Genomic DNA, 57671 nt, shown 5'->3' on the forward strand with positions numbered 1-57671 from the left:
AACCAGATAATCCGATGAGATGCCGGTCTGTCTCACTCTCATGCAAAGGTAAGATCAACCATTTAATCCGCTTACCCCTAAAAATTAAGTGGACACTTAAATTAGAACACCTACCTGTGATCGCCGGACGCTTACTTTGAATTTTAATGTTACTTAGTTAATCCTTAAAGATTACGAGTTTGAGCTCGCCGTATCCCTACAAAACTCAGAGCAGACATTCATGAGTTTTAAAGTCTAAAGCAATATCTCCGCTTATCGCTCAAAGCGAAGAGCAGTGTGTGCCATAGCGATATATCTAGTTTAATATTACCTGCTCTTTAAATTCAGATGCGCTTTCCCTAATCGACCGCTCTGTAATAGCCAGGTCATTATGGGAGATACAAGGTACCATTGGCGTTGATGATCTTTAACCATTGTTCTGCTTTATCAACTGCACCAGCCATTTCTTCTTTAGTTAAAACTGACTGCGCCTGTTCTTGAAACCAGCTATAGCGTTTATACAACTCGTTATCGTCGGTAAGTTGTAAAATCATTTGATTAAACGCATAGGCTTGCAAGCGGCCATCTTCGCCGACCGTTTGCGCGTAATGCAGTTGCGATAGCCTGTTCAGCGCTCTGATACTGCCGTGCTGGGCAGCAGACTCCAAAAAATCGACTTGTTGCTTAACAAAGGCTGAGCGTTGGGCTACGTAGTCATCACGATTCAGCGTGCTATAGCTCTCTGCTTGCATATATTGATCGGGCGTTATCATGGCAATGGCTTCTTGAGCGGGTACAAAACCTCGACTGGCCGCTAATGCCAGGTTTGTATAAAACTGGCTACGCTGCACGCTATCAACACCTAAACAAAACTCATAGCGTGCGGTAATAGTGGTTACTGCAGCCCCATCGTCATTAAACTGATAGGCCTCTTGCAGACTTTCTTGTAAATCCGCGTCATCTACCGGCGTAAAACTGCAATGCCTCAGATTCATTCCCAGTATATAAGATGCCTCAGTATCGCCGCTTTCCGCGGCTAGTTTTAAGCTATAAAACTGTTCCAATAGCGTACTGTCTAATGTCCAGCTTGGCCTATTTACTACCCTAAGCTGGCCAGAGTGCGGTGTTTGCAGCTCTGCAACGATCCCAACAAGTGCTAAGTTGTCTTGCTTGGTAACTTACTCTGCCATAGGTAAAACCTTGGCTGGCATATCATCTTGAGATTGCTGGTGTAGATACCCGGTATGCTTAACAGATGTATCGTCATCTGCGCGGGCTAGCCATAGCATGATCACGGTGATTAGCAGAAGCAGAGCCAACGGCAAAAACCATAATAGCCACCCTGGCTTGAAGGATTAAACTGTTGCTTGCACAAATGCCCTTAATAACAAAACCGGAAAATATTCCTAAATAGGCATGCGCATTCACAAAACAAACAAGATCTGTCAACAATTAACTGCTGATAAAGATTACGGCGGGCAGGTGTTAACACTAAAAAAGTACCCAGGTGCTATAAAGTGCAACTTCAACATGGATTATTAGGTGGCAGAACATAATTAAACCCAAAGTCCGCTTTTCGCTCATAACTGACTGTCAGGGTTGACCGAAGCCTCCGCATATACAGTCAGATCTGATAATAGCTACTACACTTAAACTAAAATGAAAAGAATTGAGCATTACCCGTTAATGATTGCTCTTGATCAGACACTCACCTCTTTCGCCCAAGATCAGTGTAACATTATCCCTGCGGGGGAAAGGATTAGTTCCTCCTCCCATAGCGGCATAACAATATGGGCGAACCGCTCAAACAAGAGTTTTCGGTAACCCTCATCGTCGATTTGCAGTACAAAATGGTAACTGTTGAGCATGGTATAGATCCGTTGCTCATCGTAATCGACTCTCTCTACCGGTGTTGTCCTGATAAAGTGTGCGCCATATTTCTCAGATAGGCGCACACCATATACATAGCTAAAAGGAAAAAAATCATCTTTAACGAATGTGAATGCCAGCAGAAGACCTCCATCATTTTTCTTCATGGGACACTACTCCTGCGGGTTTAAAAGGTGTTGGGTCAATATTCGATGTATTGCCGGGCGATAAAACATACCGGTCTGGGAGCAGATCTGATTGACACTTAAACCTGACTCGAAGAGGTAAACGACGGATCCCCTCCTCAATGCACTTGCCCCGATCCCCGGAAATCCGGCGTGAGCGCATGCTTTTGGCCAACACTCTTTGTAGAGCCAAGCTAAATTGATGCGAAGCCTTTTACCCTGTGTATCAGTAAAGACGTGTTGATAGTTACCGGTCTTTTTCATCTGCACGAAGAGCAAACGCCGTGCATAAGGCACAACATTAATTTCCCGCCCAGCCACTCTGAACAACGATGCTTGCAAGTCGTAATCGGCCCATTTAAGTGTCAGCAGCTCTGACGCGGATATCCCGAGGTAATATTGCAAAAGAAAGTACTCCCGGTACTTCACAGGAAAATGATGTGCAATGCTGAGCATATCGCCATGGGTAAGCGGGAACCCACTTAATGCCGAAAAGTCTGGCTTAAATTGAAATGGTCTGGGAAATACGTAGGTTAGGGCTGCGCAATCTAACACATCAATCACCATGGCAATCGTATCCCTACGGTCGCGTTGACTGATGTTTAACACGGTACGTAACACCTCTATTAATTTCATGAGGTGGAACCCCAAGATCTCGTCGACTTTCTCTTTGCCAATACAGCCCATCGTGAGGTAAATCAGTTTACTGGGAAGCTTATAGCGGGCTCTGTCAAACTGATGGTTGTAAAATGACTCAAAGGTCGGGAGGCCTCTCCAGCCTGGCGAAATAAAGCGAGACTGCAATGCGTTGAACATCGATACGTTGCGGCTATGAGGAAAATGCAGCATGTAATCAAAGGTGCCTTGATGGAGTTCCTTCTGGATCTGTTGGTACTTGTTTTTAAGGCGTAAACGGTTCTCGGTAGAATCGGCATAGCCAGTGCTCTCACTGAACCGGCAACCCAGCATCTTCAATCGAAGAGTCAGCTTTCCTTCTGTATCGCGGATAATTGCTCTCATCTTTTTCCTCCAGCACCAGAAGATTGGTGCTCATTTTTTTGAAAACCGGTTATGATAGGAATTGGAACCTGAGGAGGGGTGATGATCCGGTACCACTTAATGACGTTAATCGAGCAAAAATCTATTCGTGATGGCGTAAAAATCACGTTGAAAGATGTTGCGCTAGCCACTGATATTCATCGTGCGACATTGTCACGGATGGTAAATATGCAGCACCGAAACGTCACGACCGAGACCATCGACCGCCTCTGCACCTACTTCGAGGTTCCCGTGGAGCAACTGATCGAGCATATTCCCGATTGATGATGCTCCAACAGGCCCACTAGTCAGGCCATTGGTCCATGCCGCGCTCCAAGTGCCGTAGAAGACGACCCTCAATATCCCCAAGTGACAGTGTTGAGAAATCCGGATCAATTTTGGATTGGCATTCCAGCCAGCAGTAAAGTGCTTCAGCATTGTTTTTCTCAGTACCTTGGCCCAAGAGCATGACTAGCCCTTTTCGCTGAGGGGAGATTTGCAGTGCGTTTAAGAGATACTCCTTAACATTGTTGAGGCGGGTTTGTTTGATTTTTAACGCAAACATTGATTGCGTCAGGATATTTGCCGATTGAGTCATCATCGCGTTTCTCCAACATCAAATCGAAACCATCCCTGGCAAACAGGCACATCCATGATCAGCACTTACTTAGCCATGTTCAGTTGCCTACCATGAATGTAGCTTTTATTCGACATATGTCAAATAAAAGCGACACGAAATGGTGAAAATTTCTCCAAATTTATCGCCTATCCAACGATCTTGCGGCAGTTTTCAAGCTTATACCCATTGGTTCATCAAGATCTAAGGGGTTAATTGCCCGCTTATGACAGTTGTGGATCCAACGGGTAAAGCGCTTCTCATACTCGACAACGCGAGCTTTAAGTTCGGCGTTTTCTTCCCGTAAGCGATCAAGTTCGCTATCCACTGAGCCGGCTTTCTGCACGCGGGTTTTCAGTGCCTTAAGGGCCTGCTTTGCCTCCTGATATTTTGTTTTAATACGCGGATTTGCACTAAGCGCTTGGCGGCTATAACCAAACGCTTTTTGCAGGTTTGCCCAGGACAATCCTGTCCCGAAGCACCCTGTTGCCCACTCATCAAGGAGCTGAACAATTTTTTGCTCTGCTTCATCAGTGATATATCTTGTCGTCATCCTTATACCTCGCAGGAATCACGACCATTGGGGAAGATTTGAACGATGTCACCCGGTTTGTGGTCAGGATCTTCCTCTATTGCTAATGCGGCATTGCATCCGTCTACCAAATCCTTGTGATGTAAATACCACGCATTGGCGCCGGTAAAGCCCTCCTGGGCATCTTCCAGTGCCCGGTCCATTTGTGCCTGCGCGATATTTCTACGTGTAGTCAGGCGGGCTATTTCCTGCTCATCTCCTTTTGTGCGCCGGTAATGCTTGCAGTTATGCAAGCAGGCGTAATGTAAGCCACAGGGCCCCTGAACATAGTCATGTCGGCAGCGACCAATATCCATGATATGTGAACTACCAAAGCTCTCCAGATCTTTGGCGAGCTCATTAGGCGTGAGCAAAGGAAAGCGGCGTGCTAATGCCGCAGCCTCCTCTAACGGCACATCCTGAGGCGTTTTGAAAACGGCGTTATTCACGTTTCTTAGTGCAGCTTCAACCGAGTTGGAAGGCAACCGATGGTTATATGCCTTGTTATCCCGGGTGCCTGAGCGCAGAAAGTTCTTCGCGATCTCCTCCTGCGAAAAAGCGTCCGACTCCTGCATGATAGTGTTTAGCAGATGCCTGAACTGATGTGTTCGCACTTCGGTATCGTGGTGGATATCTCTCAACTCAGGGAAGCTGTAACGCTCAAATACGTTGAGTATTCTGGCGCTATCACCGGATACACGCGAGACGTAATCACGACCATTGAAAAAATCCCGGATCTGCGTACCGGTAAGCGGCTCTGCAAACACGTTCAACATCTCTTTGGGCGTATACTGATCTTTAAAACGCAGTGTGATGATATTCCAAAGGGGAACCTTGATTTTTGCCATGCCGATCCCGTCTATCACTGGCCTGATGCGTTCCTTATAGGCATTACTAAAGCCCTGATGAATGTCGGCGACTTTGAAGTACGTGCTCTTGTGCTTTGAGCCTGGCGCTGGCATCACTCCATAGCGCTTTAGGGTCGTGATGGTATTACTTATCGACGACGCCCCTATAACCTCCATGATCTGCCGTGAGGTTAGCAACTCGTTGTCATCAAAGTGCATGAACTTGCTCCACTTGCCCTGCTCAAGCAGCATCCGGCAAACATCCCGTTGCTCACGAGAAAGGGCGATTAGCCGTTCAATTGCCGTGAAAATGATCTCTGTCATGCTGGGCGGAACAATTTTACTGTCCCAGACATATCGTTTTCTGGCCAGAACCCGGATCTTCAATAGCCGGCAATAGCGACCACTTTGTGGATCAAGTTCAGGCTCATACGCCATAAATTCATCCCGGGTCGGAATGCAGTTGAGATCCAGACTCACGAACTCATCCATCCTGAAACCGCAGGCCATCAAGATCACAGCCATGCAGGTGAGTGCTTTGTCACGCTCTTCCAGCTCGTCATAGTGTTGCCAGAGGGCAGAGAAGAAGACCAACACCTCGGTCTTGGGTAGCATTTCCGCACGTCGTTTGCGGATCTCGGGTGTGTTACGGGATTGAAGGTTGCCACCGTGCTTTGCACTGCGGCTAATTGGATTAACCCAACTCATTGGCATGACAGTTAAGCCAAGCTCTTGCATCCTATCAGCAATATAACTGAGCTTTTCGCCAGTCACATAAAGTGTGGAGCTCTTTTCGCCATGCTGAATGGCGAGTTTCATCGCTTCATCAAACAACCCGGGTGAGAATTGAATGACATGTTGGCAACCATGCAACTCACCGACTTCATACAAATAACGCAGTGCCCGCATCAAGACCATATGGGCATTGTGCCCAATAGGACGATTGGCATGTGCTGTCACAATCAACGCTTTTGCAAACGAGGCAAACGGCTCCGCAAAGGGTTTTTCATCGCCCCGTTTTTGTTTGACGCCCTTTTTGAGCCCAGAGCGCTGAGTGAAAAGCACATAACTTCGTTCGGCTAAACCTCTGGCCATAACCGTAGGTTCAAAGCCCGTGATGTCCCAAATGTGATGATGCCAATCAACTTGGCCTTTAAAGACCAGCGCACATAACTTTTGCCCCAAATCGACTAACTGAGCAAAGTTCTCTTCGCAGTTCTGTGTTGGCGACCACAAACGAGCAATGTTATCTAGCGGAGTATCCCGCTCTTCAACACTGATATCGGGCAGTAACGTGTATGTCAGTTTCAGTGTGCTGGTCTTACTCATGATCCACCTCCAGACGACGAACGAGTTCATTGCATGCGTTGATATGCGGCACGGTATAGAATCCGGGGGGCGCATCGTCCCCGAATTTATCCCTCACTTCGTTTTGCATTGCCATTAGCACTTCCTGATGAACTGAGATGTCATTGGATGCTTCAAACTTATTGCAGCCATAACAGGAATAGGGGGGTTGCAATGAACAGGGAGAGCCCTTGGCACAAAGGCCAATGCCAACAAGCTTTTTTAGCGAGTCAGGGCCGAAGACGGTATTGATGTTGTTTCGTTTCACCAGCTCCTTTAAGGTGATTTTCCCCTCAAAGAATGCGAGGTGATCACCGAAATGTTTCTGGTAAACCGCGTCAACACGCAGGGCGAAGTTCACCCCTAGCTGGTAGTACACCATGATATGCTGCAGATCTTCATGATCTAGCAATTCCATCAACACAATCGCCGGCGCTCCCATCAATGCAGCGTGGGTCGCAAAGGTCTTACGAAGACGTCTTGGCGTTAATTTTAAGTCCAGAGCAGGCAGTCCTTGACTCACTCGCGATTCATCAATGAACGCTATGACGTCACCAGGTGCATCCTTAAAAAATGTGTGCCCAGGCGATGCTTCAAACCTCTCAAAAGTGGCCTGCCGTTTTCGCCTTCCATTGTCAGTTCTTCCGATGAAAAGCAGTTGCTCTTCGTTACTAGCCATCAACTGACTTGAGAATAAGTCACCGTAATTGACAGAAATGAGTTGCTCCAACAACTCTCCTAAGAACACTGGTAAGACACGTGACTTAAACTGTGTTCGAGGCAACGTATAGCGTTTTTTAACGGAGGGGACGTTCAACAAGTATGTTTTATTGCCTGTCTCTTCATCAACGTTGACAGAGAAATCTGACGTCATCAGCAGCAGCAGTTGCCTAGGCCTTACCCCCAACACCACAAACATCCAGGTTGCGACGAGCTTGGGGAAGATAGGGTGGTAAGGGGTAATACGCTGACGACACTCATAAAGCGCTTTGCGTAACAAAGTTAGCTCATCCGAGCGAAGGGGCGATCGTCCCTCCATGTAGACCATGACGTCCATGCCCTTATGATTGCCTTTAAAATACAACTTGGAGAGCACCTGACAGGTTTTGCGTTCAAAGAGTGACAGCCCTAAGTGGTATGAACGTAAATACCAGTGTCTGATCAGGTTTAACGTGGACTCGTCATCGTTATTCCTGTTCGACACGACAAAGTCAAAGATGTAATCACTCAGTTGAGAAGCGATGTCCTGCTCGTCTTCCCATTCATCAACAAAATGGCAAAGCTGCCTGAGCACCTTTAAAAAACGCATCACTGAATCCGGAGCCAGTTTGCTCAGGAAGTACTCGAATGCGTATTTGATCTGACTGAGAAGCTCATCAGGATATCGACTCAATAGTGTCCAATTCAAAGCGACGGGATGGCTCTCACCAATCTGCCAGACTTCACCAGAGGTATCTATTCGCCGGGAACGACTCATGATAAACGCCTTGTTAAACAAGGGTCTTTCAATAGAGGGGATAATCGCGTTGGGTTTCAGTCTAGCGCGGGTTGCTTGTGTCATGGGCTCTTACCTCATCAGCCATGAAGTACCCCTCCCTACTAAAACAGGGCTTTGAGTAACTTCGAGTTTATATGGCTAAGTAAGGTAATTGCGTCTAAATTGAACGACGCTTTACACAAACAATCAAATTGATCCGTCTTTAAATGAGCATAACCTGATGATTACCATCAGCCTGATCCTCGGCCTTAGCTGACAATCCTGGTCAACCTTCAAGTAGAACATTCCGTCTCCTAGCGGAAATGTTGTTTACAAAATAAACCGTGATGAAATTTTTTGCAAGTATTGCGCCGCTAAAATTTCTCTAGAACGTTTGGTGTAATTTTTCCCCTGCTCACTATCTGAAGTCCAACCACACAACTCTCGCTGCATATTTTTAAATTCTTCTGAGCCCACCTCAAGACCAGATTCCAAAACGATTAAGTCGTTAAAGGTGTGCCTGAATTGGTAGAGAAGAAGATCATGAAACATCTCAGGATCCAGCTTACGAATGCGTTCACAAATATGATACAAACCACTATATGTCATGGGCTGCGGATCTTTAAGAGAGTTTAGTAGCAAGTATGGAGGGGCCTTAGCTACAATTTTGCCACGTTGTTTGCGTTCACTGTTAATGTAGGTATCGACCATTTGTGCAACTTTATCGCTGATCGGAATATCACGGGTATAGGTTTTGACATTTGGCGGGTTGGCCCGCGGATCTAAATCCAGAGTGGTGTTCTGAGTTAACCGAAGTGCATAGCCATATGACTTTCTGACTAATGCATCGGGACGCATCGACAGAAGCTCCCCTTCACGGACACCAGTCAGGATCAGAATGTGAACAACAAGTTGGTTTCGCAATCTGACCCTCTTTTGAAATGGGTTTTGTGGATTCTCAGGATTAACCCACCACAATATTTTAGTCACTTGCTCGTCAGTCAACCCATACCGTTGTTTCCCATGTTTTAATCCCCCTCGCTCAATCAAGAGTTGGCGGAACTGGGTAATGAAGTTTCTCATGTTACCAGCGTAGGGATCTGATCTCTTTCGCGTGCCAGCGAAGACATGTCCGAGAAACTGCAGATAGTGAATAATTTTATTAGCACGATGTCGATAAGTTTCTGTGCCAATGAACGTGTTCACAGCGGCTTCGATGGTTGCAGGTGCCTGTGTCGGGGCGTTAACCCGGTAACGAAGATCCTCTTTAAAAGAATCCATTTCGAGGAAACTCAAAAACTCGCCACTTTTCATCCGTTCGAGTAGATCGATATTCTGCTTTTCTGCCCACTCATAAATTTTTGTAACTGCACGAGCGACATCTAAGCGGTAGGAGTGGGAGCGTGCACGGAAGCGGGCAACATACATGTTGATATCAATAGGAGGCATACCGTCTTTGTCACATACGATCACTTCACGATCACCATGCGACTCGACTTCTATGAGGCGAACAGAATAAGCCATTGCATCACTCCAGACAACCTAACAACAAGTTGGAAGTATAGCACTGATTTTAAAGGTATTTCAGTTTTGAAAAACTTGGTTTTATTGTCACGAAAAAACGTCATTTCAGATGCTTTTCAACATACAAAAAGCGGTTAAAAACCTACTTTTGTCGCAAACAATCGACGTCTTTACACTCGTCTTTACATTTTAAAACAGAAGAAAATCCCAAAAACCAAGCTGAATTACCTAAAAGGTAAACAACTTGATTTCTGGCTATAACCTGCTAATGTATAAAGTAAATTTCCGTTTTATCTTAAATCGTCTTTACAAAATACAAACTGTAAACCTAGAACGGAATATCGTCGTCAAAGTCGATTGGCGGTTCCATTGGCGCGCGTTGTGGCTGTGCTGGTTGCTGGTAACCCTGTTGTGGTTGAGCTGCTGGGCGTTGTGGCTGAAAGCCGCCTTGCTGCTGTGGTGCAGCTTGTTGGTAACCACCGCTTTGCGGTTGAAAGCCACCTTGTTGTGGTGCCTGCTGATAACCGCCTTGCTGTTGTGGTGCGGCTTTTTGGAAGCCACCTTGCTGGCCGCCGCCCATACCGCCTTGTTGTTGGTTGTCACCACGGCCGTCTAACATCTGTAGCTCATTGGCAATAATCTCTGTGGTGTAACGCTCTACACCATCTTTATCTTGCCACTTACGGGTTTTCAGCTTGCCTTCAATATAAACTTTGCTGCCTTTACGCAGGTATTCACCGGCAATTTCGGCTAAACGTTGGTAAATTACCACCCGATGCCATTCGGTTTGTTCTTTCTTTTCATTGCTAGCTTTATCAGTCCAGCTTTCTGAAGTGGCTACGGTTAAATTAGCTACTGCACCGCCTTGTGGCATATAACGCACTTCTGGATCAGTGCCCAGATTACCAATCAAAATAACTTTATTAATGCCACGCGCCATGCGAGTTCTCCAAAAAAATATTAAGCCTTAGCGGCGGCAATCATTGTTTGTGCCTGCGCCGTATCAAATTGTGCTGAGCTAACTTTTAAATAACAACGCTGCTCGGCCAGTATTAATGTTACTTCTTGTACACCGGCTAGGGTGCTAAGTTTTGCTGCCAGTTGCTCGGCAGCTAATTCTGTTTCTACCGCGACGGCTAACGATAATCGTTGCGCGCGCTGAGGAATAATCAGTGTACTGGCAACCAGTAACCAAAGTAAACCTATTACCGCTAACACCATAAACAGCATTTGATTACCAAACTGCTGCACTACCGCGCCACCAATTACACCGCCTAAAAAGGCACCAAAAAACTGACTGCTAGAATAAATCCCCATCGCACTGCCGCGTTGCCCAGCAGGCGCAATACGTGAAACTAGAGCGGGCAAACTGGCTTCTAAAAAATTGAAACCAATAAAAAACAACAACATACCGATAACTAAGCCAGTAAAGTTGCCCAATAATAACACCGTTAGCACGGCACTAATAAGTAAGGCAATCGCGAATAAAAAGAAGCCCTTTTCTTGTGCTTTGCGCATCGCAATAATCATCATTGGTATCATTAATACAAATGAGCCTACTAATATCGGTAAATAAAACTGCCAATGTTTAACTGAATCTAAGCCGGTGTTGGTTAATAATTGCGGTAACGCAACAAAGGTAGCGGTTAGCATTAAATGCAATAACATAACGCCAAGATCTAGCTGAACGAGCTGCCGATTTTTTAGCATTTTAGCTAGGCTTTGCGGCAAGGCCAGCGTTTCGGCCATCGGCGCTTTTTGCACACTTTTAGGCACGACAAACCAGACCAACGCCATAGCCACTAGCGCCAAAATAGCGGTAAACCAAAACACTCCACTTAAACCAGCTAAGCGCGCGACTAAGGGCCCAACAACCATAGCAACAGCAAAAGATAAACCAATGCTGACGCCGATAATAGCCATTACTTTTGGCCGTTGTTCTTCGCGGGTTATGTCGGCCGCTAAGGCTAATACTGCTCCGGCGATGGCGCCACCACCTTGTAAAATGCGGCCCAAGGTTACCATGTAAACCGAATCGGCTAACGCTGCGACCACCGAGCCTAATGCAAATAGTACTAAACCACCCAGCATAACTTTATGCCGGCCGATACGATCTGATAACCACCCCATGGGAATTTGTAAAATGGCTTGCGTTAAACCATAGGCCCCGATGGCAATACCAATCCATAACGGAGAAAACCCAGCGAGCTCGCTGCCATATAGTGCAAACACCGGTAACAGCATAAATAAGCCTAGCATCCGGCTAGAGAATACTAAGGCTAAGGCTACCGCGGCACGTTTTTCTAAAGAGTTTAGTTGCTGCATCAGATCAGAATTAACCGTTAAATTAAGCGCGCTAGTGTAGCACACAATAGCCAGGTTTTAACCGCGTTTAGCGTTATTTGCCACCTAACGTGAGCTAAGCTTATTATCAAGTAAAGCAAACCATTGCTCGGTTTATAGCGTATAAACAGTGGTTTTTTCTTAGCCGCTTGTAGTGTATATTTGTACAGCTTCAGCGCTTTCACCGCCCGCAACTGGAAACCGTAATGGATAAAATTGATATTCGGGGTGCCCGCACCCACAATCTGAAAAATATTTCTTTAGTTATTCCTCGTAACCAATTGGTTGTTATTACGGGCTTATCTGGTTCTGGCAAGTCGTCATTAGCCTTTGATACATTATATGCTGAAGGCCAGCGTCGGTATGTTGAATCGCTTTCAGCCTATGCGCGGCAGTTTTTAAGTTTGATGGAAAAACCCGATGTTGATCATATTGAGGGCTTATCGCCAGCCATTTCTATCGAGCAAAAATCAACCTCGCACAACCCGCGCTCGACGGTCGGTACAATTACCGAAATTTACGATTACCTGCGTTTATTGTTTGCCCGAGTAGGCGAGCCGCGCTGCCCAACCCATGATTTGCCGCTAGCCGCACAAACTATTAGCGAAATGGTTGATAAGGTAACGACCTTTGCTGAAGGTACAAAATTAATGGTGCTGGCCCCCGTAGTACAAGAGCGTAAAGGCGAGCACGTTAAAACCTTAGAAAGCCTTGCTGCACAGGGCTATATTCGTGCCCGTATTGACGGTGAAGTATGTGATTTATCTGATCCACCTAAATTAGATTTACAGAAAAAACACACCATTGAAGTGGTTATTGACCGAATTAAGGTGCGTGATGATATTAAAACCCGGTTGGCCGAATCCTTTGAAACCGCATTGAGTTTATCTGGCGGCGTGGCCAAGGTGGCCTTTATGGACGACCCTGACGCCGAAGAATTAGTGTTTTCAGCTAATTTTGCCTGCCCAAGTTGTGGCTATTCCATGCATGAACTTGAACCACGCCTATTTTCGTTTAATAACCCGGCCGGTGCTTGCCAAAGCTGTGATGGCCTTGGTGTAAAACAATATTTTGATGCCAATAAAGTGATTGTTAGTGACGAGCTAAGTTTAGCCGGTGGCGCAATTCGCGGCTGGGACAAGCGTAACTTCTATTATTTTCAGATGTTAAAATCGCTAGCGGATCATTACGACTTTAAATTAGATGTGCCATTTAACGCGCTAGAAAAACACCAACGCGAGGCCATTTTACGCGGCAGCGGCAATACGGTAATCGACTTTAAATACCTAAATGACCGTGGCGATATTGTACAACGTAGCCACCCGTTTGAAGGCATTTTGCCAAATATGGAACGGCGTTACCGTGAGACTGAATCTAATTCAGTACGCGAAGAACTTAGTAAGTACCTTGCCCATCAATCTTGCCCTAGCTGCAACGGCACTCGGCTGCGTGAAGAGGCTCGGCACGTATTTATTGGCAAAACTAATCTACCGCAAATTGTTGAATTGTCGATTGGCGATTGCATGGCGTTTTTCCAGCAACTAAGCCTAACAGGACAACGTGCACAGATAGCCGAAAAGGTACTAAAAGAAATTCAAGACCGGCTGAGCTTTTTGGTTAACGTTGGGCTTAACTACTTAAACCTGTCACGCAGCGCCGAAACCTTATCTGGCGGTGAAGCACAGCGCATTCGGTTAGCCAGCCAGATTGGCGCCGGTTTAGTCGGCGTAATGTATGTGCTAGATGAACCCTCTATTGGTTTGCACCAACGTGATAACGATCGCTTGTTAGGCACGCTTAAGCACTTACGCGATCTGGGTAACACCGTAATTGTGGTAGAGCACGATGAAGACGCAGTGCGCATTGCTGACCACATCATTGATATTGGCCCAGGCGCCGGCGTGCATGGTGGCCATATTGTTGCTCAGGGCACCTTAGCCGAGGTTATGGCAGAGCCTGCCTCGCTAACTGGTCAGTACTTATCCGGCAGTCGAAAAATTGAAATACCACAACAACGACATAAGCCGGCTGATAAATGGTTAGAAGTATTAGGTGCAACGGGTAACAATTTAAAGAATGTTGATATTGCCATTCCGTTTGGCCTAATGACCTGCATTACCGGCGTGTCGGGTTCGGGTAAATCTACATTAATTAACGATACCTTATTTCGCGTGGCACATCGGGTGCTAAATAAAGGTGAAGGCGATGACCCCGCAGCACATCGTGAGATTAAAGGTTTAGAGCATTTCGATAAAGTTATCGATATTGATCAAAGCCCCATTGGCCGAACACCACGCTCAAACGCCGCTACCTATACCGGTATTTTTACCGCAGTACGCGAGTTGTTTGCTGGCACGCAAGAAGCGCGTTCGCGCGGTTATCAGGTTGGTCGGTTTAGCTTTAACGTAAAAGGTGGCCGCTGCGAAGCCTGCCAAGGCGATGGCCTTATTAAAGTAGAAATGCACTTTTTACCCGACGTCTATGTGCCGTGCGATGTATGCAAAAGTAAACGTTACAACCGTGAAACACTGGAAATAAAATACAAAGGTAAAAATATTCACGAAGTACTGGATATGACGGTTGAAGATGCACTGGAGTACTTTAAGGCTATTCCCGCCATTAACCGCAAACTGCAAACCTTAACCGATGTAGGCTTAAGCTATATTAAGTTGGGCCAATCGGCGACCACGTTATCAGGCGGTGAAGCACAGCGGGTTAAATTAGCGCGCGAACTAAGCAAACGCGACACCGGTAAAACACTGTATATTTTAGATGAGCCTACCACCGGCTTACACTTTTACGATATTCAGCAATTACTTAACGTATTACATCGCTTGCGTGATCACGGCAACAGCATTGTGGTTATTGAGCATAATTTAGATGTGATTAAAACCGCCGACTGGATTATCGACTTAGGCCCAGAAGGTGGTAGTGGCGGCGGTGAAATATTAATTGCCGGTACACCAGAGCAGGTTGCAGCTTGCGAAACCTCTTATACTGGCCATTATTTAAAACCGTTATTAGCCTAAATAAAAACGGGGCACAAATAGTGCCCCAAAACGCTAGTATGAAACTAATAAAACCTAGAACTGGCCAGTTACGCCAACATTGTAGCTTTTAAGCTCAGAGTTGTCGGCATTGCCACTGTACGCAACTTGTAATGCCCAGTTTTGGTTAAAGTAATGCTTGGCATTTAAACTATAAAAATCGCTTTTACCGTAAGAAACACCGACTGAAGTCATGCTAGAGAAGTAGTAATCTGCTTGCGCATCCCAAAATGTGTCATCGAATCTACGATCGATAGACACACCTGCAGCGATATAACGGCCTTCGTCTAAGCTAGCAAAGTATTTGCTACCGATACCATATACATCAAAGTCATCATTAGTGTATGCACTAAAACCAATATAGTCGTTACCTGCTAATCGGTGATTATATTTAGCTGAAAACAGATAATCGGTACTACTTTCCTCTGGTTTTATTGCTTCAGCTTTAACCAAAAAATCATCAGAAATTAAATAACCGATGCCAACTGCCGTTGCATCAGAATCACCATTACGCGTATGTCGAGCAGATACAACAAACTTATTATCAGTGAAATATTCACCACCAACAATCCAACTATTTGCACCAGATGCGCGAGCGAATCCGGCACTAACGTTAGTTACTTTATTGATATATTCAAACTGATCTAATGGGCCTAAAGTTTGTTTTTTATCAAAAAAATACTGGCCTTCTAATCTCCAGATATTTTGACTATTGCCAGCAAAGCGCACGTGGTCAACGTTCAGACCAGTGAAAACCTGGTACTCTTCAGCAGACACCGCTGCGGCTGCAGTAATTGCAATTACTGGTAATATGTATTTTAGCGCCATTATTAAATTTCTCTAAGTTGGTGATGACGGCGCGCATCATACAGATCACACTTCTAAATGTAAATTAAAAGCACCAAAAAGCAAAACGAATGCCACTTTCGGTTACAGTGCGCCCGCACTTGTTAACATTGGCTAAATTATGAAGCTGTCGATAAAAATAAAGCAGGGTAGCAAATACTTTGCTACCCTGCTTTATTCTAACTGCGCTTAGTACAGCAAAGTACTTAGCGCACTTTAGGTTGTACGCAGTAATTATTAACTAGCGGCGTTTTCTTTTTCTAGCAAGAAATTAATTAATTCTAGTAATTCAGTTTCTAAATTATTGCGGTTTAATGCCGCCTGATTAATCTTGTATTTACCGCTAACAATTAGCATGGGTACACCATTTAACACCCGGCTTTCTGACAGTTCTTCTTGTTCTTTTTTCATCTGGCTAGCCGCACCGCGCACGGAGAAGCTTTTCATCGCCTTGTCATAGGTTTCAGCGTCGATATCATTCAATAATATTAAGCTTCGGATCTCGCCCTCATTACTAAATGGCGCACGATTACGATGAATTTGATTAAAGAATGCACTAGCAATAGCGTCACCCTTACCTAAGCCTTTCGCCACTATATATGCGCGTGTCATCGCATTTTGTAGTTCAGGTGAGGCTGCGCGAATAAAGTCGACATGAGATTTTTTAAACTCAACACCCTCGGGTAGTTTTTTCGCTACGCTTTGTGCTACCGGTTCAAATGCATTACAACCACCACAATAAAATGAAAAATACTCTTTTACTTCAGCCTTAGGCGAAGCTTTAGCTGCAATAACTTCATAGTGCTTACCTTCAACAAAGGTTGCCGCATTGATACTGGTTAGTGGCAATAATAATGCTAACGCGATAAATATACTTTTCATCTGTTGTTATACCCTTATGGCTATTTTTCTAATAGAAATGCAATTAAGTCTTGTAACTCTTGTTCAATATTATGCGCGTCCAACTCGCCAAGGTTAATTCTATATTTACCGTTAACCAGTAACATAGGCACCCCAGTTAGTACTCGGCGCGCAGCGAGGTCATTTTGCTCGTTTTTCATTTGCTTAACCGCCGCCGTAACCTGCGCGCTTTGCAGCGCTTGGTCGTACACTTTAGCGTCTAAGTCGTTAATCAACATCAGCTGACGAATGTCAGCCGCATCATTAAACACCGCATGGTTTCGATGAATATGATTAAAAATAGCCATAGCTATTTTATCGCCTTGCTGCTGCGAATTAGCAACCACATAGGCTCTTGTTAATAACTCTTGGATTTCTGGCGGTGCAGAGCGCATAAAATCGACATGCATTTTTTTAAACGCCGTACCTTCTGGCAGTTTGTGCTCTACATTTTGCATAAATGGTTCAAATTGATAGCAATGCGGGCAGTAAAACGAGAAAAACTCTTTAACTTCAGGTGTTGTAGTTTGAGTATCGGCAACCACGTCGTATTGCTTGCCTTCGACAAACCTTGGCTCAGCGCAAGCGGTAAGCGAAGTTAGTAAAGCGAGTATTAAAATAAATTTATTTTTCATTATGCGCGTTGTCCTCAGCATGAGCTTGCTAGCGCAGCTTAACAAAAACTCAGTAATCTGGCACTAAAGAAAGAGGGGCTTGTTGGAGAAAAAACAATTGTTCTTTTAACACCAAGCATTGTTGTTCCCAGTATTTGTCTGTTGCAAACCACGGAAAGTTCATTGGAAAAGCGGGGTCTTGCCAACGGCGCGCTAACCATGCCATGTAATGCACCATCCGCATAGCTCTTAATGGCTCAATGAGCCTTAACTCTGCAGGATCAAATTCGTAGTATTGCTCATATTCTTCTAGCATTAGCTCTAGCGTGTCGCGTTGTTGTTGGCGGTCGCCTGATAGCATCATCCATAAATCTTGTATTGCCGGGCCACTGCGACAATCATCTAAGTCAACAAAAAACGGCCCTTGGTCGACATAAAATAAATTACCGGCGTGGCAATCGCCATGCAAACGGATCATACGTTTTGGTTGGTATTGCGCAATACAAAGCGCAATAACTTGTTCTAGCACCGCATCAAAAGCTGGACGTATATAACTAGGAATATAAGGTAAGGCGTTAAGTACTTGCTGGCTTTGTAATAGCTGGCTTTCAATAGTAAAGGCTGGCCGATGTACAAATTTTTTCGCATTGCCCACCAAATGCAGTCGGCCTAAAAAGCGTCCTAACATGGCCAGCTGCTCGTCGTTATCCACTTCAAGCGTACGGCCACCACGGCTGGGGAACAAGGCAAAATAGTACCCCATATACTGCTGCAACGACTGGCCATTAATGACAAACGGTGCAACGACAGGTATATCGGCGGCAGCTAACTCAAAGGCAAAGCTATGTTCTTCTAATAACTGTTGTTCGGTCCAACGTTGTGGTCGATAAAACTTAACGACATATTTCTCGGGCCGCAGCCCATCCGCGACATAGGCACTAAACTGATAAACTCGGTTTTCGTAACTATTTAGCGCCAACAAGCCAGAGCTAACATCTAAACCACAATGAGTAAGTGCATCAAGGATCAGATCTGGCTGTAGGGTACTAAAATCAAATACGCTCATCGACTGCCTAGAAAAAACTTAGTCGATTGCTGTAGCTGCACATCAGCTTCGCCTTGCTGTTGTACGGTAAAAGTAACAGGAATAGTATTTAGCTCAGTACTGTAGGGATCTAGCGCCAAGCTAATAGTAACACTGCGCGTTTCACCACCTTGTAAGCTAACTTGTTGCATACCAATCCACTGGAAACTCATTTCAGCAGCAACGCTAATATCAAACACCGTTGCTCGCTGCGATTTGTTAGAAATACTTAAGGTGTAGGTATTTTCAACTAAACCTGTGTCGGTTAAACGGAACAATGAGCCTCGGTCACGAATAATATTCATTTCCAGCGGCACCCGGGTGTATAAAGTCCAAATAAAGGCTGACGTCACCGCAACCAGCACCAGAATATATCCCAGCAGTTTGGGCCTTAATATGCGCGTCGGCTTGCCATTTAAGCTGTGCTCAGTGGTGTAGCGAATAAGGCCTGTCGGGTAACCCATTTTATTCATGGTGTCGTCGCAAGCATCAACACAGGCACCGCAATTAATGCATTCGTACTGCAAGCCGTTACGAATATCAATACCGGTGGGGCAAACATGCACACAAAGATTACAATCAATACAATCGCCTAAGCCTTTGGCTTTGTAGTCTTTATCTTTACGGCTACGCGGGCCTCGGTTTTCACCGCGTTTTTCATCATAGGTTACCGTAAAAGTATCTTTATCGAACATTGCTGATTGAAAACGAGCGTAAGGGCAAATATGCGTACACATAATTTCACGCATCCAGCCGGCATTACCGTAGGTACATAGCGCAAAAAACCATACTGAAACAACCGCCCAAAACCCGGCTTCAAAAGTGAAAAACTCAATAAATAACGTATCGACTGGCGTAAAGTAGCCAACAAAGATAAGTGCAGTAAGCAGCGAAAACGCTAGCCAACAAAAGTGAGTAGCTGCTTTTTTAAAAAATTTACTTGCCGTCCAAGGATCGGCGTCTAGCTTCATTCGCTGATTACGTGTGCCCTGTATTTTTTCTTCGAACCAAATAAAAATAAAGGTCCATACCGTTTGCGGACATAAATAACCGCACCACACGCGACCATAAAATGCGGTGATAAAAAATAGCCCATAAGCGGCGATGATAAAAATCCACGCTAGAATGGTAAAGTCTTGCGGCCATAAGGTTAAGGCAAAGATATTAAATTTCTGCTCTGTTATATCCAATAAAATGGCTTGATTACCGTCATATTTAAGCCATGGCAACAGCATAAATAGCCCTAAAAACGCAAAGCCAATATAACGCCGAATAAGTTGGTGCAAACCTTTAACAGCACGCACGTATATCCGATCTCTTGGTTTGTAATTTGACGTTTTAGCTGCGTCAGGTGTGTGTACTTCTACATGCACTGGGATATTTTTAATATCTATTTTTTGCTGATCCACCGATGACCCCATTACTGCCGGTTGCAAGATTTGCAGAGTATAACAGCTTACGTGCTGATTTTTTTGACCTACAACAAGGCAAAATTTATGTGTAAAATAATTCTGACAGCAATTAGATGGTTTTTGCAGCAAAATTGGCAACCGCGTTAATTACTAGAGTAAGCTGTGTAAACAACACTGAAAACGAACAGATATCTTTTTGCTACGATGCAGTCTGCGCTACTATTCGATACAATGGCCACAAAGTAGCTTGAGGTATAAAGTAATGAAAAAGTTTTTTTTGCTAGTGGTAATTGTGTTGTTACTCATTACATTTTCAGACACTGATATGCTAAGGCCATATCGAGATCAGTTATACGCACTGATTCAGGATAACGTGCCCTCTGCCGGTGACAACAAAGATGCGGCATTACGCAAAATACAGAAACAACTATTAACCTTGTCGGAACAATGGGGCGAGGAGCAGCGAGCTTTCTTGGAAAAAGCCAGTAGCAGCATCGAAAATATAAAAAAGTTTCATCGTAACTACTGCATAAATAACGACTTTAATCCAATTTTGTTTGGTGACCCGCTAAAACAAAGTTGCGTAGTGATTGAAAACAATTATGACAATTTACTTAAACCTTAAACAGAGAGCTTTTTATGCGCACATGCGGTATCGAAATTAAGGGCAGCGAAGCAATAATCTGTCTAATGACATTAAATAACGGTTTATTTGAACTGCCCGACTGTAGGCAAAATCGCTTTGCCTTAAGCAAAGATCAAGATCAGCAGCAAATGCGGCATTTTCAGTTTACCTTTGCCAAATTTATTCAAGATTACCAAGTTACTCAGTTGGTTATTAAAGAGCGGCCGCAAAAAGGTAAGTTTGCTGGTGGTGCGGTAGGTTTTAAAATTGAAACCGCATTGCAACTTATAGAAAACTGCAACTGCACTATTATTAGTGCCACCGAGTTAAAAGAAAAAATAAAGCGCTATCCAATACCTGTCGACTTTAAAGAAACCGGACTAAAAATATTTCAAGAAACGGCATTTTTAGCAGGCTACGCGTTTTTAGCTAAATAAGTGCGACTAAGTTCTGACATGTTACAGATTATAAAAACGGCGCTTAAAGCGCCGTTTTTTCTATTTAGTACTTGCGTCGGCGCAGCGCTAATAAGCTTAGTGGTAACAGCAACCAACCAAAGCTACCGCCACTACTTTCTGGAGCAGGCCCTATGTTCGGCGCCAGTGTTAACCCCGCGGCCGTATTTGCTCTTGGGTCTACCACTACAACTGATTCAATAGTAACAAAGTTAGCGGTCGCTAACGGCTTGTTATTATCACGATCGGTATTGCTATAATCACGTAGCGGTAAATCACTAATACCATTAAAGTTATAGCGCGGAAGTTTAGCAATAGCATCAATAACTTCCATGCCGGCACCACTAATTTGGCCAAATACGGTAAAACCGCTATTTTGCCGATCTAAATTTTCCGCATTGTCCGCTAAGTTAATAAACCATTGATTTGTAGCACTATTAGGGTTACCCCCTACTTTTGCCATCGCAATGGTAGCGCGCACATTCGACCACTTAGGTTCATTAACAATAGCAGCATTGGTAGTAGTGGCTTTTAATGGCAACTTTTCGTCAAATACAAAACCACCGCCTTGCACAATAAAACCCGGTACTGACCGATGAATAACGGTACCGTTATATCGACCTGAGCTAACGTAGTTAAGAAAATTTTGCACTGTCGTCGGTGTAGTTTCGTCATATAAGTTAACTTCAAACTTACCTAAGTTAGTCGTTACTTCTACTATCGTCGCTTGTGTTAGGCTACTACCTGCTATGGCTAAAGTAGCCAGCAGGGTTTTAAATACTTTGGTTGACATAACATTGTTCTCCATAATTTGTCCTGCAGCATAAATCAGGCAATAAACCAAAAGCCAGTGCGATAACAATTAATTACTTTTACGAACCGCTGTGGTTTTATACTTATAACGACCTTGCTTAGCCGATTTATTCGTAGTCGCCGATTTATTAGTACGCCAACGTGGCTTTTTAGCAGCCATAACAACACTTGGACAAATCGCCGCAGCACCATTAACCAGCTGGGTTAGCTGTAACAGCAACGGTTGCATAAATGCATGGTAGCTTTGTTCGCGCTGGCATATTGCATTTAATGCCGCCTCCCAACGCGCCGTCATATCGGGTAACACAGCCTCGGCTGGTAAAGCATTAATTAGTGCAATCCCGGTTGCCGTTGCCTGAATTTGCTTGCCAACCCGAATTAAATAGCCTCGCTTAAACAATAATTCGATAATACCGGCTCGAGTGGCCTCAGTACCTAAACCATCGGTATCACGTAAAATTTTGCGCACAGCTTCATCAGAAACATAGCGGCTAATACCTGTCATTGCGGCCAATAAAGTCGCATCCGTAAATGCTTGTGGTGGCGTAGTCTGCTTTTCTAACAGTTGGGTGTTAATGCAGCTTAATTCCTGCCCCAGCTGCAACTTAGGTAAAGCTTGTCGCGACAGTATCTGCTCTGCGCTATCTGCCGGCCTTTTTTGTTCGCTATCATTGCGAAATAACTGCTTCCAACCGGCACTTAGCTCAACTCTGGTTTTAGCAACAAAGCAGCCGCCAGCAATGGTTAGTTCAACACGGCTATCGGTGTAACAAAAAGCAGGATAAAACTGGGCCAAGTATTGCCGAGCGATAAGTTGATATAACCGCTGCTCGGTTGTACTTAGTCGGTTTAGTGGTTGTCGCTTTTCGGTAGGAATAATCGCGTGGTGCGCCGTTACTTTTGCATCATTCCACGCCTTGCTAACTAAGCGGGTGTTAGCCTGCGCTACTGCAGAGACCAGTTCATGGTCATTGCTGGCTATTGCTTGGCATACCGCAGTCGCTTGTTTTAGCTGCTCCTTAGGTAAATATCGGCTATCTGAACGCGGATAGGTAATAAGTTTATGTTTTTCATACAATTGCTGGCAACTATCAAGCACTTGCTGCGCGGTAATGCCATAACGTTTGGCTGCATCAATTTGCAGTGCGGATAAACTATAGGGCAGTGGTGCTGATTGCTGGCCATCTTTGTGCTCTAACTTGCTCACTACCGCGGGCTGATTACTAATTTTTTGCTGTACCCTTTCTGCTAACGCCCTCAGCAAAACTCGCCCATCTTCATCTTGCCAGGGTACACAAGCCGCGCTAGGCTGCCACAGCGCACTAAACTGCTGCTTATCTTCAGTTTCTAACTCGGCTAGTACCTGATAAAACGGTTTAGAGACAAAGTCAGCTATTTCTTTATCACGCCGCACCACTAAGCCTAATAGCGGTGTTTGCACGCGACCGACGGATAAAACCCCCTGATACCCAACCTTTTGCCCTTGTAAGGTATAAGCTCTGGTCATATTGAGGCCATAAAGCCAATCGGCTCGGCTGCGGGCGAGCGCCGACGTAGACAGAGGTACAAATTCTTTATTTAGCTTTAGCTGCGTTAATGCGCGCTTTACCGCGGGCGGGTTAAGATCGCTAATTAGCAAACGCTGGGTGTTGGCCAGTTTTTCACCTGTAACACCGCAATAGGCAAGCACTTCATCAACTAATAACTGCCCCTCACGATCAGGGTCTCCGGCATGTACAATGCTATCTGCTTGTTTTAACAGTTTTTTAATAACAGCCAACTGTTTCGCTGCCGACTTGCGTATCTTCAACTGCCATTTGTCTGGAATTATAGGTAGTTGTGCTGCCTGCCAGCGCTTAAAATCAGGGTTGTAGTCTTCAGGCTCTGCTTGCTCTAATAAATGGCCTATGCACCAGCTTACAACATCACCATTGGCAAGGCGTATGTAGCCGTTTTCCTTATACTGAGGAGCAGGAAAAACAGCAGCTATCGCCCTACCTAAACTAGGCTTTTCAGCAATATAAAGTTTCATCGCAACACCACACTGTTTTTATATACAGCAATCTAGCGGTTAGAAGCCAAATATGCAAAGAAAATGTAATTAAAATTTGGCTTTAACGAAAAAGCGCTTAGAATGTTTATATATTTATTTATTGGTAATTGTTGGGCTTTGTTCCCAACTTGGTTGGATGTAGAGCAATGCAATATAGTGAAATTAAGAAAATCTGCGATGACTTACATAAAACAGGCAAGCCTGTTTCACTAGATTATTTAATTTCTCAGGTTCCTGGGGCTCAAGCTAGCCTAGTCGTACACTATCAAAAGTGGCGTAATGAACAAGCTAATGTAGCATCAACGCCGACGTCTGGAGAAAGTATGTTCAGCGAAGATTTTGTTACTGCGTTTCAGCGCGAGTCTCAACAGCATGCCAAAAAATTAACCGACCAACTTAACCAACAATTGCAACAAGCTATGCAAGCGGAAATACTTGCCGCTGAGCATAATCGTGAATTACAGCTTGAAGTTGAACAGCTACAGCAACGAAAATCAGAACTGGAATCTAGTTTACAGCAGCAACAGCAGCAGCTTTCTACTCAAGCAGAAAAATATTCTAGTTTAAGTGAAGACCGTGATCAGGCGCAGGCATTAAGTAAATCTCAGCAACTGCAGTTAGATGAAGCCAAAGCTCGATTGACCGAACAACAAGCAATAATTGCTCAAGCTGAGCAAGAGTTAACCTTAAGTAAAGCTACTCTAGAGCATGTACAGCAGCAATTTAGTGCAGCGCAACAAGAAGCTGAACAAGCTAAAAACGACGCAGAACAATTGCAGTTAAAATTAATCGCTGCTCAGCAAGCGCAAGACGAACTAGAAGAGCAATTACAGAATGAGCAGCAGCTTAATCAGCAAAAGCTTCAGCAATTACAAAGCGAATTGGCCAGCGCAGAGCAAGAATTAGAACCACTACAAGCAAAAATAAAAGTTCAAGAACAGCTAGAGCAGCAAGTAAAGCTATTGGAAGAATCAAAAGCTAAGGTAGCAGCAGAGCTTGATGCTGCGCAAAAAGCCAGTAAAAAGACACAATTAGACTTACAAACCCGCGAGCATGATGTTACCGAACTACAAGCCATGCTAAACGAGTTTGAAAATAAACTACATCAAGCAACTAAAACTGAAACCCAAGCTGTAGCACTAACTAAAAGATTACAAGCGCAGTTAGAACAAGCGCAACGGGCAATAGAAGAGCAAGAGTCGGGTAATTATACCGCTGTACCTGTTGCCACTAGCGATAGTAATAATGATACTTTAATTCATGAGTTAACTGAGTCACAACAACAGCTTGCGAGTGCGCAACAGTTAGTTGAACAGCTTACGGCGGAACGCGATCAGGCGTTAAGTAAATTAGAGCAAAACCAGCAACAAGAACCTAGTATTGCGCTTGAAACCAATACAAGTAATGAGCAAGATCTCGCTACCATCACGCAGCAAGAACAAGAACTTGAAACACTAAACCAGCAGCTCACTAAGTTAAACAAAGAGCTTGACCACATAAAACGCGAAGCAGAAGTACAGCGCGACAATGCCATTAAGGCACAAGAACAGCTGGATGCAATGCAAAACGTGCAATCTACCGAGATAGATGACTCTCAGGATATTCAGGCTACGCTAGAGCAACTGCGTAACAATAACGCCATGCTAAAAGAGCAAAGCGCGATTACGGCTAATCATCAGTCGGAACAACGCGAAGTAATTCGCCAATTACGCGAAGAATTACAGCAACACCGCGATCTAGTCGCAGACATTCAGTTAGAAAAAGACAAACTGAAAAAAGAGCGCTCACAACTCGAACAACAAGTTAGCTTTGTTAAAGATAACGCAGCAGCTACCATTGAGCGATTAACGCGCTACCGCGAGCAAGCTCAAGAAAAAATTGAGAAGTTAGAGAAAAAACTTAGCGGCGCTTAATGGGGTCACCTTTACTTAAAAACTGAATTAAAAAACAGCTGCTGAGCACAATGCCGGCAGTTATTTAGTTTAACGCTCTATTATTAGTTTATTTGTCTCAACGCTAATATCTCTACTGCCTTTCGTATTACTTTCACAGCCACGGATATAAACTATACTTCAGACAGTATTGGCGCTGTTATCGCTTTGCGATATGACCAAGTTCCTTGCTTAGGAGAATGGCTATGGCAAACGCAAAACGTATTATTATTTGTTGTGATGGCACGTGGAACGAGCCCGATGAAATTCCAACTAACGTTACCAAGCTTGTTAGAGGTATAGCGCCACTTAGCCAAGATGGCGTACATCAGGTAGTGTTTTATGACCAAGGTGTCGGCACCGGTGGTAAGTTTGACCGTTTTATCGGGGGTGCCTTTGGTAGCGGCTTAGAAAAAAACGTCCTCGATTGCTATCGCTTCTTAACCCATAACTACCAACTAGGCGATGAAATTTATACCTTTGGCTTTAGTCGTGGCGCATACACCGCCCGCGCCTTTATCGGTTTAGTAAATGCCGTGGGCTTATTAGAAAAAAGCACCCTAGATAAATTAAAGCAAGCTTATAAATATTATCGTACTGAACCAGATAAACGACCTGAAGCCTTATATGCTGATAATTATCGGCCAGATATTCGCATGATAGGCGTGTTCGATACTGTGGGAGCGCTGGGCGCGCCGACACGTTTTTTGGGTAAGTTTACCCGTAACTGGGTTGGCTTTTTTAATACCCGTATTTGTGCCCAAGTGAAATATGCTTACCATGCATTAGCACTTGACGAGCGTCGCGGACCGTTTCAACCTGATTTATGGACAGGTACGCTGCAAGACGATCAATATATGGAGCAATGCTGGTTTGCCGGTGCCCACTCCGATATCGGTGGTGGCTATACAGAAAGTGGCTTATCGGACATAGCGTTACAATGGATGGTTGGTAAGGCGCTGGCCTTGGGGTTAGAGTTTAATCAGCACTATTTAGACGCGCAGTGCAAACCTGACCTTAGTATGTCACCACATAACTCTTATTCTTTTAGCTACAAACTACTAGAAAAAATGGGTGGAGGTGAGTCTGTTAGATATATCTATGGTGACCCAGCTAACCCACCAATAAATGTTAGTATTCACGATAGTGTGTACCAGCGAGTGGCCAAAAGTAGCTATCGACCAGCAAACCCCGATTTTCCGCAGGCAGATAAACTAACCGACCGTCGCCATAAAGTTCGCTTTCAAGCTAACAACATTCCAGAGGCAAAATTAACTATAAACACCGTTACCGCCAACTGCCAGCTGTTAGATTTTAGCCAAGGTAGTGGCGCACGCATTCAGTTTAACGGCGAGCTACATAAAGGTGATAGCCTCAGTATTGACTGCGAGCATTTTGGCAACAATACCGCGCAGTGCGTCTGGCAAAAAGGTAACCAGTACGGCCTGCGTTTTATTGCTTAATATCAACACAACACGGCTAATGGCCGCGTTGTGGGTTGCTGCACAAAGCTATAAAGTGAAAGCGCTAATTTAGGGCAATTGCAGCTGAGCAAATAGCCAATCTAACGCTTGCAGTATTGTGTAAGGTTGCTGCAATGGCACTAAGTGCTCACTGTCGGTTAGTGCAATATACTGACCATTCGACAAAGAGGCCTGTTCTTTACTCCAATTGCTGCCTTCTTGCTGCCACAACTTTAATGCAAGCAACTCTTCTGGCGTCGCATTATCGGTATCAGCTAACTCAAAATCACTGTCAATAATCGACACTGGCACGCTGGTCACCATAGCTAACTGGGCGTAGCTATCTAAATCCGCAATATAGGCTGCTATTTCACGGGCACGCGCCTGCTGATGTGGCACTAGCAAACGTTGCTGGCTAATTTGCTCAAAGTATTGCCAGTCCATTAACTCTTTATGTTCGGCTACCAGCTGCTCGGCAAGCTCGCGCTCTTGCTGAATTTTGGCTAAAGTCCGCTCTTTCCATGCTCCGGTGGCTATATGTGGCAGCAATTCTGCCAAGTTAGCCAAATACCAGTCGGCCGGGTAGGCCTGATACAGGCTTAACGAATGCGGTAATGGAATGTCTGGGTCAACATACAGCATGGCTTTTATATCAAACTGCGACTGATATTGTTGATAAAACCAACGGGTACTAATGCTAGCGCTAGAAAAGGCTAAGAGTACAATTTGTTGTTCATCTAATTGTTGCAACACTGCGGCTAAATCGTCAGCAAAACGGCGATATGACAGAGTATCCGCGGTGCTACTAAAGGCATTACCCAATCGATCAACACTGTATACTCGGTATTTTTGCGCTAATAATGGCTGTAATGCAGCAAACCAGGCACTATCACTATGGTAATTTTGGTTGGGCCCAGCTAACAACACCACGGCTGGCCCTGGGTTATCGCTACCCATAGCACGCACGTGAAATTGCTGATCTTTTACCGTTAGCTGCATAGAATGTTGTGGCAGCTCAGGCTGACTTAAGTTGGCAAAAAACGCCAAAATTTTATCTGTCGTATCAAGCTGACTAAAACTCCAACTATGGCTGCCATTTTCTACGCGCATTAACTGAAACTTTTGCTGGCCGTTAGTGTAACTAATTAACTCAGCATTATTATTTGGTAGCGCTTTTTTGAGTGGATACGGCAAACCGTTATGTAAATTAGCATGCAGCAAAATGGCTTGTGGCGAGCTAATTAAACCAAAGTTAGCATGATTACTGCCGTTATAAGGCAATACAGAATCTGCATCACCATGCAGCATTAATATAGAAACCGGCTTTGTTGGCGCACAACTATCGGCTAATTGACGCGACATTGACCCAGCAACAACAGCCACCGCTTTAAATGTTTCACTGCGGTTACAGGCTAAATTTTGCGTAAATAAACCTCCTTGAGAAAACCCTGCAGCATAGATCTCACCTTCTGCTAACTTATGTTTAGATTGAATATCGGCAATAACCTTATCGACAAAACCTAAATCATCAGCGCCTTTTCGATGTGCAATATTACAATCACAGCCTTCATTCCATTCAATTTCCTTTGAATTAGGATAGGCGACAATATAATCGTTACTTGCGCGCTCAAATTGCGCCATAGTTTGCATTTGACTAGCTCGGCCGCCAGAGCCATGAAACGCTAATAGTAATTTGTATTGTCGTTCAGGCTGGTAATTTGCCGGAAGCTTAAGCAAGTAGCTGCGCTGCCCCAGCATAGTGCTTTCAGTTACATGCTCATTCTCAGCGACAGGGTCTTTATTACTATCAGCTGAGAAGCAGCCACTTAACAAACATAGCGCTGTGCCAATTAGGCTTAGTTTTGTGATCATTTGTCGTTTCATTTAACTTTCCTGTTAACATGTAATCAGGCTTTAGTTTATAAAAAAGACAGCGGCTTCTCATGGCTATAACGATGATGTTTTTGTGATGGAAAGCTTACCGAGTATAGAATGACTGACACTACAACGGCATCTAGCCAAACTCATAGGCTGTTTGGCCAGCTAACTTTCGATATGGCTAACCGCCGGCTTTGCTGTAATGAAACCTGCCTTTATCTTGAGCCACGGCAATATCAGCTGCTTATCTGTTTATTGGCCAGCAATGGGCAGCCGGTAACTAGAGATCAACTTATTGCTCAAGCTTGGCAGGGCAGAATAGTCAGTGATGGCGCAATTAACCGCGCCGTCTCAATGCTGCGAAAAACCATGGCTAAACTAGATCCCAACGGCCAATATATTGAAACTTTACCTAAATTAGGCTACCGACTGCAGCCGGCAGTACAAGAAATAGCCACGCCACCAGGTGGGGGCAAGCCAATATTAACAATTAAGCCGAAACTGAAACTGAAATTAAGGTTTGCTACGGCAGTTGCGCTCTGTGCGATATTAACCATATTAGTGCTTATTTGGTTAATACCATCCCAGCCGGCTTTGCCTGTTAGCGTTGTGGGTATGGCCGCGCCACACACTAGTTTTGATGGTGCAGAGGTTGATATTAGCGTGGATATTGGCGGCAGTAGCTTGCTGTATCATCGTCAAGCTAGCAATGGTAACAGCCAAGTTTGGTTAAATACGCTGGCTAATAACCTGCATGTTGCGCTAACACCAGCCAGCGAGAACAGTGCTTTTGCTAGCTTAAGCCCAAACGGGCAGCAAGCTGTATACGCGCGTTACAACCAACAGCAATGCGAACTTGTGTTGCTGGATATAACAACCTTAGCACTAAAGCACTTAACTGCATGTACTCTAGCAAGCACACTAAAGATACAGTGGCACCCTGACGGCAACCGTATTTATTATCGGCAACGCACCGACAACACTAAGCCTTATAAAATTTTTCAGCTTAACGTGCGCACCGGTGCGACGCGCCAGCTTACCTTGCCAGCAAACAGTTACAGCGGATTAGGTGATTTAGCGCTTGCGGTATCAGCTGAAGGCGTACTAGCGGTTGGCCGTTATTTAGCACCCAATAGCAGCTTATTACTTTTTCTTAACGCGGAGACTGGCGAGTTAGTGCAACAGCAACAATTAGACATCGCCATACGAGAACTCGCTTGGCATAACGCTCAGCTACTGCTAAGTGATAACAAACGCCTGTATTACTATCACCAACAGCAGCTGCTAGATGCTTATCAGTCTGCCGATCCAATTCAATCATTGGCGGTAAGCGCTAATGCGATATTTTTTAGCTCTGTTGAGCAACGTAGTGATATCTGGCGACAAGACGCGTCAGGCCAACTAACACCTGTTATTAACAGCTCTCGTTTAGACATTATGCCGCGCATAGCTAATGATGGCAGGCAGCTCGCGTTTTTAACTACTCGTGAAGGTGAGCACCAACTTTGGTTAAAAGATGCCAGCGGTACAGAACGATTATTAGCCGAGCTACCCGGTACTCCGAGCTTTGCGAGGTTAAGCTGGTCAGCCGACGATAGCCAAATACTGCTGGCTAAAGACGATGCCTTATACGCGGTTAGCCTGCCTGAGGGTAAAGTTTCATTATTATTATCCGCAGAAAAACAGGTAGCCGTAGTAAATTGGGCGAACAATGATCAAGGTGTTATTTATAGTAGTAATCGCAGCGGTGACTGGCAGCTATGGCTATACGACCTGCTTAGCGGTACCGAGCAACAATTAACCCAACAGGGTGGCTACAGCGGCCAATTGTGGCAGGGGCAACTCTACTTTACGCGTTATCATCAAGACGGATTATGGCGCAAGTCGCTAACTGATAACGATGAGCAATTAGTGCTAGCGCAGTTTGATAAAATAAACTGGTTAAACTGGCAACTAGACGATGGCGTAGTGCATTATTATCAGCCGAATGAAGGTATTTATCGTTACCATTTAGCTAGCCATCAACAAGAACTATTACTAGCTGAAATGCCCGGTTTTGTGAGGCATTTCAGTATTTGGCAGCAAGACATCTATTTTGTAAAACAGCCGCCAATACAGGGCGACATATACCGGCTTAGCCTGCGACAAAACTAATTCAGCTTTTTCGTTTAATTAACCAATACGGCCTGCGTTTTATCGCTTAAGACAAAAAGCGGCTTAACGACCGCTCTTTTAGTTACAACTTAGTGCTGTATAAGCTAAACATTATTAAACTTTAATTTAATAAGTAACCGGCAATTTTGCCAGAAACAGTGCAATCTGACTATTTAGCCACTCGGGTGCATCGGCCATTATAAAATGCCGTGAATCTGGCGCATAAACTATTTGGTGGTAGGCTTTGGGCGCATTTTCTAACTGCTTTTCATAGCTAGCTTGTACTTGCTCTGGCGTACTATAAGGTGCGCCATTTAGTAACGCGCCTAAAGTTAAAACCGGTACGGTTATTTTGTTTAGCACTGGACGTAAATCTTGCTGCATAAGCTCGCCCATTACTCGGCCGCTAGTCATACCGTCAGAGCGCTTCATATCGGCGACAATACGTTGCTGCCAATCCGTGTTATTTGTCATACTTTTTGCCATCGCCACTGGATCGAAGGCATTGTTTGGTGCCTCAAAGGACGATGCTGCCGATTGCTTAAACAACTCACCCAATGCCGGTAAACCATCAACATTTATTGCTGCAGTTATGTGCTCTGGGTTATTTACGGCTAATGACAATGCTATAAACCCACCTAACGAATGGCCAATAACAATGGGCTTATCTAGTTTGTTTTGTTCTATATAATCAAGAATAGCCTGCTGCTGGGTTGCAATATAGCCATGCGGCCAATGCTTCTGTGCCAGCGGCGCAACACCGGCAAAACCAGCCAAAGTTAGCACATGTAATTGGTATTTGTCTTTTAATGCCTCTACCGTGCTTTGCCATACCACGCCCGATGATGCTAAGCCTGGAATAAGTATTATAGCGGGGCCTTGGCCATATACTTGTACAGAAAAACACTGACAACTGGCTTGCACCTGCTTAGCAGCCGCTGTAGTAACTTCAGTGTGTGCATTAGCCGTGCTAACCTGCAGCAAAGCAGCTGTTGTTATTAGCATTACTGCATTAAGATTTTTTAGCGTTGTTTTTAATTTGTTTTGCATAACAGTTCCTATTCATTTAATAGCTGCCGTTCAGCTACCAACAGGCTAACCTAATAGGATCAATAAAATCGCAAACAAATGTCACCGCTTTAACATGACAGTTGTCATTAAAAAAACTGACAAAGAACACTAAGAAAGCGTCTCTTTATATAAGAGACTACTAACTCAGAATACGTCACTAGGTGAAATATGCAGGCTGAAACAAATCAAGGTATTTACACAAAAACTGAACAAAAATTTGCGTGGATATATCTGATTAATTTAATTTTTTACTTTCTACCATTATTTGTAGCAAGCTTTAAATGGTGGCAATACTTAAGCATGGCAGCTGCATTAGGCATATTTTTATTCTGTTACTTTACAGCTTACCGCAGTAAATTTTCTGCTATACATAAACCCATACTGGGCATAATAATTATCGCCAGCCTTATTACCCCTATTAACCCAGGCTCAATCAGCATGTTTGCTTATGCGGGCTTCTTTATTGCTTTAGCATTTCCGCTTCGCCAATATATATTGTCTATCAGTGCATTAGCACTATTACTGGTGTTATTAGATTTAAGCTTAACTCTGCACTGGCCATATTTTTTAACTATGGGCATTCCTATACTTTTAGGTGTTAGCTTTTTTGGCCGCGTTGAGCGCCAGCGTTTATTTCATCAGCAACGTGAACAAAAAAGCGCAGATGAAATTAGTCAATTAGCAACGACTGTAGAGCGTGAACGTATTGCTCGTGACTTACATGACATTTTAGGCCACACCTTATCTAGCATTGCGCTTAAGGCTGATTTAGCAATCAAGCTATTAGATAATCAGCGGCCCGATGCCGTTCGTGTGCAACTGACAGAACTAAGCCAGATTGCCCGAGATAGCTTGTCGCAAGTGCGGCAAAGCGTGTCCGGCTATAAACATCAGGGGCTAGCAGCTGAAGTAAGTAAACTATTAGCTAGACTGCGCGACGGCGGCTTTAACGCCGAATTACAGGGCACAGTACCAACATTAGATCAGCGCAGCGAAACCGCACTTATTCTGGTGTTAACGGAGCTAGTAACCAACGTGTTGCGCCACAGCAGTGGTAGCAGTTGTCAGCTTAGTTTCAGCCAATTAAACCAACGGCTTACAATTTCAGTTGTTGATAATGGCCAAGTTGAGGCTATATCTGTCGGCAATGGTTTAATAGGTATTGAAGAACGCCTTAACGCACTAAATGCCAGCATCGCTGTTTGTGTTAATAATGGCTGTAAAATCCACATAGAATTGCCATTAACCTAGGGATATAAGGCATGAAATTATTATTAGCCGAGGACCAAGCTATGGTGCGAGGCGCACTGGCGGCGCTATTAAACCTAGAACCAGGTTATCAGGTAACTGAAGCCGCCAATGGCGAGCAGGCATTAGCCTTACTAAAGCAGCAAACTTTTGATTTATTGCTAACCGATATTGAAATGCCGAGTTTAAGTGGCATTGAGCTAGCCCAGTATGTGCAAAAAAACTTACCGACATTAAAAGTGGTGATTATTACCACCTTTGGTCGCGCCGGGTATATAAAACGCGCTTTAGATGCTGGCGTAAGTGGCTTTTTATTAAAAGACGCGCCGATAGAACAATTAAGTGCAGCGTTAAAACAAGTATTAACCGGTAAACGGGTGATTGACGGTGAATTAGTGCTACAAGCATTAGGTGAGCAAGACCCACTTAGCGACAAAGAGCGCCGCGCACTGCGCTTAGCTGCAGAAGGTAAAAGTACCGCCGAAATAGCGGCGGCTATTTATGTTGCCGAAGGCACAGCGCGTAATTATTTGTCAGAAGCCATAAGTAAACTGCACGCTGCTAACCGGATAGATGCAGCACGTATTGCACGACAAAAAGGCTGGTTGTAGCTTCCCCGGCAACTCAGCTTTTTAGTTTAATTAACCAGTCGGTTAGTCTATTCGCTAGCCAGCCATAGGGTGGCAGCAGCATGCTGACACTATTATAAGCGCCTTGCTTAAAGATTGGCCGTAACTTCGAGAAGGTTTGAAAACCTTCAAAACCATGATAGTGCCCCATGCCGCTTTCGCCAACACCACCAAAGGGTAAATCGTGCTGGCTAACGTGCAAAATAGCATGGTTAATGGTTACTCCGCCTGACATTACCTGCTGCAAATAAAACTGCTGTAAGGCTTTATTATTGGTAAATGGGTAAAACGCCAGCGGCCTTGGTTGCGCATTAATATAGTGCACCACGTCTTTTGGATCACTATAGGTTTTTACGGGTAATAGCGGGCCAAATATCTCACGCTGCATCACTAACATACTGTCGCTAACATTAAACAATAACGTTAGCGGAAACTTACGCAGCCCTATCTCAGACACCTGCCCTGGCATTAAATTTACTGCAGTGGCACCTTGGGCAATAGCATCGTCAAGCGCGTGCTGTAAGCGCTGGTACGAACGCTCATCAATTATTGCGGTGTAGTCATTATGGTTAATGTCGGGGTAACGTTTGGCAACTAACTTTTGCGCCAGCTCGGTAAATTCGGCTTCGCTACCATGGGGTAAAAACAGATAATCAACGTTGGTACATATTTGCCCGGCATTAAAGGCTTTTGCCCACAAGATGCGATCAGCGGCTTTATGCAGTGGGAAATCGGGTGCAACAACAGCGGGTGATTTTCCGCCTAACTCTAAGGTTACTGGCGTAAGATTTTTTGCTGCACTGGCCATTACCGCACGGCCTGTTTGCGCAGAACCGGTAAAAAACAAATGATTAAATGGCTGAGCAGAAAAGGCCGGCCCGCTGCCGTTATTGTCAGCAAAAAACTGCAATTTATGCGCTGGAAAATATTGCGGCGCTAGCTTGATTAATAATTGCGCCAGCTGTTCAGAGTTTTCTGACATCTTTACCATAGCGCGATTACCGGCAGCAAAAATAGCTACCAGTGGCGCTAACGACAGCATAATAGGGAAGTTCCACGGCACTATTACACCGACCACCCCTAAAGGTTGGGCAATAACCGAGCAACTTGAGGTAGGAAATAACAACCAATCGATATGTCGCTTTTGTGGCTTCAGCCATTTTTTTAGCTGTTTTTTAGTGCGGGCAATATCTTCTAATACCATTAAAATTTCAGAAAAGCGGGTTTCAAAACGACAACGGCTGCCATAATCACTATTTACCGCGTCAACTAATGCGGTTTCGTTATCGCGGATTAATGCTTGAAGTGCATTTAAATCGGCAATACGCTGGTTATACGATGGCACCGGATCAGCATGATAAGCCAACTTCTGCTCGGCCAAACAGCCCGCAAACTGCTTAAACTCTGCACTTTGTACAAGGCCAGTTGCTGGCTCATTATTTATTACCGATCCGTTTTGCTGCATAGATAACCTCAAAATTGGCTAATATTTTTATAGACTACAGGGTTAATCATCTTTGGTCATTTTATCACGCTTGCACCTATTTAGACTTAAAGCCAATAACATTGGAGCGATGAAAACGGTATACTGTGCGCCTTAATCTTGAGGTGAAGTAACTATGTCGTTTAGTGCGTCGTCCAGATCGCAGTCTGCATTCTATATTATGCTGGGTGGCTCTTTAGTGCTAACGCTAGCGCTGGGTATTCGTCATGGTTTTGGCTTATTTTTAACGCCAATGAGTGACGAGTTTGGCTGGGGCCGTGAAACCTTTGCCTTGGCCATTGCGCTACAAAACCTTGTTTGGGGCTTAACTCAGCCGTTAACAGGCGCACTTGCCGATCGTATAGGCGCAAGAAAAGTAGTGCTAGCTGGCGGGCTTTTTTACGCTGCGGGGCTAGTTACTATGGCGATGGCTAATAGCGGCACTACCTTAGCTCTCAGCGCGGGTGTACTAATTGGCTTGGCGTTATCTGGTACGTCATTTACCATTATTCTCGGTGCTATTGGCCGTGCCGTGCCGGTAGAAAAGCGCAGTATGGCCATGGGTATTGCTAGTGCTGCTGGCTCTTTTGGCCAGTTTATTATGCTGCCAGGCACCTTACTATTAATTACCCAAATGGGTTGGGCCGGTGCACTAACGGTGCTGGGCATATTATCTCTATTAATCGTACCTCTAGCTTTAATGCTAAAAGAGCCGTCATCGCCTAGCTGTTTAGGTGAAGAACAAAGTGTTGAGCAAGCCCTGCGCCAAGCGGTTGCGCACAAAGGCTTTTGGTTGTTATCACTAGGCTTTTTTGTTTGTGGCTTTCAAGTGGTATTTATTGGTATTCACTTACCCGCGTATTTAGTGGATATGCGCTTGGCGCCAATAGTTGGCACTACTGTACTGGCGTTAATTGGTTTATTTAATATTTTTGGTACTTATACCGCAGGCTGGTTAGGTGGGCGGTTATCTAAACCACTACTACTAAGCGGGCTGTACGCGCTACGCGCAGTAGTCATTATTGCCTTTATAATGCTGCCGCTTAGTAATTGGAGCGCATACGCTTTTGGTATGGCCATGGGTATACTTTGGCTATCAACCGTACCGCTAACTAATGGCACGATTGCCAGTATTTTTGGTGTGCGGTATTTGTCGATGCTAGGTGGTATCGTATTTTTATTTCATCAACTTGGCGCATTTTTAGGCGGTTGGTTTGGTGGCTATGTTTATGATAAAACCGGTAACTATGATCTAGTTTGGTATATTTCAATTGGCTTAAGCGTAATAGCTGCAGTACTTAACTTACCGATTAAAGAGCAGGCTGCAACAACCAAGCTGGTAACTGCATGAAAAAGTATTGGCGAAAAATAGCGGTAATTAGCATTGTACTATTACTAGCCCTTGCACTAGGGCTAGCTTGGTGGGGCTGGCAAGCCGGCGGTATAGAATTACTGCAACCGGGTTTGGCTTGGTGCTAGTTAGGCACCACTTCAACTGATGCACGACACACCACTGCGGGTTCAAACACATTTTCAATCTGTAACGCTTGCTGCTGATAGATATGCTTTAACACCCAGCGCGCAGCCATTCGTCCCATTTCGCCAATCGGATAATCGATAGTGGTTAGTTTAGGGTATAGGTAACGCGCCAAAATTAGGTTATCAAAACCAACAATAGATAAATTTTGCGGCATGCGTAAACCATGCTCGCGCGCCACTTCCATCGCACCCGCGGCCATTTCATCGTTTGCACATACCAAGCCAGTAAATGGCAGGGCTTTAGCTAGTAACTGCTGCATACACTTACTGCCGCTGCTATCACGAAAGTCACCTTCGGCAAATAGCTGTGAGTTTATGCTTAAACCCTGCTCGGCCATTGCGCGCACGTGCCCGGCATAACGGTCCTTAGCATCACTTTTCCACATTGGCCCAGAAATATAAGCTAGCTGAGTATGTCCTTGCTGTAGCAGTTGGCAAGTGGCTAAATAACCACCTAATTCATTGTTTAGACGAATACAGTTATCTGCTAATTGCGGAATATAACGGTTTATTAGCACTATGGGCGTACTGCCTTTAGCTAGCTGTATTAGGTAATCGTCGGATACAGCTTCAACATGCAAAATTAAGGCATCGCAGCTACGGCTAATTAAAAATTCAATACCGTCTTTTTCACTGGCCACGTCACTATGCCCTGCGGCAATAATAACGTGCTTACCTGCAGCGCGGCATTCGTTTTCTATGCCACTTAGCATTTCACCATAAAACGGGCCATGCAGTTCAGACACCAAGATACCGACGCTATTAGAGCGATTAGATGCCAGCGATTGAGCAATTGAATTAGGCCGATAACCTAACTGATCCATTGCCGCGACAACCTTGGCTCGGGTGGCATCACTAACGCGGGCGTTGTTATTCATTACCCGTGATACAGTTGCCAGTGACACGCCTGCTAATTCTGAAACCTGATAAATAGTCGCCATTGCCTGCCTGTGTTATTTGCCTTAGCTGCTAACTTTAGCATGCTCTTGCTGAGCTGCACCAGCGCCCAGTTGCTGATGAATAGCTAGCACCCGCGCAGTTGTTAACTGATAGCGGCTCATCACTAACGCCACTAATACCGACCCCAGCGCGGGTAACAAAGTAAAGCTGAGTAAAATGCCGTTCTGAGTTTGTTCAGTTTGAACGATATCGGCTTGATACCCATAATATGCCAATAGCCAACCAGCTAAAGCACCACCTAAGGCCAAACCCAGCTTAATAAAGAATACCACTGATGAGTACACTAAACCCGTAATGCGCACACCGGTTTTATAGTGGCCATAATCAACCGCATCGGCCATTTTTGCCCATAACAGCGGTGTAGCCATTTGTAAAAAAAAGCCCCAAAGAAAATACAGTATAAAAGCTAACACTAGCTGTTCACTGCCAATAAAAAAACTAACCACACAAATAAGCGCAGCAATAAGCTGCAAGCCGATATAGGCTTTTACTTTATCAACATACTGACTAAGCCACTGTGCCAGCGCACAGCCGGTAATATTACCAAGCATACCTAAGGTAACAAAGGCGGTGATGAGATCTTCACGACCTAAAAAGTACTTCACATAATAAATAGCTAAGGTGCTACGCAGTACCATGCCGGTTAAAAGAAAAAATGCCGCCACCGATAAAATACGCCACTGATCATTCTGCCACAGCGAAGCAAAGCTGCTACGCAGGGTGAGTTGCTGATTAACCGGAGTATGTACTCGCTCGCGGGTACCAACAAAGCACACTAAAAACAGCACTAAACCCAGCGCACTCATGGCGGCAATAGTTAACTGATAACCCTTAGCATTGTCGCCGTTACCAAAATAACTTACCAGCGGCAGCGTGCAAGCCGTCACTAACAAGCCACCTAACATACCAAACACAAACCGGTACGATTGCACCGACACGCGTTCGGTTGGATCGTTAGTTAACACGCCACCCAGTGCCGAATAGGGAATATTAATCGCGGTATAAACCAGCATTAACAAGGTATAGGTAATAAAGGCATAGATAACTTTGCCATTAGCGGATAGGTCAGGCGTAGTAAAAGCCAACACACTACACAGTGCAAAGGGTAAGGCCAACCACAATAAATAAGGCCGATATTTACCATGTTTGCTGCGGGTTTTGTCCGCAATAGCCCCCATTAGTGGATCGGTTACCGCATCAACAATGCGCACCAACAAAAATAGACTACCAACCACCGCTGGCGAAATACCAAAGATGTCAGTATAGAAAAACGTTAAAAATAGCATGACGGTCTGAAACACAATATTGCTGGCCGTATCGCCTAGGCCATAGGCTACTTTCTCTCGTTTTGTTAGCATACCAACCCCGTAATAACGCGATACTTATTATTATTTTTTACGCGACGTAAATAAATCGCGTAGTGCTATCGCGCTAGCTTTTAGCCTGCGCTGCTGTGTAACGTAATCAACATAAACAATACCAAAGCGCTTAACATAACCTTCGGCCCATTCAAAATTATCCATTAGGCTCCAAGCAAAGTAACCGTTAATACGCATACCGGCATTAATTGCATCTTCTGTAGCTTGCAGATGCTGCTGAAAATAAGCGACCCGAGCCGTATCTTGCACCCGATTATTAATTAACGTGTCAGGCATTGCGGCACCGTTCTCCGTAATATACACCGGCGGTAAGGCGTAACGTTGATGCATTGCGAGTAATATTTCGCTTAAGCCCTGCGGGTAAACTTCCCAGCCCATATCGGTTAACGGCTGCACTGTTGGCGGCACATCGCTAAACCAACCTTTACTATTAGCGCGATATACCGTGCGGGTGTAATAATTCACCCCCAAAAAATCGAGTGGTTGAGCAATAATCGCCATATCTCCAGCAAGTATTTTTGGTTGCTCAGCTACCGGTAATTGCTGCAGTAAGTCAGGATAACGTGCTTCCATTAATGGCTGGATATACCACTGATTATGATATTGATCAGCCATTTGTGCGGCGTTAATATCAGCCGCGCTATTGCTAGCTGCATGGCAGGGGCTAAAGTTCAGCACTATGCCGTTAAGCGCATTGGGGGCATTTTTTTGTAGCACCTGCATTGCTAAACCATGAGCTAACAATAAATGATGTGCCACCTGACGCCCTTGTTGGCGGTTTTGTATACCAGGCGCATGAATGCCTGCTTCATAGCCTAAATAGGCACTACAAAACGGCTCGTTTAACGTGGCGTAAGAATAAACCTTATCGGCAAAAGCATGAGTTACTACCTCAGCATACTCGGCAAATTTATAGGCAGTGTCACGGTTTAACCAGCCGCCATTATCCTGTAAATATTGGGGTAAATCCCAATGATATAGCGTAACAAAGGCCTTAATATTACGCGCATGCAAGCTATCAAGCAGTTGCTGATAAAAACGTAAACCGGCTTTATTAACACTACCATCAGCATTAATTACTCGGCCCCAAGCAATAGAAAAGCGATACGCATCAACACCTAAACCAGCTATTAATTCTATGTCATCTTGCCAACGCGCCACATGATCGCAAGCGACTAAGCCATTAGAACCATCTTTAATCCGGCCGGGTTGGGCACAAAAGGTATCCCATATACACGGCAGGCGGCTATCAGCGGCCCCTTCAATTTGAAACGAAGCCGTGGCTACGCCAAATACAAAGTCAGGTTTAAGTAGTGCAGAGCCTGCGGCTAAAGTTATTTTCATCGGTTATGCTATCTTCCGGTCGAACTATTGCGGGCTGCCAAGCTATAAAATAATTGCCAACAGCGTGATATATGCTATAAATGAAAGCGCTTACATAATACTAGATGGCGAAAAAGCACACGTCAACGAAAATAAAAAATACCGGGGAGACACCATGGCGGCCACACCAATAACTAACGACGGCAGGTCAGAAGCTGCGTTAAATCAGATTAACTATAAGTTTGCACTAACGTCATTAACGTCGTTATTTTTTATGTGGGGGTTTATTACCTGCTTAAACGATATTTTAGTACCTTATCTGAAAATGCTATTTGACCTAAATTACACTCAAGCATTACTTATTCAATTTTGCTTTTTTAGCGCCTATTTTGTTGTGTCGGTACCGGCAGGTATCTTGGTTAGTCGTATTGGCTATCAGTCAGGTATTGTTACCGGCTTATTGATTGCCGGTGCAGGTTGTCTATTATTTTACCCCGCAGCGGCTGCACACTATTATCCGTTATTTTTATTAGCTTTATTTGTACTCGCGTCGGGCATTACTATTTTACAGGTAGCGGCTAACCCCTACGTTAGCGTACTAGGCAAACCAGAAACCGCCTCTAGCCGCCTAACCATGACCCAAGCATTCAACTCTTTAGGTACTACTGTAGCGCCTATATTTGGTGCTTGGCTTATTTTTGGCGGTGCTGAAGCCCCGGTTGCCGGCGAAGTAACTGAATCTACCGTACAACTACCCTATTTATTGTTGGCCAGTGCGCTAATTTTTATGGCGCTTATTTTTGCCTTTTTGCGCCTGCCAAAGCTAGGCAAAAAAGATAGCAGCATTACAATTACCGGCTCAGCATGGCAACATCGCCACCTGATATTAGGTGCACTGGGTATTTTTGTTTACGTTGGTGCCGAAGTAGGAATTGGTAGTTTTCTAATTAGCTTTATCAGCCAGCCAGAAATTGGCGCCCTAGAGGCTAAAACAGCATCGCAATATATTGCCTGGTATTTTGGCGGTGCAATGGCTGGCCGCTTTATTGGCGCTGTAGTTATGCAGTATTTGGCGCCAGGCAAGGTACTAGCATTTAATGCTATCTGTGCCACGTTATTACTAACTATAACGATGAATAGCAGCGGTAGCTTTGCTATGTGGGCTATTTTGCTGGTCGGTCTGTGCAACTCTATTATGTTTCCAACTATTTTTAGCCTCGCTATTCATGGCTTAAAACAACATACCAGCCAAGGCTCGGGTATTTTATGTTTAGCCATTGTTGGCGGTGCAGTATTACCGCTAGCACAAGCCGCACTTGCCGATAATCTTAGTGTGCAACAAGCCTTTATTATTCCGTTACTATGTTATGTCTATATTGCTTATTACGGCGCAGTGGGCAGTAAACCAAAGGCTACGGCATCAAGGAGTTAGTATGATTAAGTATGCAAAACTGTCGCTTTTAAGTATCAGCTGCGCGCTTGCCTTAACCGCCTGCTCTGAGCAGCCATCATCAGCTAATGTCGGTAACACAGCCGCTATTTGGCCACAGCTAAAATTACCCGTACGCCAAGACGCGATATTAGAGCAGCGCATTAGCAGCCTGTTAGCTGAGATGACATTAGCGCAAAAAATTGCCCAGATGATCCAACCTGAAATTCGAGATATTAGCGTTGCGGATATGCGTCAGTATGGTTTTGGTTCTTATTTAAATGGTGGCGGGGCCTTTCCTAATGACAATAAACACGCAACTCCGGCCGACTGGATTGCCTTAGCAGAAGCCATGTATCAAGCCTCTGTTGACGCCAGTCTAGACGGCAGCAGCATTCCCACTATGTGGGGCACCGATGCGGTACACGGCCACAACAACGTCATTGGTGCCACCTTATTTCCGCATAATATTGGTTTAGGCGCCGCACATAACCCAGCATTGATTGAGCAGATAGCCAGCATTACCGCACGCGAAGTAATGGTAACAGGCATTGATTGGGTATTTGCACCAACTGTAGCGGTAGTGCGCGATGACCGCTGGGGCCGCACCTATGAAAGCTACTCAGAAGATCCAGACATTGTGCGCGACTATGCAGGCGCTATTGTTACCGGTCTGCAGGGCGCAGCGGATAAAGATTTTCTTGGCGCAGAGCGCGTTATTAGCACTGTAAAACATTTTATCGGTGATGGCGGCACGGTAAATGGTGACGACCAAGGCGATAATATTGCTAGCGAGCAGCAACTATTTAGCTTGCATGCCCAAGGTTATGTTGGCGGCTTACAAGCGGGCGCACAAAGCGTTATGGCATCGTTTAATAGCTGGCAGGGTAGTAAAATTCATGGCGATAAATACCTCTTAACCGACGTTTTAAAAAACCGTATGGGCTTTGATGGTTTTGTAGTTGGCGATTGGAACGGCCATGGCCAAATACCAGGCTGCACTAACGATAACTGCGCCGAAGCAGCACTCGCTGGTTTAGATATTTATATGGTGCCCACTCCGGCGTGGAAGCCCTTGTATCACAACTTACTGGCGCAAGCAGAACGCGGTGATATTCCTCTGAGTAGAATTGACGATGCGGTACGCCGTATTTTGCGGGTAAAATTACGCGCTGGTTTATTTGACAAGCCCAGCCCTGCCCAACGGCCACTATCAGGAAAAACAGAGTTGATTGGCGCTGCAGAGCACCGCGCTGTTGCACGCCAAGCGGTGCAGCAGTCGCTGGTGTTATTAAAAAACAATGATGGCTTATTACCGTTAAAACCAACACAGCGTATTTTGGTTACTGGTGCTGGCGCCGATAATATTGGTATGCAATCTGGCGGCTGGACGATCAGCTGGCAAGGCACAGGCAACACCAATAGCGACTTTCCTGGCGGTAGCTCGATTTATGCGGGTATAGCGCAAGCAGTTAACACTGCAGGAGGTAGCACCGAGCTAAGTAGCGATGGCAGTTACCGCGAAAAACCCGATGTAGCTATTGTAGTATTTGGTGAGCAGCCCTACGCAGAAGGCAATGGCGATTTAGATAATGTTGAATATCAGCGTGGTAATAAAACTGATTTAGCACTGCTGCAGCAACTAAAAGCCGATGGCATTAAAGTAGTGTCGCTATTTATTAGTGGCCGGCCGCTATGGGTAAACCCTGAATTGAACGCATCAGATGCTTTTGTTGCCATCTGGTTACCGGGCAGCGAAGGCGCTGGTGTCGCTGATGTTATTATGGCTAACACTGATGGCAGCGTTCATACCAATTTCCGCGGCCAGCTATCCTTTAGCTGGCCAGCAACCCCACAACAAACCGTTAACCGATACGATACTGATTATCAGCCACTACTACCCTATGGCTTCGGCCTACGCTATGGCGATGCCAGCACCCTTAGTAATAACTTAAATGAGCAGCTAGCTGCCAATAATAGTGTGGCTGAACTGGTGTTATTTGAGCTTGCGGTTAAACCGCCGTATCAGCTGATATTACACAGCGACGGCACGACTAAGGTGATGGATAGCAGTGTCGCCCAGTTAGGCAATATTGCCGTGCGCACCTTTGATAAAACCGTACAAGAAGATGCACGTCGCTTACGCTTTAGTGGTCCGGCTAAAGTTAGCCTAACCAGTGCTTTTCCGGCTGATTTACGCGCGCACCAAGAGGCGGGTAGCGCTTTAGTTATACAGCTAAAACGCAGTGGCAAGGTGCCTGATAGTGTGCTGCTGAGCATGGACTGCGCCGATAGCTGTAATGGGAGTGTTAATATTGCGCCACAGCTGCAAGCAATGGCCGATGAACAGTGGCAAACCCTGAGTATTGATCTTACCTGCTTTGCCAAACAAGGCACCGATTTAGCGCAGGTTTTTAGCCCTATAGCAATCAGCACCGATGCCGCATTGCAACTTAGTCTGGCAGATATTCGCCTTGTACCGCACCAAGCCAGCACAGCTAGCTTGAGCTGCCAATAGCAGCAACTTTTTCTTCCGGCTGTTACCCTTTTTGCTGCCAGCTTGCTGGCAGTTTTTTTGTCAAAAAAACAGATTTAGAGCAATAAAAAATGCCCAACAGGTGGGCATTTTAATATTTAAATTGATGTAATTAGAAACGGTAACGTGCACCTAACGCATAGCGCGTGCCGTATTGCCGAGCGAATAAGAACTGAGCCTCATAACGGCCATACCCCTGTTCTGTCTCGTTAGTCAGGTTAATACCCTCAAAAAATACGGTTAGCTGCTCAGTAACATCATAGTTAATACTTAAATCCCACTGCGCATATTGCTTAGCAAACTGTGGCGGCGCATCTGACGAGCCCTGCGACTGACCGACACCAATTAAGTAACTGTCACGCCAAGCATAAGTAGCTTTAACCGACAGGCCATCTTTTTCATAGAACAGCTGCAAGTTAGCAGAATCGCTTAAGCCCTCTAATGGTGATTGTTGCACTAGGCTGGCTGAATCAAACTTAACATCACCGTCAACAAAGGTGGCGTTAACACCAAAACCAAAGCCCGTTTCGCCAATTAGATGCTGCCATGCTACTTCAACACCCTGAACAGATTTACTATCAGTATTTTGCGGCTGGCTAATTTGCCACACAATTAATGGATCGGCACTGGTTGGTTCTATTTTACCTTCAGCATTACCATCGCCATTCGCCAGCATTTGCTCAAATACCGCGCTGCTAGTGGCTTGCTCACCACGGCCTTCAATATCGGCAACCGCTTTTAAATAACGCGGGCCGTTTAAGATATCGTGTAAGCCATCAATGGTAATATCGGTAATGCCATTAGAAATGAAATTGCCGACGCTTTTATGGAAGTAACCCACTGCAGCATAACTACCGGGCGCGTAATAGTATTCCAAGCTAAAATCGAGGTTGGTCGATTCAAACGGCAGCAAATTGGTATTACCCTGCCCACCACTACGTGAACCCGGTTTTGGGCTACCACTAAGGCTGCGCCCACCCGCTAAGGCACCAAGTGGCGCCCGAGCCATGGTTTTACCCCAAGAGAAACGGCCAACTAATTCGTCAGTAAGATCTACTTTTACGTCAAACATTGGCAATAACACGTCATGTTTACCGGTTAGCGTGAGAAAATTATCAATACCGCCTTGCTCGTATTGCATAATCCACTCTGACGCACTTTCCCAGTCTACTTGGCGTTCAACGCGCTGGCGCACAGTACTGGTAACATCAGTCTCTTCGTAGCGCAAACCGGCATTCAACTGCACGGGGAAGCCGGCAATATCAAACTCCCAATCTGACTGCAAGTAAATGCTATTGGTTACCTCTTCAACATAACTTTCGCTATCTATGCCATCAAAATAGGCGTTAGGCACATAAACATCAGAACCCATTACCGCTTCGGTTAAAAATGCCGTTTGTCGCTGTACCGCTTCATCAAAATTATAGGTGTAATAATAGTTACTTAGCAGGCTATCACCGCCGCCTTTAAACTGATCAAGAAAGTTGCTGGTGTTGTTTTTTACAAACATACTATCGGGGAAAATTTCCGTAAACGACGGGCTAAAGCCTGGGCCGCCACGTAAACCACTCCACGCATTCCAGCCGCCCATTTCTTGCTCAGTGCGGGCAACACCGCCACTCACTTTAACAAGCGGGATGTTAAAACTAGAATTAAGCCAACTACCATCCAGCTGCAGCTGTTTAATAGTAGCCTCGCCAGGTGAATGGGTAAACTGGCTAAAATTAGAGTCAATTTCATTAGGTTGTAATTCGTTAGTGCCGTTACGCCAGCGCACTAATGCCTGCGGCACTTCACCACTACGAAAATCATACACTTTGCTTAACAACTGATCTGAACCCAAAATAACTTGGCCCGAATTACCACTGCCTTTATCCGCGCCGTTATCGGTCTTATTATTTGAGTCGTGATAATCAAGCTTTAAATCAAAGTCTTCAGAAATTTGCCATGCCATATTTAAGCCAATTGAGCGGGCTTTTACTTCGGTGGTATTTTTATTCGCCGTAAACGACGCATCATTACCACTAATATCGGCAAAGATAGCTGAACCGTTTTCATCGAGTTCATAAGCATTAATATTGCTACCAAACTCATTCCAAATACCCCAACCAATGCCCTGCAACCCCGTAATAGCGCGGCTTGCGGTATAATCTGCGGTAAAAACCACGCTATCGGTAGGGGCAAACTGTAATGTTAGCTGGCCGTTAGTGCGCTCGCGCTGCACATCTTCAATGGCGTAGTTCATATCTTTAGGAAAAAACGCATAACCCAACTTTTTGCCATCTGCGTCTTCTGGGCGGGCATCTTTAACCATTGACGGATCAAGCTCAGGCAAACTGCTTTGTACCTGCCAACCCTGAATATTTGCTTGCTGGCTTTGGAAATCACGGCGGTGATGCGACACCGACAGCGCCACACCAAAGCGGTCATCAGCAAAGGTATTGCTGTAAATACCCGCCAGCTCTGGCGTAACGTTATCACCTTTTACGTTAGAGCTATCGTGTAGGGCTTTAGCCATTAACGACATTTGCTCACCCGGGTTAGACAGTGGTTTGGCAGTAACAATATTTACGGTTGCGCCTAAGCCACCACTGGGGTTAGCAGCGCGAGCAGTTTTATATACCTCTAACGCGCTAACGCCCTCGGCAGATAAGTTCTCTAAATTGTACGAGCGCGAATAACCTGTACCCGGCATTTGCCGGCCATTTAACGTAATTAGGTTAAACGCGGGGCCAAACCCGCGCACGGTAATTTGGCTGCCCTCACCATTAACTCGACTAACCGAAACACCGGTAATACGTTGCAATGATTCGGCTAAATTAGTGTCTGGAAATTTACCCATCTCTTCGGCAGAAATCGCATCTACTACACCCGAGCCTTCGCGTTTCATATTCATAGAGCGTGCTAAACTGCCACGAATGCCCTTTACCTGAATAATTTCGACATTAATATCTTGTGCTTCGGCTTCGGCCTCCGCCTCTACTTGTTGAGCCTGAACGGGCAGCATCAAACCGGCGGTCAGTACGACAGATACGGCTATAGCCACCTGACTTTTATTAAATAATGTTGGTTTCATCATCTTTTACTCTCGTCACACTGAATTAGTTATTAGAAATTTTAACGTTATCAAGTTGATATACTGCACCCTGCCCTGTGCCCCAGGCCGGAAATATCATTAATACGTTAATGTCACTGATATCTAAACCAGCGTCGAATAGACTTTGTAAGCTAAAGCGGTATCTTGCCCACTGCCCGGTAACCGGTGCTTGGTCGTTATTACCGCTTGCCAACGGCACCTCAACCGCAGAAGCCCCAGCTGAAGACTCAATTTTAAACACCCACGTAGAGGCGACGTTAGCCGGTGCTGACACTACCCGCAGATCAAAACTAATGGCGCCATCGGCCAGCAATGCGGATGCATCATAAGCCGCACCATCAGCAGCAAAGAAGCCCAACACCGTATCTGGTGAACCGGCAATTTCAAACTGTGCCACTGCGCCATAAGGTGCGTCGGTAATAACGACTTTAGGCTCAGAACCGGCACAACAATCCCACAACGGCCAATTTGGATTAACTTTGTCTTCGAATAACGTTAAGCCGATATTAGGATTATAAATACGGACATTATCTAAGCGGAATACTGCACCGTCACCGGTGCCCCACGTCGGGAATATCATTAGGACATCAATAGCGCTAATATCTAGGCCTGCGTCAAATAGGCTTTGCACGCTAAACGTATAAGTTGCCCACTGCCCAGTAACCGGCTCGGCGCCAGCGTTACCAGCACTCAGGGCCAGCTCTACTGCCGAATCACCACCTGCAGCTTCAATTTTAAACGACCAACTAGCATCTGGGCTAGCCGGCGCAGTCATTACTTTCATATCAAACTGCACTATGCCTTCGCTCACAATTCCCGTTGCATCAAATGCTGTACCAGAGCCTAACGGTGTACGATTATAAAAACCCAATACCGTTGGAGTGGCGCTTACGGTAAATTCGGCCGCTACACCATGCTCTTCGTCGTCGGTAACCTCTATTGGATTACTACCTGCGCAGCAATCCCACATTGGCCAACTTGGGTTAGCCTGATCATCAAAAATAGTTAGGTTTTGCGCTATACCATTAGATGGCGGAGAGGGAATAGGTGCTAAACCCGTTACCAAAGTGTCAGCATCTTTATAACCTGCGCGCACAGTTTCACAACCCTTGCCACTCGCTAAGTCTTGGCTACACTCGTAAACCCGAACATAATCAATAGCAAAGGTTTGGCTATCGGCAAAAGCGTTGGCATCAATACCTAGGTTATTCACGTTTTCAGGCCAGTTACCGCCTACCGCTAAATTAAGCAGTAGGTGAAAGCGCTGATCAAAAGGTGCACTATTCCACTGCGTTGCCAGCTCACCAGTGGCTATATCAAAGTACTCAGCAAACCAGCCACGATGATTCAGGCCAATAGCTTCGCCACTAGCGTTATACCGTACCTTTGATGCCATCTGGGTTTGATATAAATAGCCATCAACATACCAGCGTATTTCGCCCTCTTGCCATTCAATGGCATAGGTATGAAAATCATCGGCCGGATTAATGCCATCTGGTAGCAAATAGCCTTTGCCAGAACTCGCGTTATTTGGCCAAACACGACCGTAGTGCAAAGTGCCATGTACATTAGCCTCAGCCACACCTTCAGCATCAACCGCTTTTAAGTTCACCGCTTCTAAAATATCAATCTCGCCCGACTTCGGCCAACCGCCATACACTTCATCGGTAGGTAGCATCCAAAATGCAGGCCATGCTCCCTGACCAGATGGCAATTTGGCACGCATTTCAAAGCGACCATATTTAAAATCACCCTTGTATTTTGTGCTTAATCTGGCTGACGTATAGGGCAGTACCGCACTATCTTCAGCGGGTAAAGCCACAATATGCAGCTTGCCATCAGCCACAAAAGAGTTGTCGACGCTGTCGGTATAGCATTGTTTTTCATTATTGCCACCACCGCTACAGTTTACTTCGTGCGCCCATTTATTTTTATCAATGCTGCTTCCATCAAACTCATCACTCCATACCAATTTCCAGTCACTAACCGGCTCGGTAGGGTTAACTGCGGTAAAATCTGATTTTGTGGCAACATCGCCACCACAGCCTGCTAGGCCTGTCGCCATGAGCACGGCGGTTAACGCTGAAATTCGTTTCATTTTTATTATTATCCCCTGAGTCTTTGCTACCTGCTGACTGACGCGTCATATCTAAATGTAAATACAACATTAAAATGTAAGCGCTTACAAAAAGGTAGATGATTAATAATCACTCGTCAATACTCATGAGGAAAAAAGCGACAAATCTTTATTGCCAACTAGCTTAGTTACTTAAAACATACCGTTTTATTTTGCCTAGCTCATTTGTAGGTATAGCACTGCGGGACTGATTTTAAGCGTCTATAATCTAGAGCTTGTGATGATAATTAAAGGAGTAACCGATGGAAGCGCCAGTTCATTCTATAGAAGCACTGTTTAAACAACTCGGTTTAGGTGGTAGCAGCAGCGAAATTACGCATTTTGTTATTCAACATTCACCGTTACACCACAGTGTAAAACTGCACGAAGCCGATTTTTGGACTGAATCGCAGGCTTATTGCTTAAAAAAAATGCTGGATGAAGACGCAGACTGGGCAGAAATAGCAGACCAACTCAATGTATTACTGCGCTAGGGCATAACCAATGCCAATATAAAATACGCCCACCCTGGTTTTTAAACTAGTGGAGGATAAAACAATGATCGTTAGCATTTACCGTTATATACCAGAGCAAGACCAAAAACCGCGCATGCAAGACTATAACATTGAGCTTGAAGACGGCCACGATATGATGATGCTTGATGTATTAGGTAAATTAAAAGAGCAAGACCCAACATTAGCGTACCGACGCAGCTGCCGTGAAGGCGTGTGTGGCTCAGACGGCATGAATATTAACGGGTCAAATTGCTTAGCATGCATCACCAGCGTGTCGACTTTACTTAAGGGTGGCTATCTACCATCGGGCAAAACTGTGCACCCCAATCGTAGTGGCGCTGATATCGTTATTCGTCCATTACCGGGCATTCCTGTAATACGTGATTTAGTAGTCGATATGAGTCAGTTTTTTAAACAATACGAGCGAATTAAGCCTTATCTAATAAACGATGAGCCCACTTTTGGCAAAGAGCGGCTGCAATCACCAGAAGAACGCGCAAAATTGGACGGTTTGTACGAATGCATTTTATGCGCATGCTGCTCATCACAATGCCCGTCGTGGTGGTGGAACCCAGAAAAGTTTATCGGCCCAGCAGGGCTATTAAATGCCTATCGCTTTCTTATCGATTCTCGCGACAAGGGTACTGAACAACGCTTAGCTGAACTAGATGATGCATTTAGCGTTTTTCGCTGCAAAGCAATCTTAAACTGCGTTGCCTTTTGCCCGAAAAAACTTAAACCTAGAGTTGCCATTGGCGAGATAGAAAAAATGCTGTTAAAACGTAGCACCTAAACGCCAATCTGCGGCAGGTATAGCGGCGGTCTATTTTTATCGCTAAGTCGTCTTGGCGCTACTTCAATGGTGCATCTTCTAGTAACTTTATAATAGTGTGGTTATTGCTTAGCTTGGCCAGATCAATAAGGTAGCTTTTTTCTAGGTCTTGCATCGGCTGCTCGGCTAGTAGTTGTTTTACTAGCTGCTCTTCGCCATTGGCTATGGCGGTTTCTAATGCGGTAAACTTACCGATGCTGTATTCATTATCATTAGTCATAATAGCTCCTATTTGCTTTAGTTTCGGTTAGTTAAGCAATAACAAACATGTCCATAAACCGGTTTACCGGCATAGCTTCAAGTTTGGCTTGCTGTTGACACAGCGTGAAAATAGTTTGGCACTGTGGCGGTGGAAAACGTGTGGCTAAGTTCGTTTTGAACTTCTGCTCTAATAGCGGAATACCTTCTGCACGACGGCGCCGATGGCCAACCGGATATTTAACCACTATTTCATCTGTGCTACTGCCATCGTTAAAGAAAATCTGAATAGAATTAGCGATAGAGCGTTTATCAGCTTCTAAATACGCTGTGGTAAAACGCTTGTTTTCAACAATGTCCATTTTGCCACGCAGTTCGTCAATAAGTGGACAAGCAGTATGAAAGTCATCTTCGTAATGCTCAGCCAGTAGATTGCCAAAAATGAGCGGCACCGCAATCATATACTGCAAGCAATGGTCGCGGTCGGCAGCATTGGTCAGCGGCCCGGTTTTAGAAATAATACGAATAGCTGACTCGTGGGTATGCACCACAATTTTCTTAATATCCGCTAGCCGATTTTTTACTTGAGGATGCAATATAACTGCAGCTTCGGCCGCTGTTTGTGCGTGAAACTCGGCCGGAAAAGAAATTTTAAATAAGATGTTTTCCATTACATAACAGCCATAAGCTTGTGAAAATGCAAACTTACGCTCAGCTTCAGACTTTATTACTTGGTCTTTATTGGTTTTAGAGAATAAAACATCATAAAAACCCCACTGAGGCGCAGTTAACACGCTAGGTATGCCCATTTCGCCACGCATTGATATGTCGGCTAAGCGCACCGCTCTTGAGGTAGCATCACCTGCCGCCCACGACTTACGCGAGCCCGCATTAGGTGCGTGACGATAGGTTCTCAAGGCAGAGCCATCCACCCAAGCTTGGGATATGGCCGCCATAATTTGTACCCGGCTACCGCCCATCATTTTGGTAATAACGGCCGTAGAGGCCACCCGCACTAATAATACATGGCATAAACCGACACGATTAAAGGAGTTTTCTAGCGCAATAACGCCTTGAATTTCATGCGCCAAAATCATGGCTTCAAGCACATCACGCATCAACATTGGTGGCTCAGCGTTGGCTAACCGAACTTGCGATAAATAATCAGCCACCGCCAATATGCCACCTAAATTGTCTGACGGATGCCCCCATTCCGCCGCTAACCACGTATCGTTGTAATCGAGCCAACGAATAATGCAGCCAATGTCCCACGCGGCTTTTACCGGGTCGAGCACTAACGATGTTCCCGGCACGCGAGCGCCATTTGGCACCTGTGTACCTTGTACAATAGGCCCAAGCAGCTTAGTACATTCAGGAAAGCGCAGTGCTAGTAAGCCACAACCTAGAGTATCCATTAAACAATTGCGCGCAGTACCAAGCGCTTCTTCGCTAAAATTGTTATAGGTTAATACATAATCAGTAATATCTTGAATAACTTGGTCGTAATCAGGGCGATGGTTAGTATCGGCGTTAGCGCTCATTGTGTCTCCTTATTCGCGAGGCTGGTTGTTTAACGCAAGCTTGCGTAAAGCATGAGTTATATTAAGCAAACATGCAAAACAACGTCGCCTAAAAGCTAAAGCAGCAATGTAATTAAGGTGGGACAAGCGCGGGTAAGTGACAGTAACAATTTGCGAAATAAAACAATAAAATTAACAGTAGTATGCACGCTACTTTTTATAAGAAACTTAAGTTGCCCTGACAAGGCGAGAGCAACTTAAGCATATAAATCAATAACTTACTCTACTGTAACGCTTTTTGCTAAATTACGTGGCTGATCTACGTCGGTGCCTTTAATAATGGCAACATAATAACTTAATAACTGCAAAGGCAAGGTGTACACAATAGGTGCTAGCAGTTCCGAAACATGCGGTACGTTAATTACCCGCATAGTGGAATCAGACTGGAACTTGGCATTAGCATCGGCAAACACATATAGAATGCCGCCACGAGCGCGTACTTCTTCTACGTTTGATTTTAGCTTTTCTAGCAAGTCATTATTTGGCGCAACCACAATAATAGGCATTTGTGCATCAATTAGCGCCAGCGGGCCATGCTTTAACTCACCAGCGGCATAAGCTTCGGCATGAATATAGGAAATTTCTTTTAGCTTTAACGCCCCTTCCATGGCGATAGGGTACTGATCGCCACGACCGAGAAATAGCGCGTGATGCTTGTCTGCAAATTCTTCCGCTAAGGCTTCAATTTGTGGCGCCAGCGCTAAGGTTTGCTCTAATTTTGCTGGTAAGCTTTTTAGCGCGTCAGTCAGCTCGCGCTGTTTTTGTTCGGTTAAACCGTTATATTTACCAATTGCCAGCGTTAACATAGCAAGGCCCACTAGCTGTGTAGTAAAGGCTTTGGTTGAGGCTACACCAATTTCAGCGCCAGCTCGGGTCATAAAGGCGAGGTCAGATTCACGCACCAGCGATGAGCCCGCTACGTTACAAATGGTTAGGCTGCCTAAATAGCCAATATCTTTGGCTAAACGCAATGCAGCTAACGTATCAGCGGTTTCACCTGATTGCGAAATGCTTACCAACAAGCTATTTGGCTGCACGAACGATTTGCGATAGCGAAATTCCGAAGCAATTTCAACGTTACATGAAATACCACCTAAGGATTCCAGCCAATAACGGGCAACCATACCTGAGTGGTAACTAGTGCCACAGGCTACAATTTGCACATGCTTAACCTGCTTAAATAATTCAGCCGCACCATTACCGAAAGTTTCATCTAACACGCTATCGTGGCTTAATCGGCCTTCTAAGGTGTTATTAATAGCATGTGGCTGTTCGTATATTTCTTTTAGCATAAAGTGGCGGTACTGGCCCTTGTCACCAGCATCATAGCTAACGTTAGACTCATGTACTTCACGCTCAACTGCAACACCATCTTTATTAAAAATGCTTACGCTATGGCGAGTAATTTCAGCGACATCGCCTTCCTCTAAAAACATAAAACGACGCGTAACCGGCAGCAAAGCTAATTGATCTGAAGCGATAAAGTTTTCGCCAATACCTAAACCAATTACTAACGGACTACCTGAACGAGCAACCACTAAGCGGCTTGCATCATTCTTATCTAACAATACAGTGCCATAAGCACCGTGCAATTGCTTAACGCTGCGCTGTACTGCCACTAGTAATGAACTGGCTGATTTAAGCTCTTCTTCTACTAAGTGCGCAATAACTTCAGTATCGGTATCAGAGGTAAATACATAACCTTTAGCTTTTAATGCTTCGCGCAGCGTACTGTGATTCTCAATAATACCGTTGTGCACTACGCTAATGTGGCTAGAGATATGTGGATGCGCGTTACGCTCGCTTGGTTCACCATGGGTTGCCCAGCGAGTATGGGCGATACCTGTACCACCGCTAACAGGCTGCTGAGCCACCGCATCTGCTAATTCTTTTACTTTACCCAAACGACGTAACCGAATTAGCTCGCCATTATCATTAACAACCGCGACTCCGGCAGAGTCATAACCGCGGTATTCTAAACGGCGTAGGCCTTCTACCAAAATATCGACTACATCTCGCTGTGCTACCGCACCGACTATTCCACACATATTTTGCTCCAGTAAATTCCAATTTTACTAATAAGTTTAAAATGCTCGCGTGACTTAGGCCTGAACCCGAATCACCTTTACACCTTGCTGTTCAATTTTTATTGCGTCTTCCGGGGCAAGGCCTTCGTCGGTAATTAATACCTTTACCATGCTCCAAGGCAGTTCTAAATTATGAATTTTTCGACCAAGCTTATCGGACTCAAGCATGACAATAACCTCGCGCGCTACCTCTGCCATTACTCGGCTTAAGCTATACAGTTCGTTGTACGTTGTCGTGCCGCGACTAAGATCGATGCCATCAGCACCAATAAATAACTGGTCAAAATCATAGTTACGCAACATTTGTTCGGCAAGTTGACCTTGAAACGCTTCAGACTGCGGATCCCAAGTACCGCCGGTCATTAATAACGTGGGTTCGTTCTCTAACTCACGCAGCGCATTGGCAATAGCTAACGAATTAGTCATAACCACTAAACCACGCTTGGTTGCTAGTTCAGGCAATAACGCCGCAGTAGTGCGGCCACTATCAATAATAATGCGGTAATGATCTTTAATTAAGCCTGCGGCAGCTTTTGCAATAGCTAACTTTCGCTTCGAAACCTTCTCTAAACTAGAGTCGCTAACAAAGTCTTGTGGCACCGGCATAGCCCCGCCGTAGCGGCGTAATAACAAGCCGGCTTGTTCAAGTACGGTTAAGTCTTTGCGAATAGTGACTTCTGAGGTATTAAACTGCACTGCTAGCTGCTCAACCGACAACTCGCCTTGTTGTTGCAGCTGACTAACAATTAAATGTCGACGTTGCTGAGTATTGCGCTTGTTCATATGAACTTAAATTTCGATTAAGTTTCGATTCAAAAGATATTTTAGTGAAAAGCACTAAGTTTGCAAGCCATATCTCATTAAATATAACGGTTCTAAGCAGGTTCTCATGATTAAGGTTGCTCGCCCTGTCACATGGGCGACTTCAAGGTTATATGCAATATTTCACCAAAAGGTGAACTATGGAAAATAAAAGTTAAAATAATTATTTACACTTTAACATTAAGATGTAAAGTATCGCTTGCTCCAACTAAATTAACAAATTTAATACAAGCAAGCATCAAAAATAAAACATAAAAAGGAACATAAGAAATGAATAATAATGAAATCATTGAAAATGAAGTTATATGTGAAGTAATTAGTAGCATGGATGTTTCCGAACTGGAACAGCGCTATGAATACGACACCAACATTAGCATCTGTCATTATGAGTGGCACATTAGTTAATGGATAAACCGATTATGAATATTGAAAAAAAATAGTAACCGAAACCTTAGAAATCATCGATACCCTTTCTGGTGTTGAAGAATTACAGGCTCGTTATGAAAACGAACCTGTGATCTGGCTTTGTTTATACGAAGTAACTTTTTAGTGAGAGAAAGCAGTAATCTTTGAATTACTCAGTGACGTATTTGCCGTGCTCAAACGCAAGAAGAAACCCAACATTTTGGATATAACCTATGGTGTGTTTTTTATGCTGACAGCTGTTCTGATTATGTTTCTAATATTACGTTTTTTGACTAACAGCGGGCCAGCTATGATCCGGGATCTGATGACGGTATCAAAAATAAGCTTCACTACCGTGCTTAGATCCACCTTATTGATTTTTCATTATATAGCTATATTTTTCTTTTTTTATTCACTACTCAAAGCCGCTATAGGCTTTATCATTAATAACTATAAAGCAAAAACGGACCCCAAAATAAAATGAAACAATTTAAATTTATAAACCATATAGCATTTATTTTTACTCTATGTTTAGCATCATGCTCAATGACGGTAAAAGACACTATGATTGTGTCTCCCTCAAAACAAATTAATGGCGAGAATCTTGAGCAATTGACTAAGGTACATGGTTATTCCCCGCAGTGGTTGGCAACAGAGAATGGCAAACAAATTTATGCATTAAATAAGCGAGTTGAAGGCCAAAACACAACACTGTTGGTTCTTCATGGCAACGCTTTGAATATGAGCCTTCAACCCTGGTTTGGTGTGCTAGAAGCGCTGGCCAAAACCAACTTTAATATTCTAGCTATTGATTATCAGGGCTATGGTTTAAGCGATGGCGAAGCCAGTTTCTCGACAATGATGAATGATGCCCAACTAGCAATAAGCACATTAAATAAAGATGAAAATGTTTACGTTTATGGCTTATCTCTTGGCTCAGTAATGGCAACCAGCATTGCAAATGATAAACGTGTTGCAGGACTTATTATCGAAGGTGGTATTACTAATGTGGCGGAAATGGTAAAACTATATCAGTCACGCCGCTTATTGGGCAACCTGATAAATGTTCAGTTAGATAATAAGCTAAAGTTTGACAATATTGCTGCGCTGAAAGGCATCAATAAACCCATATTGATAATTCACGGAGAAAAAGACAATAATATTCCACTAAGTATGGGTGAAGCATTATATAACGCGTCAAGCCATGGTCTGAGCGAACTATACTCTGTGCCTGAGGGTGGCCACTGCGACACGTTTATTAAAGATGATACAAATTACCTGCCACGAATTAATAAGTTTATCCAGAGCGTTTCTGCTGAGAGATAACCTATAACGTTGGAGGTAGCGTAT

General features: G+C 44.7%; 46 protein-coding genes. 16 read left to right on the forward strand and 30 right to left on the reverse strand.

Annotated elements, in window-relative coordinates:
* Positions 1 to 368: 368 nt before the first annotated feature.
* From MN199_RS13450 to MN199_RS13465, 4 genes are all read right to left on the reverse strand, one after another.
* Entirely contained in the window at positions 369 to 1043 is a 675-nt protein-coding gene (locus tag MN199_RS13450; RefSeq protein WP_335739776.1) for a hypothetical protein, read from the reverse strand.
* A gap of 114 nt (positions 1044 to 1157) precedes the next feature.
* Positions 1158 to 1298, reverse strand: coding sequence for a hypothetical protein (locus tag MN199_RS13455; protein ID WP_335739777.1), 141 nt, complete (start codon positions 1296 to 1298; stop codon positions 1158 to 1160).
* A gap of 408 nt (positions 1299 to 1706) precedes the next feature.
* Positions 1707 to 2015, reverse strand: a complete 309-nt coding sequence (locus MN199_RS13460; RefSeq protein ID WP_215398979.1) for a hypothetical protein — start codon at positions 2013 to 2015, stop codon at positions 1707 to 1709.
* A gap of 6 nt (positions 2016 to 2021) precedes the next feature.
* The gene (locus MN199_RS13465; RefSeq protein ID WP_335739778.1) at positions 2022 to 3053 is read right to left on the reverse strand and encodes an Arm DNA-binding domain-containing protein; all 1032 of its coding nucleotides are present in this window, start codon (positions 3051 to 3053) and stop codon (positions 2022 to 2024) included.
* Positions 3054 to 3152: 99 nt separating this feature from the next.
* Here MN199_RS13465 and MN199_RS13470 point away from each other — a divergent pair, with 99 nt between their 5' ends.
* Entirely contained in the window at positions 3153 to 3356 is a 204-nt protein-coding gene (locus MN199_RS13470) for a helix-turn-helix domain-containing protein (RefSeq protein ID WP_251372534.1), read from the forward strand.
* A gap of 19 nt (positions 3357 to 3375) precedes the next feature.
* Here the strand turns inward: MN199_RS13470 and MN199_RS13475 are convergent, their stop codons facing one another.
* From MN199_RS13475 to MN199_RS13505, 7 genes are all read right to left on the reverse strand, one after another.
* Positions 3376 to 3672 (reverse strand): hypothetical protein, encoded by a 297-nt coding sequence (locus MN199_RS13475; protein WP_215398982.1) that lies wholly within the window; start codon positions 3670 to 3672, stop codon positions 3376 to 3378.
* 157 nt (positions 3673 to 3829) lie between these two features.
* Positions 3830 to 4240, reverse strand: coding sequence for a hypothetical protein (locus MN199_RS13480; RefSeq protein ID WP_335739779.1), 411 nt, complete (start codon positions 4238 to 4240; stop codon positions 3830 to 3832).
* 2 nt (positions 4241 to 4242) lie between these two features.
* Positions 4243 to 6435: a hypothetical protein gene (locus MN199_RS13485; protein WP_335739780.1), complete on the reverse strand. Its 2193-nt coding sequence runs from the start codon at positions 6433 to 6435 to the stop codon at positions 4243 to 4245.
* Positions 6428 to 8014: a tyrosine-type recombinase/integrase gene (locus MN199_RS13490; RefSeq protein WP_335739781.1), complete on the reverse strand. Its 1587-nt coding sequence runs from the start codon at positions 8012 to 8014 to the stop codon at positions 6428 to 6430. The genes MN199_RS13485 and MN199_RS13490 overlap by 8 nt, the downstream gene beginning before the upstream one ends.
* A gap of 246 nt (positions 8015 to 8260) precedes the next feature.
* Positions 8261 to 9454: a site-specific integrase gene (locus MN199_RS13495; RefSeq protein ID WP_215398986.1), complete on the reverse strand. Its 1194-nt coding sequence runs from the start codon at positions 9452 to 9454 to the stop codon at positions 8261 to 8263.
* 328 nt (positions 9455 to 9782) lie between these two features.
* Entirely contained in the window at positions 9783 to 10394 is a 612-nt protein-coding gene (gene ssb / locus MN199_RS13500; RefSeq protein ID WP_132586492.1) for a single-stranded DNA-binding protein, read from the reverse strand.
* 20 nt (positions 10395 to 10414) lie between these two features.
* Positions 10415 to 11779 (reverse strand): MFS transporter, encoded by a 1365-nt coding sequence (locus MN199_RS13505; protein WP_335739782.1) that lies wholly within the window; start codon positions 11777 to 11779, stop codon positions 10415 to 10417.
* 224 nt (positions 11780 to 12003) lie between these two features.
* On the opposite strand from MN199_RS13505, the gene uvrA reads away from it, so the two are divergent.
* Positions 12004 to 14826, forward strand: a complete 2823-nt coding sequence (gene uvrA, locus MN199_RS13510; RefSeq protein ID WP_335739783.1) for an excinuclease ABC subunit UvrA — start codon at positions 12004 to 12006, stop codon at positions 14824 to 14826.
* Positions 14827 to 14880: 54 nt separating this feature from the next.
* Here uvrA and MN199_RS13515 read toward each other — a convergent pair whose 3' ends face one another.
* The 5 genes from MN199_RS13515 to ccoG form a co-directional block, all read right to left on the reverse strand.
* Positions 14881 to 15672, reverse strand: a complete 792-nt coding sequence (locus MN199_RS13515) for a putative porin (protein WP_335739784.1) — start codon at positions 15670 to 15672, stop codon at positions 14881 to 14883.
* 255 nt (positions 15673 to 15927) lie between these two features.
* A complete protein-coding gene (locus tag MN199_RS13520) occupies positions 15928 to 16572 on the reverse strand; it encodes a thiol:disulfide interchange protein DsbA/DsbL (protein WP_335739785.1) in 645 nt (214 codons plus the stop codon).
* 20 nt (positions 16573 to 16592) lie between these two features.
* Positions 16593 to 17225, reverse strand: coding sequence for a thiol:disulfide interchange protein DsbA/DsbL (locus MN199_RS13525; RefSeq protein WP_335739786.1), 633 nt, complete (start codon positions 17223 to 17225; stop codon positions 16593 to 16595).
* Positions 17226 to 17274: 49 nt separating this feature from the next.
* Positions 17275 to 18270 carry a serine/threonine protein kinase gene (locus MN199_RS13530; RefSeq protein ID WP_335739787.1) on the reverse strand — a complete coding sequence of 332 codons (996 nt, stop codon included), beginning with the start codon at positions 18268 to 18270 and terminating at the stop codon, positions 17275 to 17277.
* Entirely contained in the window at positions 18267 to 19697 is a 1431-nt protein-coding gene (gene ccoG, locus MN199_RS13535; RefSeq protein ID WP_335739788.1) for a cytochrome c oxidase accessory protein CcoG, read from the reverse strand. The genes MN199_RS13530 and ccoG overlap by 4 nt, the downstream gene beginning before the upstream one ends.
* 265 nt (positions 19698 to 19962) lie before the next feature.
* Between ccoG and MN199_RS13540 the strand changes: the two genes are divergently transcribed.
* A complete protein-coding gene (locus MN199_RS13540) occupies positions 19963 to 20325 on the forward strand; it encodes a hypothetical protein (protein ID WP_335739789.1) in 363 nt (120 codons plus the stop codon).
* Positions 20326 to 20339: 14 nt separating this feature from the next.
* Positions 20340 to 20762, forward strand: a complete 423-nt coding sequence (locus MN199_RS13545; RefSeq protein WP_132586516.1) for a DUF3010 family protein — start codon at positions 20340 to 20342, stop codon at positions 20760 to 20762.
* Between the two features lie 64 nt (positions 20763 to 20826).
* Here MN199_RS13545 and MN199_RS13550 read toward each other — a convergent pair whose 3' ends face one another.
* Together MN199_RS13550 and MN199_RS13555 are read right to left on the reverse strand one after the other, a co-directional pair.
* Positions 20827 to 21573 carry a peptidylprolyl isomerase gene (locus MN199_RS13550; RefSeq protein WP_335739790.1) on the reverse strand — a complete coding sequence of 249 codons (747 nt, stop codon included), beginning with the start codon at positions 21571 to 21573 and terminating at the stop codon, positions 20827 to 20829.
* A 69-nt stretch (positions 21574 to 21642) separates the two neighbouring features.
* Positions 21643 to 23625: a DNA topoisomerase III gene (locus tag MN199_RS13555; protein WP_335739791.1), complete on the reverse strand. Its 1983-nt coding sequence runs from the start codon at positions 23623 to 23625 to the stop codon at positions 21643 to 21645.
* Positions 23626 to 23792: 167 nt separating this feature from the next.
* On the opposite strand from MN199_RS13555, the gene MN199_RS13560 reads away from it, so the two are divergent.
* Together MN199_RS13560 and MN199_RS13565 are read left to right on the forward strand one after the other, a co-directional pair.
* Entirely contained in the window at positions 23793 to 25559 is a 1767-nt protein-coding gene (locus MN199_RS13560) for a coiled-coil domain-containing protein (protein ID WP_335739792.1), read from the forward strand.
* A 224-nt stretch (positions 25560 to 25783) separates the two neighbouring features.
* Positions 25784 to 27040, forward strand: coding sequence for a DUF2235 domain-containing protein (locus MN199_RS13565; protein ID WP_335739793.1), 1257 nt, complete (start codon positions 25784 to 25786; stop codon positions 27038 to 27040).
* Between the two features lie 69 nt (positions 27041 to 27109).
* Here the strand turns inward: MN199_RS13565 and MN199_RS13570 are convergent, their stop codons facing one another.
* Positions 27110 to 28924: an alpha/beta fold hydrolase gene (locus MN199_RS13570; protein ID WP_335739794.1), complete on the reverse strand. Its 1815-nt coding sequence runs from the start codon at positions 28922 to 28924 to the stop codon at positions 27110 to 27112.
* Between the two features lie 108 nt (positions 28925 to 29032).
* Between MN199_RS13570 and MN199_RS13575 the strand changes: the two genes are divergently transcribed.
* Complete coding sequence (locus MN199_RS13575; protein WP_335739795.1) at positions 29033 to 31072, forward strand: winged helix-turn-helix domain-containing protein; 2040 nt, start codon at positions 29033 to 29035, stop codon at positions 31070 to 31072.
* Between the two features lie 126 nt (positions 31073 to 31198).
* On the opposite strand, the gene MN199_RS13580 is transcribed toward MN199_RS13575, so the two are convergent.
* A complete protein-coding gene (locus MN199_RS13580) occupies positions 31199 to 32122 on the reverse strand; it encodes an alpha/beta fold hydrolase (RefSeq protein WP_335739796.1) in 924 nt (307 codons plus the stop codon).
* Positions 32123 to 32443: 321 nt separating this feature from the next.
* Here MN199_RS13580 and MN199_RS13585 point away from each other — a divergent pair, with 321 nt between their 5' ends.
* Together MN199_RS13585 and MN199_RS13590 are read left to right on the forward strand one after the other, a co-directional pair.
* Positions 32444 to 33394 carry a sensor histidine kinase gene (locus MN199_RS13585; protein WP_335739797.1) on the forward strand — a complete coding sequence of 317 codons (951 nt, stop codon included), beginning with the start codon at positions 32444 to 32446 and terminating at the stop codon, positions 33392 to 33394.
* A gap of 11 nt (positions 33395 to 33405) precedes the next feature.
* The gene (locus tag MN199_RS13590) at positions 33406 to 34002 is read left to right on the forward strand and encodes a response regulator transcription factor (RefSeq protein WP_132586532.1); all 597 of its coding nucleotides are present in this window, start codon (positions 33406 to 33408) and stop codon (positions 34000 to 34002) included.
* 13 nt (positions 34003 to 34015) lie between these two features.
* Here the strand turns inward: MN199_RS13590 and MN199_RS13595 are convergent, their stop codons facing one another.
* Positions 34016 to 35485, reverse strand: coding sequence for a coniferyl aldehyde dehydrogenase (locus tag MN199_RS13595; RefSeq protein ID WP_335739798.1), 1470 nt, complete (start codon positions 35483 to 35485; stop codon positions 34016 to 34018).
* A 154-nt stretch (positions 35486 to 35639) separates the two neighbouring features.
* On the opposite strand from MN199_RS13595, the gene MN199_RS13600 reads away from it, so the two are divergent.
* Positions 35640 to 36854 carry an MFS transporter gene (locus MN199_RS13600; RefSeq protein ID WP_335739799.1) on the forward strand — a complete coding sequence of 405 codons (1215 nt, stop codon included), beginning with the start codon at positions 35640 to 35642 and terminating at the stop codon, positions 36852 to 36854.
* A complete protein-coding gene (locus tag MN199_RS13605; RefSeq protein ID WP_335739800.1) occupies positions 36851 to 36982 on the forward strand; it encodes a hypothetical protein in 132 nt (43 codons plus the stop codon). Before MN199_RS13600 ends, MN199_RS13605 begins: the two co-directional genes overlap by 4 nt.
* Here MN199_RS13605 and MN199_RS13610 read toward each other — a convergent pair.
* The 3 genes from MN199_RS13610 to MN199_RS13620 are packed head-to-tail and all read right to left on the reverse strand — an operon-like array spanning position 36979 to position 40725.
* Positions 36979 to 37983, reverse strand: a complete 1005-nt coding sequence (locus MN199_RS13610; RefSeq protein ID WP_335739801.1) for a LacI family DNA-binding transcriptional regulator — start codon at positions 37981 to 37983, stop codon at positions 36979 to 36981. The genes MN199_RS13605 and MN199_RS13610 overlap by 4 nt on opposite strands.
* A gap of 21 nt (positions 37984 to 38004) precedes the next feature.
* On the reverse strand, positions 38005 to 39360 hold the full coding sequence (locus tag MN199_RS13615; RefSeq protein ID WP_335739802.1) for an MFS transporter: 1356 nt from the start codon (positions 39358 to 39360) through the stop codon (positions 38005 to 38007).
* A gap of 30 nt (positions 39361 to 39390) precedes the next feature.
* Complete coding sequence (locus MN199_RS13620) at positions 39391 to 40725, reverse strand: GH1 family beta-glucosidase (protein ID WP_335739803.1); 1335 nt, start codon at positions 40723 to 40725, stop codon at positions 39391 to 39393.
* Between the two features lie 154 nt (positions 40726 to 40879).
* On the opposite strand from MN199_RS13620, the gene MN199_RS13625 reads away from it, so the two are divergent.
* Positions 40880 to 42136: a sugar MFS transporter gene (locus MN199_RS13625; RefSeq protein WP_335739804.1), complete on the forward strand. Its 1257-nt coding sequence runs from the start codon at positions 40880 to 40882 to the stop codon at positions 42134 to 42136.
* A gap of 1 nt (position 42137) precedes the next feature.
* A complete protein-coding gene (locus tag MN199_RS13630; RefSeq protein WP_335739805.1) occupies positions 42138 to 44651 on the forward strand; it encodes a glycoside hydrolase family 3 protein in 2514 nt (837 codons plus the stop codon).
* A 130-nt stretch (positions 44652 to 44781) separates the two neighbouring features.
* On the opposite strand, the gene MN199_RS13635 is transcribed toward MN199_RS13630, so the two are convergent.
* Together MN199_RS13635 and MN199_RS13640 are read right to left on the reverse strand one after the other, a co-directional pair.
* Positions 44782 to 47748, reverse strand: a complete 2967-nt coding sequence (locus MN199_RS13635) for a TonB-dependent receptor (RefSeq protein WP_335739806.1) — start codon at positions 47746 to 47748, stop codon at positions 44782 to 44784.
* Between the two features lie 22 nt (positions 47749 to 47770).
* Positions 47771 to 49864, reverse strand: coding sequence for a family 16 glycosylhydrolase (locus MN199_RS13640; RefSeq protein ID WP_335739807.1), 2094 nt, complete (start codon positions 49862 to 49864; stop codon positions 47771 to 47773).
* 281 nt (positions 49865 to 50145) lie between these two features.
* Between MN199_RS13640 and MN199_RS13645 the strand changes: the two genes are divergently transcribed.
* Positions 50146 to 50376: a DUF2789 domain-containing protein gene (locus MN199_RS13645; protein WP_335739808.1), complete on the forward strand. Its 231-nt coding sequence runs from the start codon at positions 50146 to 50148 to the stop codon at positions 50374 to 50376.
* 64 nt (positions 50377 to 50440) lie between these two features.
* Positions 50441 to 51190, forward strand: coding sequence for a succinate dehydrogenase iron-sulfur subunit (locus MN199_RS13650; RefSeq protein WP_335739809.1), 750 nt, complete (start codon positions 50441 to 50443; stop codon positions 51188 to 51190).
* Positions 51191 to 51248: 58 nt separating this feature from the next.
* Here the strand turns inward: MN199_RS13650 and MN199_RS13655 are convergent, their stop codons facing one another.
* The 4 genes from MN199_RS13655 to MN199_RS13670 all read right to left on the reverse strand — a co-directional run bounded on the left by MN199_RS13655 (position 51249) and on the right by MN199_RS13670 (position 55877).
* A complete protein-coding gene (locus MN199_RS13655; RefSeq protein ID WP_335739810.1) occupies positions 51249 to 51449 on the reverse strand; it encodes a hypothetical protein in 201 nt (66 codons plus the stop codon).
* A 31-nt stretch (positions 51450 to 51480) separates the two neighbouring features.
* Positions 51481 to 52968, reverse strand: coding sequence for a bifunctional 2-methylcitrate dehydratase/aconitate hydratase (locus tag MN199_RS13660; RefSeq protein WP_335739811.1), 1488 nt, complete (start codon positions 52966 to 52968; stop codon positions 51481 to 51483).
* A gap of 257 nt (positions 52969 to 53225) precedes the next feature.
* The gene (glmS, locus tag MN199_RS13665; RefSeq protein ID WP_335739812.1) at positions 53226 to 55055 is read right to left on the reverse strand and encodes a glutamine--fructose-6-phosphate transaminase (isomerizing); all 1830 of its coding nucleotides are present in this window, start codon (positions 55053 to 55055) and stop codon (positions 53226 to 53228) included.
* Positions 55056 to 55109: 54 nt separating this feature from the next.
* Positions 55110 to 55877: a DeoR/GlpR family DNA-binding transcription regulator gene (locus MN199_RS13670; RefSeq protein ID WP_335739813.1), complete on the reverse strand. Its 768-nt coding sequence runs from the start codon at positions 55875 to 55877 to the stop codon at positions 55110 to 55112.
* A 924-nt stretch (positions 55878 to 56801) separates the two neighbouring features.
* Between MN199_RS13670 and MN199_RS13675 the strand changes: the two genes are divergently transcribed.
* On the forward strand, positions 56802 to 57647 hold the full coding sequence (locus MN199_RS13675) for an alpha/beta hydrolase (RefSeq protein ID WP_335739814.1): 846 nt from the start codon (positions 56802 to 56804) through the stop codon (positions 57645 to 57647).
* The last annotated feature ends 24 nt before the right edge of the window (positions 57648 to 57671 follow it).

Origin of the sequence: Rheinheimera metallidurans (assembly GCF_036983985.1) — a bacterium.
Lineage (GTDB): Bacteria > Pseudomonadota > Gammaproteobacteria > Enterobacterales > Alteromonadaceae > Alishewanella > Alishewanella metallidurans.

Coding starts and splice junctions, on each gene's coding strand:
- uvrA (WP_335739783.1), top strand. CDS start 12,004: ATGGATAAAATTGATATTCGGGGTGCCCGCACCCACAATCTGAAAAAT.
- MN199_RS13610 (WP_335739801.1), bottom strand. CDS start 37,983: ATGGCGACTATTTATCAGGTTTCAGAATTAGCAGGCGTGTCACTGGCA.
- MN199_RS13515 (WP_335739784.1), bottom strand. CDS start 15,672: ATGGCGCTAAAATACATATTACCAGTAATTGCAATTACTGCAGCCGCA.
- MN199_RS13570 (WP_335739794.1), bottom strand. CDS start 28,924: ATGAAACGACAAATGATCACAAAACTAAGCCTAATTGGCACAGCGCTA.
- MN199_RS13630 (WP_335739805.1), top strand. CDS start 42,138: ATGATTAAGTATGCAAAACTGTCGCTTTTAAGTATCAGCTGCGCGCTT.
- MN199_RS13655 (WP_335739810.1), bottom strand. CDS start 51,449: ATGACTAATGATAATGAATACAGCATCGGTAAGTTTACCGCATTAGAA.
- MN199_RS13525 (WP_335739786.1), bottom strand. CDS start 17,225: ATGAAAAATAAATTTATTTTAATACTCGCTTTACTAACTTCGCTTACC.
- MN199_RS13470 (WP_251372534.1), top strand. CDS start 3,153: ATGACGTTAATCGAGCAAAAATCTATTCGTGATGGCGTAAAAATCACG.
- MN199_RS13550 (WP_335739790.1), bottom strand. CDS start 21,573: ATGTCAACCAAAGTATTTAAAACCCTGCTGGCTACTTTAGCCATAGCA.
- MN199_RS13620 (WP_335739803.1), bottom strand. CDS start 40,725: ATGAAAATAACTTTAGCCGCAGGCTCTGCACTACTTAAACCTGACTTT.
- MN199_RS13675 (WP_335739814.1), top strand. CDS start 56,802: ATGAAACAATTTAAATTTATAAACCATATAGCATTTATTTTTACTCTA.
- MN199_RS13640 (WP_335739807.1), bottom strand. CDS start 49,864: ATGAAACGAATTTCAGCGTTAACCGCCGTGCTCATGGCGACAGGCCTA.
- MN199_RS13650 (WP_335739809.1), top strand. CDS start 50,441: ATGATCGTTAGCATTTACCGTTATATACCAGAGCAAGACCAAAAACCG.
- MN199_RS13555 (WP_335739791.1), bottom strand. CDS start 23,625: ATGAAACTTTATATTGCTGAAAAGCCTAGTTTAGGTAGGGCGATAGCT.
- MN199_RS13605 (WP_335739800.1), top strand. CDS start 36,851: ATGAAAAAGTATTGGCGAAAAATAGCGGTAATTAGCATTGTACTATTA.
- MN199_RS13560 (WP_335739792.1), top strand. CDS start 23,793: ATGCAATATAGTGAAATTAAGAAAATCTGCGATGACTTACATAAAACA.
- MN199_RS13575 (WP_335739795.1), top strand. CDS start 29,033: ATGACTGACACTACAACGGCATCTAGCCAAACTCATAGGCTGTTTGGC.
- MN199_RS13565 (WP_335739793.1), top strand. CDS start 25,784: ATGGCAAACGCAAAACGTATTATTATTTGTTGTGATGGCACGTGGAAC.
- MN199_RS13495 (WP_215398986.1), bottom strand. CDS start 9,454: ATGGCTTATTCTGTTCGCCTCATAGAAGTCGAGTCGCATGGTGATCGT.
- MN199_RS13460 (WP_215398979.1), bottom strand. CDS start 2,015: ATGAAGAAAAATGATGGAGGTCTTCTGCTGGCATTCACATTCGTTAAA.
- MN199_RS13465 (WP_335739778.1), bottom strand. CDS start 3,053: ATGAGAGCAATTATCCGCGATACAGAAGGAAAGCTGACTCTTCGATTG.
- ssb (WP_132586492.1), bottom strand. CDS start 10,394: ATGGCGCGTGGCATTAATAAAGTTATTTTGATTGGTAATCTGGGCACT.
- MN199_RS13580 (WP_335739796.1), bottom strand. CDS start 32,122: ATGCAAAACAAATTAAAAACAACGCTAAAAAATCTTAATGCAGTAATG.
- MN199_RS13475 (WP_215398982.1), bottom strand. CDS start 3,672: ATGATGACTCAATCGGCAAATATCCTGACGCAATCAATGTTTGCGTTA.
- MN199_RS13645 (WP_335739808.1), top strand. CDS start 50,146: ATGGAAGCGCCAGTTCATTCTATAGAAGCACTGTTTAAACAACTCGGT.
- glmS (WP_335739812.1), bottom strand. CDS start 55,055: ATGTGTGGAATAGTCGGTGCGGTAGCACAGCGAGATGTAGTCGATATT.
- MN199_RS13595 (WP_335739798.1), bottom strand. CDS start 35,485: ATGCAGCAAAACGGATCGGTAATAAATAATGAGCCAGCAACTGGCCTT.
- MN199_RS13520 (WP_335739785.1), bottom strand. CDS start 16,572: ATGAAAAGTATATTTATCGCGTTAGCATTATTATTGCCACTAACCAGT.
- MN199_RS13625 (WP_335739804.1), top strand. CDS start 40,880: ATGGCGGCCACACCAATAACTAACGACGGCAGGTCAGAAGCTGCGTTA.
- MN199_RS13540 (WP_335739789.1), top strand. CDS start 19,963: ATGAAAAAGTTTTTTTTGCTAGTGGTAATTGTGTTGTTACTCATTACA.
- MN199_RS13485 (WP_335739780.1), bottom strand. CDS start 6,435: ATGAGTAAGACCAGCACACTGAAACTGACATACACGTTACTGCCCGAT.
- MN199_RS13545 (WP_132586516.1), top strand. CDS start 20,340: ATGCGCACATGCGGTATCGAAATTAAGGGCAGCGAAGCAATAATCTGT.
- MN199_RS13590 (WP_132586532.1), top strand. CDS start 33,406: ATGAAATTATTATTAGCCGAGGACCAAGCTATGGTGCGAGGCGCACTG.
- MN199_RS13530 (WP_335739787.1), bottom strand. CDS start 18,270: ATGAGCGTATTTGATTTTAGTACCCTACAGCCAGATCTGATCCTTGAT.
- MN199_RS13670 (WP_335739813.1), bottom strand. CDS start 55,877: ATGAACAAGCGCAATACTCAGCAACGTCGACATTTAATTGTTAGTCAG.
- MN199_RS13585 (WP_335739797.1), top strand. CDS start 32,444: ATGGCAGCTGCATTAGGCATATTTTTATTCTGTTACTTTACAGCTTAC.
- MN199_RS13480 (WP_335739779.1), bottom strand. CDS start 4,240: ATGACGACAAGATATATCACTGATGAAGCAGAGCAAAAAATTGTTCAG.
- MN199_RS13600 (WP_335739799.1), top strand. CDS start 35,640: ATGTCGTTTAGTGCGTCGTCCAGATCGCAGTCTGCATTCTATATTATG.
- MN199_RS13660 (WP_335739811.1), bottom strand. CDS start 52,968: ATGAGCGCTAACGCCGATACTAACCATCGCCCTGATTACGACCAAGTT.
- MN199_RS13490 (WP_335739781.1), bottom strand. CDS start 8,014: ATGACACAAGCAACCCGCGCTAGACTGAAACCCAACGCGATTATCCCC.
- MN199_RS13505 (WP_335739782.1), bottom strand. CDS start 11,779: ATGCAGCAACTAAACTCTTTAGAAAAACGTGCCGCGGTAGCCTTAGCC.
- MN199_RS13615 (WP_335739802.1), bottom strand. CDS start 39,360: ATGCTAACAAAACGAGAGAAAGTAGCCTATGGCCTAGGCGATACGGCC.
- MN199_RS13635 (WP_335739806.1), bottom strand. CDS start 47,748: ATGATGAAACCAACATTATTTAATAAAAGTCAGGTGGCTATAGCCGTA.